We start from the raw sequence: 55,147 nt of genomic DNA, 5'->3' as shown, positions 1-55,147 counted from the left end.
TGGCCGAGAAGGTGGGCACGCTCGATGCGCCCCGCTCGCCCTACCGGCGCAAGAAGACCACGCGCGGCAACTACGAGCTGTACTCCTGGGTGTTCATGCGGGCGTCCGGCGTAGTGCTCGTGGTGCTGGTGTTCGGGCACCTGTTCGTCAACCTGATGGTCGGCGACGGCGTGTCGGCGATCGACTTCGCCTTCGTCGGTGGCAAGTGGTCGAGCCCGTTCTGGCAGATCTGGGACCTGCTGATGCTCTGGCTGGCGATGATCCACGGCACCAACGGCGTGCGCACGATCATCAACGACTACGCGGAGCGCGACGTAACGCGCGGTGTCCTGAAGGGGCTGCTGTACCTGGCCTTCACGATCGTGGTGGTGCTCGGCACGCTCGTCATCTTCACGTTCGAGCCGTGCCCCGTGGGCGCGGACCCCGAGCTGCTCGCCTCGTTCTGCACCGCCTAGGAGAAAAGCCTTGATCACCCACCAGTACGACGTCGTGATCGTCGGTGCGGGCGGCGCGGGCATGCGCGCCGCACTCGAGTCCTCCACGGAGGCTCGTACCGCGGTCATCTCCAAGCTGTACCCCACCCGCTCCCACACCGGTGCCGCCCAGGGCGGCATGTGTGCCTCGCTCGCCAATGTCGAGGAGGACAACTGGGAGTGGCACACGTTCGACACCATCAAGGGTGGCGACTACCTGGTCGACCAGGACGCGGCCGAGATCATGGCCAAGGAGGCCATCGAGGCGGTCTTCGACCTGGAGCGCATGGGCCTGCCGTTCAACCGCACCCCCGAGGGCAAGATCGACCAGCGCCGGTTCGGCGGGCACACCCGCAACCACGGTGAGGCCGCGGTGCGCCGCGCCTGCTACGCCGCGGACCGCACCGGCCACATGATCCTTCAGACGCTCTACCAGAACTGCGTGAAGCAGGACGTCGAGTTCTTCAACGAGTTCTACGTGCTCGACCTCATCACGGACCGCGACCTCGCCATCGAGGACGTCGAGGAGGGCGCCGAGGTCAACGCGACCGGCGTCGTCGCCTACGATCTCGCGACCGGCGAGATCCACGTCTTCCAGGCCAAGGCGGTCGTGTTCGCCACGGGCGGCGCCGGGAAGATCTTCAAGACGACGTCGAACGCGCACACCCTGACCGGCGACGGCATGGCGCTCGCCTACCGCCGCGGCCTGCCCCTGGAGGACATGGAGTTCTTCCAGTTCCACCCGACGGGCCTCGCCGGGCTCGGCATCCTCCTGTCGGAGGCGGCCCGGGGCGAGGGTGGCATCCTGCGCAACGCCGACGGCGAACGGTTCATGGAGCGCTACGCCCCGACGATCAAGGACCTGGCGCCGCGCGACATCGTCGCCCGGTCGATGGCCAACGAGGTGCGCGAGGGCCGCGGGGCGGGGCCGAACAAGGACTACGTCCTGCTCGACCTGACGCACCTGGAGCCCGCGCACATCGACGCGAAGCTGCCGGACATCACCGAGTTCGCGCGGACCTACCTCGGCATCGAGCCCTACACCGAGCCGGTGCCGGTGTACCCGACGGCGCACTACGCGATGGGCGGCGTGCCCACGAACGTGGCCGGCGAGGTGCTGCGCAACGGACACGACGTCGTCAAGGGCCTGTACGCGGCCGGCGAGGTCGCCTGCGTCTCGGTGCACGGCTCGAACCGTCTCGGCACCAACTCGCTGCTCGACATCAACGTGTTCGGCAAGCGCTCCGGGCGGTCCGCGGCGGCGTACGCGAAGACGGCGTCGTTCCACGAGCTGCCGGAGAACCCGACCGGGCGCGTCGAGGCGCAGCTGACCGAGCTGCGCGAGCGGCCCGACGGCGAACGCATCGCGGACATCCGCCGGGCCCTGCAGGAGACTATGGACGCGAACGCCCAGGTGTTCCGGACCGGGGAGTCGCTGAACCAGGCGCTGTCGGACATCCGCGAGCTGACCAAGCGGTACCGGAACGCGTCCGTGCAGGACAAGGGCAAGATGTTCAACACGGACCTCCTGGAGGCGATCGAGCTGGGCTTCCTGCTCGACATCGCGGAGGTCACCGTGGTCGCCGCGCTGAACCGGAAGGAGTCACGCGGCGGGCACTACCGCGAGGACTTCCCGGACCGCGACGACAAGAACTACATGCAGCACACGATGGCGTACCGGCGGCCCACCGCCGCGGCCGACGAGGCCGACGGGCACATCGCGGGCTACTTCGATCACGTCGAGGAGTTCGACGGCTACAAGGTGGTACTGGGCTCCAAGACGGTGACCCAGACCCGGTACGAGCCGATGGAGCGGAAGTACTGATGACTGCTGTGATGGAGAAGGCCGACGCGAGCGCGAAGACGGGCGAGATCCCGAGCTTCGACGTGACGATCAAGGTCCGCCGGTTCAACCCGGAGGGTGACGCCGCCGGCGAGTCGCACTGGGACGAGTTCCGCATCACCGCGTACGGCACGGACCGCGTGCTGGACGCGCTGCACAAGATCAAGTGGGAGCACGACGGCTCGCTGACCTTCCGCCGGTCCTGCGCGCACGGCGTGTGCGGGTCGGACGCGATGCGGATCAACGGCCGCAACCGCCTGGCGTGCAAGACGCTGCTGAAGGACGTCAACCCCGACAAGCCCATCCTCGTGGAGCCCATCAAGGGCCTGCCCGTGGTGAAGGACCTGGTCGTGGACATGGAACCGTTCTTCGCGTCCTACCGCGAGATCATGCCGTTCCTCATCACCACCGGGAACGAGCCCACCAAGGAGCGCATCCAGTCCGCCGAGCAGCGTGAGCGGTTCGACGACACGACGAAGTGCATCCTGTGTGCCGCGTGCACGTCGAGCTGCCCGGTGTTCTGGACCGACGGCCAGTACTTCGGCCCGGCGGCGATCGTGAACGCGCACCGGTTCATCTTCGACAGCCGCGACGAGGGCGCCCAGCAGCGCCTGGAGATCCTGAACGACAAGGAAGGCGTGTGGCGTTGCCGCACCACCTTCAACTGCACCGAGGCGTGCCCGCGAGGCATCGAGGTCACGAAGGCGATCCAGGAGGTCAAGCGCGCGATGATCACCCGCGCGTTCTGAGCCGGTGAGAACGGCCGCCTTCCCGTCCCGGGGAGGCGGCCGTTCTCATGCCCGGCAGGGCGAGCGGCTGATCGGTCCGTCGATGAGTGATCGGCAGTTTGAACTGCCGGTCACTCGCGAAGCTGCCGACCACGCGCCGTCACGTCAGCCGCCCGCGGCGGCCCCCACCTCGCCGTCCACGCGATCCCCGTTCGCCTCCGCCGCCCACGCGCACGCCAGCAGCAGCACCCGCGCCACCAGGTTCACCAGGATCAGCACGCTGACCAGGACCGCGAAGCCCGCCAGGAGGGCGTTGCGGGAGGCCGACGCCACGATGACCGAGCTTCCCGCCCAGCGCAGCAGGCCCGTCGTGACGCCCACCGCGAGGGCCGCCGTGACCAGTTCACGCCTCGGGATGCGGACGCCCGCGACGTACCGGATGACGCCCGCCACGACCGCGGCGTCGACGACCACCCCGGCGACGAGCCCCAGCACCTGCACGACGGCGCGGCTGGCGCCCCCGAGACCGATCAGGTCCAGGAGCCAAGGCGCCGCCGTGCTCACCGCGACGCCGACGGCCGCGGCCACGAGCACCCCCGCGAGCAGCAGGAGGAAGCCGCCCAGCTGCAGCAGGCGCGCCACCACGGCGTTCGGCCCGTCGTCGGACAGGTCGAACATGGAGCGCACCGCGACGCGCAGCGCCCCCATGAACCCGGTCGCGGACCACAGCAGCACGACCACCGCGATCACCGACGTCAGGCTGAACGCGCTCGTCAGCAGGAGGTCCTCCGGCTCGATCACCCCGCCCGATCCGGTGTCGATCAGCCCCGGGACCCATTGGTCCACCTGGGCGAGCACCTCGGCCTGCAGGTCCTCGTCACCGCCCAGCACGGCGGAGAACGCGGTGTAACCGATCGTCAGGGCGGCGAACAGGGAGAAGAGCGCGGTGTAGGCCATACCGCCGCACAGCACGCTCCCCCCGCGCTCGGAGTACCGCGCGAGGGTGCGCCCCGGCCGTGACTCCTGCCACCGCCCCCAGAGCTTCTTGACCCCGCGCACGCCCGCGTCAGCGCCCCAGGCCGAACTCTCGCTGAGGACGCCACACGCCGTCGTCCCCGTGCTCGTACTGCCAGAAGCCGCCGACCTCGAACCGCGCCTCGAAGTCGCGCAGCGCCTCGTAGGCCTTGTCGAGGCGGTCGTCCGGCACCTCGTGCGCGATCGTCACGTGCGGGTGGTAGTTGAACCGCAGGTCCTGGGCCAGCATGCCCGTGCGCACCCGCGACTCGATCGTCTCGCACTCGGCGATCCCCTGCGCGAGCGCCACGAACACGACCGGCGACACGGGCCGGAACGTGGCCGTCCCCCGCAGGTGCACCTCGAACGGCCGGACCGACGCCGCGACCTGGTCCAGGTGCTCCCGCACCTTGTCCAGGTCCGCCTGATCGATGACGGTGGGCCCCAGCAACGTGATGTGCGGCGGGATCAGGTCCGCGAGCGGGTCGCCCACGGCCGAGCGGGCAGCGGCGAGCTGGGCCGCGTGCGGCTCCGGGACCGCCACGGCGATCCCGATGCGCACCTGCCCGGGCGCACGATCCGGGATGTTCACCGGAGTTCCCCGGCCCGCGCCGGGAGCAGGCCGAACCGGTCCTTGATCCGGTCCAGCACCGGCTGCGCGATCGCGCGGGCCCGGTCGGCGCCGTCGGCCAGGACGGCGTCGAGCTGGGCCGGGTCCTGCAGGTAGCCGTTCGCACGCTCCTGGAACGGCTCCAGGAAGGCGACGACGGCGTCGGCCAGGTCCACCTTGAGGTGGCCGTACCCGCGCCCGTCGTACTCGACGGCGATCTCGTCGACGTCGCGGCCGGTGACCGCAGAGAAGATGGTCAGCAGGTTGGAGACGCCCGGCTTCCCGGCCGGGTCGTACCGCACGCCGTAGGTCTCGTCCGCGTCGGTCACCGCCGACTTGATCTTCTTGGCGGCCCGCTTCACGTCCTCGAGCAGCAGGAGCGAGCCCTTGCCCGCCTCCGACTTGCTCATCTTCGCGGTGGGTTCCTGCAGGTCGTAGATCTTGGCGACGTCCTTGACGATGTGGGCGTCCGGCACGACGGCGGTGCCCTCGCCGAAGCGCGTGTTCAGCCGCTCGGCCAGATCGCGAGAGAGTTCCAGGTGCTGCCGCTGGTCCTCACCGACGGGTACGAGGGCGGCGTCGTACAGCAGGATGTCCGCCGCCATGAGCACGGGGTACGTGAAGAGGCCGACCGTGGTGCCCTCGGTCCCCTGCTTCGCCGCCTTGTCCTTGAACTGCGTCATCCGGCTCGCCTCACCGAAGCCCGTCTGGCAGGACAGCAGCCAGGCCAGCTCGGTGTGCTCGGGCACGTGCGACTGCACCAGCAGGATCGAGCGCTCCGGGTCCACCCCGCCGGCCAGGTACTGCGCGGCGGTACGCCGGGTGCGCTCGCGCAGGACGGCGGGGTCCGGGTGGACCGTGAGAGCGTGCAAGTCCACCACGCAGTAGAGCGCCTCGTACGAGTCCTGCAACGCCACCCACTGCTGCAACGCGCCGATGTAGTTCCCGATGGTCAGCGAGTCGTGCGTGGGCTGCATCCCGGAGAAGATGCGCTGCTTCACGGGACGGTCGGCCACGGCCGCGTGTCCCGTCGCAACCTGAGTTTCAGACGGCATGGAGAACATTCTGGCAGGCCGTGACCCGAGCGGACGAATCTCGTCCGCGGACGTCAGGTGGCCTCGTCGTCGTAGGGGGGCCGCCCGCCGGGCGCGGTCGTCCCGGCCGCGCTCTCCTGGCGCGACTCCGGCGCGGCGGGAGGGGTCCTGCCGAACTCGCCGTCGAGCGGCCCGTCGTCCAGGAGGGCGTCGCGCACGATCTTGCGGGGGTCGTACTGCCGCGGATCGAACTTCGACCAGTCGACGTCCCGGAACTCCGGCCCGAGCTCCTCGTCGACCCGGCTCCTCGCGTCGGTGAGGTACGCCCGAGCCCGCCGCACGGCGCGCCCCAGCTGCTCGGCGTAGCCTGGCAGGCGCTCCGGCCCGATGAGCACGACCGCCAGCACCACGATGAGACCGAGCTCCCAGCCGTTGATCCCGAACACGCGCCACAGCCTACCCGCGCGACCCGCGACTTCTAGCCACTGGTCTTCTCGTCCAGGACGACCCGCACCTCGCGGCCCTCGCCCTCGCTGCCGGACCGGACCCGGAGGGTGACGGCGTCTCCCGGCGCCAGGGCCCGGATCGCGACGATCAGCTCGTCGGACCGGGACACCGGCCGGCCGTCGATCGCCAGGATCACGTCGCCGGGCGCGATCCCGGCCCGGTCGGCGGGGCCACCAGGCGTGACCGGCGGCTGGCCGCCCTGCGCCGAGTTCGTGACCCTGACGCCCTCGCCCTGGTAGGTCTGGTCGAGCAGCACGCCGATCACGGGGAACGTGGCCGCGCCGCTCTCGATGAGCTGTTCGGCGGTCCGCCGTGCCTGGTTGGACGGGATCGCGAAGCCGAGCCCGATGTTGCCCGTCGCGGTGAGCGAGCCGGGCGCCTGCGCGATCGCCGAGTTGATCCCGATCACCTCGCCCGCCGAGTTCAGCAGCGGGCCGCCCGAGTTGCCGGGATTGATGGCGGCGTCGGTCTGGATCGCGTCGATGAACGCGGTGGCGGACTGCTCTCCGGCCTGGACGGGACGATGCAGGGCGGACACGATGCCGGTGGTCACGGTCGCGTCCAGCCCGAGCGGCGATCCGGCCGCCAGGACGTCGTCGCCCACGACAACGGCGTCCGAGTCGCCCAGCACCAGCGGCGTCAGCCCCGTTTCCTCGACCTTGAGCACCGCGAGGTCGTAGTCCGGGGTCGCCCCCACGACCTCCGCCCGCTTCTCGTGCCCGTCGGAGAACGTGACGAAGACCGGCGCATCGGACGACGTCGCCTCCGCGACGACGTGATTGTTGGTGAGGATGTAGCCGTCCTCCTTGAGGACCATGCCCGATCCGGTGGCCTCGCCTTCGGTGCCTCGCACCGCGATCGAGACGACGCTGGGCAGTGCCTCGGCCGCGATCGCGGCGACGGAGCCCTCCGGGCGCTCGACGGGCGCGCCACCGACCGCCTCGGGAAGGTTCGCGTCGGCCGGACGCGCGCCGTCCTCCCGCGCGTCCATCAGGGCCGACCCTCCGATGCCGCCCACGAGGCCGGCGAACAGGGCGAGTGATGCCACGAGGGCGACGGACCCGGGCCCGAGGCCGCCACGCGAACGTGGCCGGTCCGCGGGAGGCGGCGGCGGTGGGGGCGGTGGCACCGGGCCGGGAACCGGCCGCGCCACGGTGGTGAGCGGGACCGGTGGGTTCGCCGGCGTCCCTGCCTCGTGCAAGGCCGGCCCGCCCGCGCCGGGCCGCCCGGCATCCGGCCCCGAAGCAGTGGCCGGAGGCGTCGGCGGGACCAGGTGCGGGGCCGCCGTCTCCCGCCGTGACGCGGGCGTCGGTGGTGCGAAGGGGTTGTCGTCGCTCATGGACTGCTGATCGCTCCCGTAGCCGTACTCCACCCGCGTGCGATGCGGGACAGGACCCCGGCATCGTAGTCACGGGCGGGGAAGGATGCCACGAGTTCGGTGAGCATGTCCTCGGGCAGATCAGCCACGACGTCGACCACCACGTCGTCCGACTGCCACGCCAGGTGCACGGGCTGGCGGGCCAGCACCTGGACCGCTTCCTCCCCGGCCAGCCTGCCCAGCTGCTCGCGCACGACGGCGTGCCCCGCCTCGCCCGACAGGTCGATCTCGAGGACCTGTCCCTCGTCGCCGACCAGCCGCACCGCGGTGATCTCCAGACCGTCGGGCAGCTCGGACGGCGCGGCCCAGCCCTCCGCGCCGACCCAGTCGAGCGCGGCGGCGCTGCGCTGCTCCGGGATCGCGCCGGCCGGGGCGATCCCGCCCAGGATGTCCGTGCCCGCCGCCCGTTCGTCGGGTCCCGTCCGCGCGAGCATCGTCATCGCGTCGGCGGCGGAGACGCCCGGCGTCACCTGCGGGCTCTGGCCCAGTCCGAACAGCACCAGGCCGAGCGCACCCACACCGCCGGCGCCGAACGCGAGCAACCGCGCCGTCCGGCGGCGACCCGTGGGGACGTGCCCGCTCAGGCGGACGCTGTCGACCAGTCCGGGCAGTGGGACACCACCCCATCCCGGCCGGGTCTGCGCCGTGTCGAACGTGGGGCGGCGGGGGCTGCGCAGCGGGTCGTCGTCCGTGCCCGGGATCGACGCCTGGAGCGCGATGAGCCGCGCGGTCAGCGAGGGGTCGGGCCGGACGTCGTCCATCGCGGACGACAGCAGGCGACGCGCGCGCCGCGCGTCGTCCAGCTCGCGCGCGCACGCCCGGCAGACCGCCACGTGCTCCAGGGCCTGCTCGGTCCGGCTCGCGTCGAGCTGTCCGTCGGCGAGCGCCGAGATCCAGGATCCGAGGTGCGGGGTCATGCCTCACCCCCGGGATCGCCGGCTCGCACCGCCTCGGGAGACCGGTGCTCCAGCGCCTCCCGGAGCTGGGCGCGCGCCCGGTGGATCCGCGAGCGCACCGTGCCCAGTTTCACGTTCAGGGTCTTGGCGATCTCCTCGTAGCTGAGCCCCTCGATGTCGCACAGCACGACGGCCGCCCGGTACTCGGGCCGCAGCTCGTCGAGCGCGTGCTGCACGTCGTGTCCGAGGTTGGCGTGCTCGAACTCGCGCTCGGGGCGGCCTTGTTCTCCCGTGGCGGCCACGGCGCCGTCGTCGTCCCCCATGGCCTCCATGCGGATCCGCTTGCGGCGGCGGGCCATGTCGAGGAAGAGGTTGGTCGTGATGCGGTGCAGCCAGCCCTCGAACGTGCCGGGCGTGTAGCTCGACAGCGACCGGAAGACGCGGATGAAGGTCTCCTGCGTCAGGTCCTCGGCGTCCTGCTGGTTACCGGTCAGGCGGTAGGCGAGCCGGTAGACGCGCGCGGAATGGTCGCGCACGATCTCCTCCCACGTGGGAGGTTGCCAGGGCTCCGCGGGGACCTGGCTCCGATGTTCCGGCTGCGACGTACTCACAAGACTCATCGTCCCTCACAACGCCGAAACGTCTCCAGTCGTTCCCGTGACACCGGTAGCCTGGCCCCCGAACTCACCTGGAGGATGTCATCAGCGCAGCCACGGAGCACACGGGCGGCCGCAACGCGAAGGCCGCGGCGTGGATGTACAGCGAGTCGTTCGTGCCCGAGGACGACGTGCTGCTGCGTGCCCGCGAACGCGCCGCCGATCTGGGTTGCCCGTCGGTGCTGCCCGGGACGGGGGCCCTGCTGCGGGTGCTGGCCGCGTCGATGCGCGCGCGGGCGGTGGTCGAGGTCGGCACGGGGGCCGGCGTCGCGGCCCTGTGGCTGCTGCGCGGTATGCCCGAGGACGGTCAGCTCACGACCATCGACCGCGAGGTGGAACATCAGCGGGCGGCCCGCGAGTCCTTCGCCGAGGACGGCGTGGACCCGCGGCGCACGCGCATCATCCCGGGACGCGCCGACGAGGTGCTGCCCCGGCTCACCGACGGCCACTACGACCTGGTGCTGGTGGGTGCCGAGCCGTACGCCTACCCGGAGTACGTGGAGCAGGCGCTGCGGCTCCTGCGCCCGGGCGGGCTGCTCGCCGTCGACGACGCCCTGCACCGCGACCGCGTCGCGGACCCGACCCGCCGCGACGAGATCACGACGATCGTGCGGGAGGTGGGCCGCGCACTCCGCTACGACGACCGCGTCATGCCTGCCATGGTTCCCAGCGGCGACGGCCTGTTGCTGGCGGTCAGGCGCTGATTCCCCGTCGGCGACCGCTCAGCCGACAACGCCCTTGAGAGCCTCGCCGAGCTCTGTCGCCTCGGTCGCGTTGAGCTCGACGACCAGCCGTCCGCCGCCCTCGAGCGGAACACGCATGACGATGCCGCGCCCCTCCTTGGTGACCTCCATCGGCCCGTCACCCGTACGCGGCTTCATCGCAGCCATGTGTGGCTCTCCCATTCCGTTGTCCGTTACTGTGTGCTTCGTCCTCCGCCAGCGTCGCCGTGTGACAGAGGGCACCGGCCCATTCTAGTCGAATTCGAGCCACGTTCTTCACACTTCCGTTTCCTCCCGGAACCGCCCCGCCGTGCACGTCGGGCGTGCTCGTCGCGGTCAGCCGAGGCCCCGGAGGGCGGCCGCGGGCGGAGCCTCGTCGCGCAGCGCGGCCACCATGTCGAGGACTCGTCGCGTGGCACGGACGTCGTGCGCGCGGAAGACCCGTGCGCCGAGCCAGGCCGCCACCGTCGTCGCCGCGAGCGTGCCCTCCAGCCGCTCGGCCGGCGGCAGGTCGAGCGTCTCGCCCACGAAGTCCTTCCGGCTCAGCGCCATCAGGAGCGGGTAGGGAAGCTCGGCCAGCGCCGCAGTGCGGCGCAGCAGGTGCAGGGAGTGCCAGGTGTTCTTCCCGAAGTCGTGCGTCGGGTCCACGATCACCGACGACGGCGGTACCCCGGCAGCCACGGCACGTTCGGCGGCCGCTCGCAGCGTGGCCAGCACGTCGTCGACGACGCCGTCCCGCGCATCGGGGACGGGCGGGCCGCCCGGCGCGCCGGCCTCCGCGGGCCCGGCGGCCGGGGGCGACGGGTACTCCACGCGGTAGGGATCCGTCCTCGGGGCCGCCCCGCCTGTGTGCGAGCACACGACGCCCACCCCGGCCGCGCCCGCCACCTCGACGAGTGCCGGGTCGTGGCCCGCCCAGGTGTCGTTGATCAGGTCGGCGCCGGCGTCGACGGCGGCGCGCGCGACGCCGGCACGCCACGTGTCCACCGAGACCAGGAGCTCCGGCAGCTCGGTGCGGACCCGCGCGACGAGCGGCACCACGCGCCGGATCTCCTCGGCCTCGTCCACCGCGGGGCCGACCCCGGCGCGCACCCCGCCGACGTCGAGGATCTCCGCGCCGTGCGCCAGGGCCTGTTCGGCGGCCCGGAGCGCGGCGTCGTCGTCGGGCAGCCTCGCGGGGGCGAAGAACGAGTCGGTGGTGCGGTTGACCACCGCCATGACGACGGGCCGCACGGCGACCCCGTCCCGCCCGAGCTCGCGCCCGCGGAGCACGAGCGGGGCCGATCCCGGCGGGACGGTGCCTGGTGCCCCCGCGGACGCCGTCGGACGCCTCCCCGTTCCGCTCACGCGAGGTCCGCGGCGGACCGTTCCTCGGCCGCCAGCGCCGCCTGCGCCCGGTGCTCGTCGACGAGAGCGACGCCCTTCTCGATGACGTGCTCGACCGCCTCGACGGGGTCGTCGGTGATGTGCAGGAGGTCGAGGTCGTGCGTGGAGATCATGCCGCGGTCGAGGACGGCGGTGCGGACCCAGTCGAGGAGGCCGCCCCAGTAGTCGGACCCGAACAGGACGAGCGGGAAGCTCGTGACCTTGCGGGTCTGCACGAGGGTGACGGCCTCGAAGAGCTCGTCGAACGTGCCGAACCCCCCGGGCAGGACGATGAAGCCCTGGGCGTACTTGACGAACATGGTCTTGCGGGCGAAGAAGTAGCGGAAGTTGATGCCGAGGTTGACGTGCTCGTTCACGCCCTGCTCGAACGGCAGCTCGATGCCGAGGCCCACCGAGACGCCGCCGGCCTCGTGGGCGCCCTTGTTCGCGGCCTCCATGATGCCGGGGCCGCCGCCGGTGATGACGGCGTAGCCGGCCTCGACGAGCAGGCGGCCGATCTCCTCGGCCCGCGCGTAGTCGGGGTGCGCGGGGTCGGTGCGAGCGCTGCCGAAGACGGAGACGGCGGGGCCGATCTCGGCCAGCGCGCCGAAGCCCTCCACGAATTCCGACTGGATCCGCATCACGCGCCACGGGTCGGAGTGGACCCAGTCCGCCTGCGCCCCCTTGGCGAGCAGGCGCTGGTCGGTGGTCTCCAGCGGAATCTGGTTCCCGCGCAGCAGCACGGGACCCTTCCGGTACCCGCGTCCCTGCTGCGGAACTCCGTCGTCACTCATACGGCAAACCTATCCCGCCTGGCCGCCAACGACGGAGCGCGGCAGCGGTATTGACACCGCTGATGGTCAGCCGAGGAGCCAGGTGCGCAGGGCGTCCCGGCAGGCCGCCAGTTCCGCCACCGGGAGGCGTTCGTCGTCCTTGTGGGCCAGGAGGGCGTCGCCCGGCCCGAAGTTGACGGCCGGGATGCCCAGGCCGGCGAAGCGGGCGACGTCGGTCCAGCCGTACTTCGGCCGTGGCTCACCGCCGGTGACCGCGAGCACCGCCGTCGCGAAGTCCTTCGCCATCGGGGCGTCGAGCCCGGGGCGGGCGCCGGGCGAGGAGTCGGTGACGGTCACGTCGAACCCGTCGAAGACCTCGCGGAGGTGCCGCTCCGCCTCCGCCTCGCTGCGCGACGGCGCGAAGCGGTAGTTCACCTCGACCACGCACTCGTCGGGGACGACGTTCCCCGCGATCCCGCCGCGGATTCCCACGGCGTTGAGCCCCTCGCGGTAGTCGAGCCCCTCGACCGGGACGGTGCGCGGCTCGTACCGGGCGAGGCGGCCGAGCACGTCCGCGGCACCGTGGATGGCGTTCACGCCGGTCCAGGACCGCGCGGAGTGCGCGGCGACGCCGCGGGTGCGGACCTCGACGCGCATCGTCCCGTTGCAGCCGCCCTCGATCCCGGCGCTGCTCGGCTCGCCGAGGATGGCGAAGTCGGCGTCCAGCAGTCCGGGGTCGTTGCGCGCGAGCCGGCCGAGGCCGTTGCGCGCCGCCTCGACCTCCTCGTGGTCGTAGAACACCCAGGTGACGTCAACGGCGGGCTCCTTGCCCGGCGTCCCGAGCTCGCACGCGAGGGCGAGGGCGACGGCGACGCCGCCCTTCATGTCCACCGTGCCGCGTCCCCAGAGGACGCGACGGTCGGCGGCCGGGGGAACGGCGGTGCCGGTCGCCGTGGCCACGGCCGCAACGCCCCCGTCGTCCGGACCGCCGTCCTCGATGACGGCCTCCACCAGCCGCGTCGGCAGGTTGGCCGCGACCGGCACGGTGTCGATGTGCCCGGCGACGACGACGCGGCGGTCCCTCCCGAACCGCGTCCGGGCGACGACGGCGTCACCGTCCCGGTGCACCTCGAGGTGCGGGCGGGCGCGCAGCGTCGCCTCGATCGCGTCGGCGAGGGCTGCCTCGGCGCCGGAGACGGAGGGGATGTCGCAGATCGCGGCGGTGAGGTCCACGAGATCGGAACCAGCCGCCAGCAAAACGTCGTCAAATGGGATCACCCCCAGAGGCTAGCCCGCCCACGGAGCCGCGACCGGCAGGTGGGCAGCGGCGGAGGCCCTGACCCGCTTCGCCTACGCTTGCGGGCATGAGTTCGACCGCTACCGAGCCCACCACCGCCTGGGGTCACGGCCTCGCCACGTTCGCCGCCGACGGCAGCGTCCTGGACACCTGGTTCCCGGCCCCCGCCCTCGGGTCGCCGCCGGCCGAGGGATCCGCCGGCGCGGTGCCGCCCGCCGACCTGGTCGCCCTCCAGGGGGACGACGACGCCCGCGGCGTCACCACCCGGGTCGTGACCGTCGTGGCCGACCTGACCACGGGCCCGAAGGACGCCTCCGACGGCTACCTGCGCCTCCACCTGCTCTCCCACCGGCTCGTCCGGCCGCACGGCATGAACCTCGACGGCCTGTTCGGCGCGCTCGCCAACGTGGTGTGGACGAGTGCCGGGCCGTGCGCGGTCGAGGACTTCGAGGCCACGCGCCTGCGGCTGCGGGCGCGGGGCCCCGTCGCGGTGTACGGCGTGGACAAGTTCCCGCGCATGACGGACTACGTTCTCCCGACCGGCGTGCGCATCGCCGACGCCGACCGCGTCCGCCTCGGCGCCCACCTGGCCGAGGGCACCACCGTGATGCACGAGGGCTTCGTGAACTTCAACGCGGGCACCCTCGGCTCCTCCATGGTGGAGGGCCGCATCTCGGCGGGCGTGACGGTGGGCAACGGGTCCGACGTCGGCGGTGGCGCCTCGATCATGGGCACGCTGTCGGGCGGAGGCAAGGAGGTCATCTCGCTCGGCGAGCGCTGCCTGCTCGGCGCGAACTCCGGCCTCGGCATCCCGCTCGGCGACGACTGCGTGATCGAGGCCGGCCTGTACGTCACGGCGGGCACCAAGGTGATGCTGCGCGGCGGCATGACCGTCAAGGCGGTCGAGCTGGCCGGGCAGTCCAACCTGCTGTTCCGCCGCAACTCGACCACGGGTGCGGTCGAGGTGATCGACCGCGTCGGCACGGGTGTCGAACTGAACGAAGCCCTCCACAAGAACTGACGCGACGAAGGGCGCAGCGCAGGGTAGGGGCCGAGGAACGTGGCACCTGCCCGTAGCGGAGCACGAGGAACGTCATCACAAGACCTGACCATCGCCCGCGGAGAATCGCAGGCTCCGCGTTCTAAACTGGGCCGTCTCGTTCGAGGCCACCCGGAAGGTTCGCATGGCCCTGCTCACCCGCTCGTCCGGCGATGCCGCCGGCGGCACCACGGCACGGCGCCGCCGTCCGCTACGGCGTGCCCTGAAGTACCTGATCGCGACGGCGATCGTGGGCACGACGGCGACCGCCGGGGTGGTCCTGCTCCTGAACCACCTGTCGGGCACGGCGCCGCTGAACGAGCGGTGTGCCGCCGAGCTCGACGGCACCGACTGGTACCTGTCCCCCGTCCAGGCCGACAACGCCGCGCTCATCGTGGAGACGGCGGTCCGCCGCGGCCTGCCCGCCCGGGCCGCGACGATCGGGCTCGCCACGGCGCTCCAGGAGTCCAAGCTCGTCAACATCACCTACGGCGACCGCGACTCGCTGGGACTCTTCCAGCAGCGCCCGTCGCAGGGCTGGGGCACCGAGGAGGAGATCCTCGACCCGGTGTACTCCACCAACGCCTTCTACGACGGCCTGGTCCAGGTCGAGGGTTACGAGGACATGGAGATCACGGCGGCCGCGCAGGAGGTGCAGCGATCGGCGTACCCCGACGCGTACGCCCGGCACGAGGTGCGCTCCCGTGCCTGGGCGTCGAGCCTGACGGGCCACTCGCCTGCCTCCCTGACCTGCGAGATCGCTCCCGTCGAGGAGGAGTCCGCGCTGGCGGCCGCTCCCGCGCTGGACGTGGTGGCCGGGCGACTCGGACGGGACCTGGGGCTGGGACCGTCGGGGACGACGTCGTCCGGCGCGGCGGTCGAGGTCGACGCCACGCCGCTGACGGCCGACGACGCCACGCGCGGCGGCTGGGCCGTGGCGCACTGGGCCGTCGCCACGGCCGCGGAGACGAACGTCGTCGAGGTGCGGGTGGCGGACCGGGTCTGGACCCGCGAGACCGCGGAATGGACGGAGGCCGCCGAAGCTCTCCCGGCGGGCCAGGTCCAGATCTTCCCGGCGGTGGCCGAGCAGGAGGTCCGCCGGTAGGCGGCGTCGCCCACGGGACGAACAGGTCCCCGGCAACGAGAAGGGAGCCGCCGACCGAGCACCAGCCCGGCCGGCGGCTCCCGCCAGACCCTCGACGAACAGCCCTACATGTCAGAGGTGGAGTTCCGCCGACTCCTCGCCCAGCGACGTCAGGAGGGCGTGACGCGCCTCGCGCCGGCGGCGCTGCTCCCCCGGCTCCGGGACCGGCGCCGCGGCCAGGAGGCGCTTCGTGTAGTCCTCGCGCGGGTTCCGCAGCACGTCCTCCCGCATGCCCTGCTCCACGATCTCGCCGTCCTGCATGACGACGACGCGGTGCGCCAGCAGGTCGATGACGGCCAGGTCGTGGCTCACGAAGAGGCACGCGAACCGGTACCGCTCCTGCAGCGACGTGAACATCTTCAGCACGTTGGCCTGCACGGACACGTCGAGGGCCGACGTCGGCTCGTCGGCCACGAGAAGTTCGGGCTCCAGGGTCAGCGCGCGGGCGATGCTGATGCGCTGCCGCTGCCCGCCCGACAGCTCGTGCGGATAGCGGTTGTAGACCGCGGACGGGAGCTCGACGGCGTCGAGCAGCTCCAGGACCTTCTCGCGGCGCGAGCGGGCGTCGCCCACCCGGTGCACCACGAGGGGCTCGGCGATGAGGTCGCCGATCGGGAACCGGGGGTTGAGCGATGCCGCCGGGTCCTGGAAGACCACGCCGATGCGCTTGCGCAGTTCCTTGAGCTTCCGGCCCCGCGTGGTCCGGAAGTCCTGCCCGAGGATCGACACCGAGCCGGACCTCGACGGGATCAGCCCGAGGGCGCACTTGGCGATCGTCGACTTGCCGGAGCCCGACTCGCCCACCAGCCCGACGATCTCGCCCGGATCGACATGGAAGGTCACGTCGTCGACCGCGCGGAAGGCCGGCTTGCCGATCCGGTGGTACTCGATGACCAGGTTCCGCAGGTCCAGTGCGGTGGCCTCACCCGCCACGGGCGCCGCGGGCTGCGTGACCTCGCCGAACTGGCCCGGCCCCTCGCCGAGGTGCGGTACCGCGGCGAGCAGGCGCTTGGTGTACTCGTGCCGCGGGTGGTTGAGCACCTGGTCCACGGTGCCGGTCTCCACGAGGTCGCCCTTGAGCATGACGGCGACGCGGTCGGCCATGTCGGCCACGACGCCCATGTTGTGGGTGATCAGCAGGATCGCCGTGTCGAGCTTCTCGGTGAGCGAGCGCAGCAGGTCGAGGATCTCGGCCTGCACGGTGACGTCGAGAGCCGTGGTGGGCTCGTCGGCGACGATCACCGCGGGGTCGCAGGAGATCGCCATCGCGATGACGACACGCTGCCGCTGCCCGCCGGACAGCTCGTGCGGGTACTGCTTGAGCCGGCGCTCCGGCTCGGGAATGCCGACCATGCGCAGCAGCTCGGCCGCGCGTGCCCAGGCCTCCGTGCCAAAAGCGATGCCGTGCAGCTGCAGGCCCTCGGTGAGCTGGTCACCGATGGTGAGCACCGGGTTCAGCGCCGTCATGGGCTCCTGGAACACCATGGCGACGTCGTTCCCGCGCAGCTTGCGCAGGCCGTCCCTGTCCAGCGATCCGACGACCTTGCCGCCGACGCGGACCGTGCCGCTGATCCGGGCGTTGCCGGGCAGCAGCCCGAGCGCGGTCGTCGAGGTCACCGACTTCCCGGAGCCGGACTCGCCCACGAGGGCGACGACCTCGCCGGGCCGGACGTCGAGGTCGATGCCCTTGACGGCGTCGACCTCGCCGAACTGCGTCCGGAACGTGACGCTCAGGCCCTCGAACGAGAGGACGGCGTCCCCGGAGGTCTCTGCAGCACCGGTGGTGGAGATGTCGAGTGTGGTCACGGTGTCACTCCTTGGTGCTGGTCTGCCGGGGGTCGAACGCGTCGCGCAGACCGTCCCCGATGAAGTTCACGGACAAGGCGATCGCGAGGATCATCAGGCCGGGCCACCAGAAGAGCCACGGCCGGGTGAGGAACGCTCCCTGGTAGTCGGAGATCAGCGAGCCGAGCGAGACGTCCGGCGGCTGCACGCCGAACCCGAGGAAGCTCAGGCTCGTCTCCAGCAGGATCGCCACGGCGATGGTCAGGGTCGCCGACACGGTGATGACGCCCACGGTGTTGGGCAGGATGTGCCTGACGATGATCCGGCCCGGGCTCGTGCCGACGGCACGAGCCGCCATGACGAAGTCCCGCTCGCGCAGCGACAGCACCTCACCACGCACAAGGCGCGCCAGGCTGGTCCAGACGAGCACCCCCAGCGCGAGGATCAGCAGATTGAGTTCTCCCTCCGACATCCGCGCCAGCACCGCCGCGATCGCGAGCAGCGGGATGATGATGACGACGTCCGTCAGCCGCATCAGCAGCGAGTCGACGACTCCGCGGAAGTATCCGGCGACCGCACCGATGAAGGTACCGATCAGCGTGGAGATGATCCCGACGCCGAACGCGATGTACAGGGAGATCTGCGTCCCGCGCATGGTCAGCGCGAAGTAGTCCTTGCCGATGGTGTCCTGGCCGAACGGGTGCTCCCACGTCGGGGAGCCGTCGCCGATCTTGTCGTACGCGGTCGAGATGTCCTTGTCCCACCAGCCCGGGATCGAGCCGATCCCGATCGACGTGAACGCCACGACCATGACGACGGCCATCACCACCATGGCGACGATGGCGCCCCGGTGCCGGAGGAAGCGCCGCAGCACGATCTGGTTGGCACTGTATGACTTGGCCTCCGGAACGAGTTCCTCGTCCGGGGCGAGGACGGGGTCGCCGCCGCTCTTCGGTGTTTCGCTCATGAAAGTTCTCCTCCCGATCGGCGGGTCAGCGCCGGATCCGCGGGTCGAGGGATGCGTAGGCCAGGTCGGCGAGCAGGTTCATCACGACCACAGCCGTTCCGGTGACGAGGAAGAACGCCATGACCGGAGCCGGGTCGACCTGCCTCAGTCCCGTGATGAACAGTTGCCCCATGCCCTGCCAGCCGAACACCGTCTCGGTGATCACGGCGCCGCCGATCAGGGCCGCGAAGTCGAAGGCGACGATCGTGGTGATCGGGATGAGCGAGTTCCGGAAGGCGTGCTTGACGACCACCTCGCGCTCCGAGAGGCCCTTGGCCCGGGCGGTGCGCACGTAGTCCTGGTTGAGCACCTCGAGCATCGACGACCGGGTGAAGCGCGAGTGGGCCGCGATGGAGACCAGGGCCAGCAGGGCGGTCGGGAGGATGAGCTGGGTGCCGTAGTCGATGAGGCGCTGCCAGAAGTCCCCGGTGAAGTTCGGCGTCTGCGATCCGATCGTGGAGATCGGCCGGGACTTCAGTCCGAGGAAGGAGGCCCAGTAGCCCACCAGGATGTCGGCCACCACGATGACGGACGTGAGCACGCCCGTCACGCCGGTGATCAGCATGACCTGCTTCTTGTTGTACCCGCCCCAGAGCCGGCCGATCAGCAGCGAGACCGCGATCGCCAGCACGAACAGCCCGAACAGGCCCAGCCACGACGGGTCCGCCAGCAGAGGCGTGAAGGCGAGGACGGCGTAGGCGACGATACCGACGACGGCCGTGGTCAGCGCCGCGTACAGCGCCGTCCGATTGCGGATGCCCGACACGATCGCGGTGACCAGCACGGCGGCGCCGCACGCGGCGATCAGCGCCATGAAGGGGCCGGAGATCGGGTTCCGGTACCAGTCCAGCAGGTTGAGCACGAACAGCACCACGACCACGAACGCGAACGTCACCCCGCCGGTGACCAGTTTGCGCCGGGTGGTACCGCCGAGCGTGGACGGTATGACGATCGCCAGTACCGCCGCTATGAGGATCATCGTCAACGGCCCGAGCTGGCCCGTCGCGATCCAGTCGTTGAACCGGATCGCGCCGAACTCCTTGAGCAGCACCGCGGCCCAGAACACCGGCAGCGAGAAGAAGAGGAAGGCCGCGAAGGTCACGCCGTAGTCGAACCCGGAGTACTGCCGGATCGCGGTGAGGATGCCGAGGGCTACACCCACGACGATCGCGATCAGCGTGGCCGCCGTCACCAGGCGCAGCGTGGACTGCGCGGCGAGGCCGGTCAGGAAGAGGACGTCCTGACCGCTGCGGTTGACCCCGAAGTCGCACGAGCCCGTGAAGCACCCGGCCACGCCCTGGAACCACATCCAGTACCGCTCGTACCAGTCCAGGTCGAGGTTCATGGTCGCGATACGAGCGTCGATCTGCTGCTGGATGTTGTCGGCGTTGGATCCGCGCAGGTCCGAGAGCGGGTCTCCGGAGTTCACCGTCAGCCAGAACATCAACACTGATGAGAGCAGCAGGACGACGACGGACGCGAGTGTGCGTCTCACAATGAATATGAACACGGGTTCGTGGCCCTTCACAGGCGGCCGCCGATGGGCGGCGTGGGGGGTTGAGAGCGGAGAGACATGCCTGCGGGGAAGGGAGCACACGCTCCCTTCCCCGCAGGTGGTGGGATCAGCGGCGGATCACTCCGCGCGCACCCACTGCTCGGCGTTCCACGAGACGCCACCCTGCGTGGCCGTCGCGCGGACGTTGTTCACCGACGAGCTGGAGGCGACGACGCCCGGGTGGGCGTACAGCGGGATACCGAACAGGGAGTCCCACAGCTCCTTCTCGATGATCTTCGTCTGCTCCGTGTGCACGGCCGCATCGGTAGTGCTCGAGAGCGTGCCCCACGCCTCGTCGACCGTCTCGTTCGAGTAGCCGCCGTAGTTCTGGCCGCCCGGCGTCGAGTAGATGTTCTCGCCCGAGGTGATCTGACCGGAGCCGGCCCAGGCGAACAGCGCGACCTCGTAGTCACCGTTGCCGAGTTCCTCGTCGAAGAACGTCGGGGAGCCCCCGTCGACGATCTCGAAGCCCGCCTCGTCACACGAGGCCTTGATCGCGGCGACCGTGTCGGTACGGCGCGGGTTACCGTCCAGGTAACCGATCCGGATCTCCGTACCCTCCTCGAGGCCCGACTCGGCGTACTTGGCCTGCGCGGCCTCGATGTCGGGCTCGTCGTACCGGCCGTCGTAGGACTCGGAGACGACCTCCTCGTAGTCCTCCTGGAACGGGAACACCTCGCGGGCGTTCATCACCACGGCGGTGGAGTCGACCGGCTTGATCAGGTCGTCCACGATCTTCTGGCGCGGCACGCACAGCGCGAACGCCTCGCGGGCAGCCAGGCCGCCATTGCCTTCGGCGAAGGCGCTGGTCTCGCCGAAGTTGAAGTCCAGGTGCTCCCAGATCAGCGTCTGACCCGTCTCCAGGTTGACAGCGTCACCCAGGGCCTCGAGCTGCGTGATCGTGTCGACGACCGGGCCGTTCGGCTGGATCACGTCGAGGTCGCCGTTCTGCAGCGCCTGGATCTGAGCATCGGAGGAGATCTGCCGGAAGGTCAGGGTCTCGGACGCCGGCGCCGGGCCCCAGTAGTCGGGGTTGGCGGTGATCGTCACGGACTGACCGGCGGACCAGCCGCCCTCGGCGAACATGTACGGGCCGCTCGACGGGGTGAGCGCCGGGTCCGGCAGCTCGCCCGGCTTCTCAAGAAGCCAGCCCTCGTTCCAGAACTCGGCCGCGTCCCCGAGAACATCCATGTCGAGGGCGTGAATGGCGTCCACGAGTTCCTCGTTCGTCACGCCGACCTGGTCGGCCACGACGTGGGCCGGGTACGCCTGGTCGATGAGGATCTCCCAGTCGGCGTTCACCCGCTCGTAGTTGTAGGTGAACTGCTTGGCGTCCGCGGCGTCCGCCTCCGGGCCCTCAGGGACGTAGTCTCCCAACGTCAGGCCGCCCACGTGGGTGAACAGCGGATCCTCGGTGGCGTCGTCGGAGACCTCGCCGTCCGCGGTGATCGCCTGCGCCGCCCAGTCCAGCAGGTAGTCCGCGTAGGTGATGGGCGTGCCGTCCGACCAGACCGCGTCGTCGCTGATGGTGTACTGGACCTCGGTGTCCGACAGTGCCTCGTACGCGCCGAAATTGTCGTCGTGGCAGATCGTGCCGTCGGTGCCGAAGTAGTAGAAGCTGCTGACGAGCCTGTCCATGATCGCGCTGTTGTACGTCGAGTTCGTGTCGCCCGTGCGCGCGTTGTAGGCGAAGAACTCCTGCTCGTTCGCCACCTTGATGTCGCCCTCAGCCGTGGTGACGTCGCCGAGGTCCGCCTTGCAGGGGCCATCGGCCTCCACCGAGCCGTCGTTCGACGCCCCATCGCCCTCGTCGCCGCCCAGCGGGCTCGAGCACGCCGAGAAGAGCAGCGCACCGCTGGCCACCGCCGCGATCGCGGCGCTCAGTCGCCTGATCTTCAATGTTCCTCCTCAAGGAAAATGACGCGGGCCGCGGGCCGTCCGGCCCACGGCGAGGGCTCATCACGCTCCCTCGCATGAAGTGGCCCACGTCATGGTTTCCGCTCACGTTACTCAGCCCGGACCCGGCCGTCGCCCACCTGGTTCCTCACGCCAACCGATCGTTACCGACTCGATATTGCCTGGTAGCACCTCTGTTCACAAGTGCCTCGCGACGAAACATTGCGGAAACACGCCAAGCGCTTGCCGCATAGGGGTGGCGGGATGCCGCCACATCTGACGGCATCCCGCCACCGTCTGATCAGGCCGGATCGCTCACCCATCCGTGCGCCGCCGCCAGCGCGACGACGGCCTGCCGGGTGAGCACCACCTGCTCCCCGGTCAGGGACGGCACACCGGCGAGCAGCATCTCGGTGACCTCGGCGGTGAGCTGGCGGCCCGTGACGGAGTCGCCGTCCTCGGCACCGGTGTCGGGCAGCACGATCGTCGGCGCCGGACCCGGAAGGCCGCCCAGGACCGTCGTCGTCCCGTTGGCCGGGGCGGCGGCGGGAACAGCCTGCGGCTGCGCCACCGGCGTCGACACGAGCGTCACCTGCGACGCCTTCGGCCCCCGGTCACCCTCCTCGGTGTCGAACTCCACCACGGCACCCACCACGAGCTTTCGCTTGTCGAACTCGAGATCGTTCACGTGCAGGAACACATCGTCCCCGCCCTCGTCCGGCGCGACGAATCCGTATCCGCGCACCTCGTCATATCGGATCACCCGACCCTGGACCACTCTCATCACCTTCAACCTCTGGACAACACTTCGACTGCGAGTCTATGACCAGCGGACAAGGTTCGCGCCAGGCGGGCCGGCGCCGCGCCGCGCCGCGCCGCACCATCCCGCCGCCACGCGAGTGACACCGGTCACCTTCTTCTCGCTCCCGTCACACCCCGCGCCCGGCCCGTGTCGTGGTGGGTAGGAGCGACAAGAAGGAGAGAACCATGACCACCACCCGCGTTCCCGCAGCCGAGATCACCGGCTTCACCGGCACGATCGTCAAGTGGGCCGCCAAGAAGAGGCTGGGCACGGTGCCGGCGAGCCTCGGCGTCATGTGGCACAACCAGCGCGTGCTCAGGTCGAGCATGGGCCTCGGCGGCAAGATCCAGAAGTGGGACGCCTGCGACGAGAGCCTGAAGACGTTCGCCCACATGGCGGTCGCGTCGCAGGTCGGCTGCAGCTGGTGCCTCGACTTCAACTACTTCGAGGCGCACAACAAGAACCTCGACATGGACAAGGCGCGCGACGTGCCGCGCTGGCGCGAGTCGGACGTCTTCACGCAGCTCGAGCGCGACGTGATGGCGTACGCGGAGGCGATGAGCCAGACCGAGCCGACGGTCACCGACGAGATGGTGGACTCCCTCATGAAGCGGCTCGGGCCCGCCGCGCTCGTCGAGCTGACGTCGGTGATCGGCTTCGCGAACCTCACGACGCGGTCGAACGTCGCACTCGGCATCGAGTCCGACGGTTTCGCGGCGGCATGCGGCCTCAAGCCCCTGGCCGAGCCGACGCACCGCGCACAGACCGCGTGAGGGACCCCGCGTAGCACTGCAGCCACACCAGCCACGTGATCGGTACGTCGGCGAATGATCGGCACGTCGAACTGCCGATCACTCACCGATGGACCGACCACACACGGGCCGGTGGCGACCGACACCGGCCGTCGTCCGGCACAATCGTGCCGATGAGTTCGCGCGAGGTCTGGTATGTCAGCTACGGATCGAACCTGGCCTGGGAGCGCCTGCACTGCTACCTGGCCGGCGGCCACCCGGCGGGCGCGTTGCGCGCCCAGCCGGGGGCCCGCGACCCGCGGCCACCGGTGGAGGACCGGCCGGTCGAGCTGTCCGGACGGCTGTACTTCTGGGGCGCGTCGACCACGTGGGAGGGCGCGACGGCGTTCTACGACCACCACTCCCCCGGCCCGACGGCGGCCCGCGCCTATCGGGTCACCGTCGCGCAGCTGACCGACATCGCGGCGCAGGAGATGCACCGCGAGCCGCGGGCGGGCAGCGGCCTGGAGGCCGTCCTCACGCAGGGGTTCGACGGCTCCTACCGCGCCGGCCCGGGCCGCTACGAGACGCTGGTCAACGCCGGGACGCTCGACGGCCTGCCGATGTACACGTTCACGTCGCCGCACCGTGCGGACACCAGCCCGCACGCGGATCCGTCGGAGCCGTACCTCGCGATGATGCGGGCCGGACTGACGGAGTCGCACGGCTGGAGCCACGAGCGCATCGACACCTACCTGAGCCGGTGGCTCCCGTAGGAGGTGGTTGCGGCGCCGCTCACCCCGACAGCCTCCGGTAGGCCCGTGCCGCGAGCGGCGCGAACACCGCGACGATCACCGTGGGCCACAACGCCGCCAACAGCACGGCGTTCTCGGCGAGGAAGCCGCCCGAGGCTCCCGTCGGGTTGCCGAAGAGCTCCCGGCACGCGGCCGCCGTCGCCGACAGCGGGCTCCACTCCGCCACGAACCCGAGCCACGCCGGCATCGACTCGGGCGCCACGAACGCGTTGGACAGGAACCCGGCCGGCCACACCAGCACCTGGACGGCCGTCACGCCGCCCTCGCCACGGATCGTGAGCCCCAGGAACACGCCGACCACCAGCATCGCGAACCGGAACCACAGCAGCAGGCCGACGGCCAGCAGCGCTCCCCCGGCGCCGCCCGTGGCACGCCACCCGATCAGCAGGCCGCCCGCCAGGAGCACCGCGAGCTCGACGGCGGAGTTGAGGAGATCCGCCCCCGCCCTGCCGAGCGGCACCGCCGCCCCGCTGATCGGCAGGGAGCGGAACCGATCCGTGACGCCCTTCTTCGAGTCGTTCGCGACGGCGGTCATCGTCGCCTCGATGCCGAACATCATCGACAGCGCGAAGATGCCGGGCAGCAGGTACGGCAGGTAGTCACCTCCGCCGGGGATCGTGATCGCCCCGCCCAGGAGGTACCCGAACATCAGCACGAGCATCACGGAGAACAGGACGGAGAAGATCGGCGTCCACGGCTCACGCTGCCAGTGCTTGAGGTCGCGCAGGGTGATGATCCAGCTCTGGCGGACGGTCGCGGCGACGGCGGTCATCGGCGCACCCCTTCGGTCGTCGGTCCTGGCTCTGTCGTCGGTTCCCGCTCAGTCGTCGGACCCGGCTCGGTCGTGGTCGCGGCGGCCGGCGCCGACGCGCCCGCCTCCGTCGTCGTCCCTGACTCGGTGAGGCTCAGGAACACCTCGTCCAGGGTCGGGCGCCGCAGCAGGATGTCGTCGACGACGACGCCCTCGGCGTCGAGCGCACGCACGACGGCGGTGACCGCGGCGGCCCCGCCCTCCGGCCCGGCCTCGACCACCACCTGCCGCAGCTCGGGATCGGCGACCCCGCCGAGCGTCGCCGCGAGCGCCTCCGGGTCGACGCCGAGCGGCGCGGTGACGAGTACCCGGTCGCCGCCCATGCGGCGCTTCAGGGCGGCCGGCGATCCCTCGGCGACGGCCCGGCCGTGGTTCATCACCGTGACGCGGTCGGCGAGCTGGTCGGCCTCGTCGAGGTACTGGGTGGTCAGCAGCACGGTCGTGCCCGCGGCGACGATCTGCCGTACCGCCTGCCAGACCTCGTTCCGGGCGCGCGGGTCGAGACCCGTGGTGGGCTCGTCGAGGAACAGCACTGCCGGACGGCGGATCAGGCCGGCGGCGATGTCGAGGCGTCGGCGCATGCCACCGGAGTAGGTGGACACCTTCCGGTCGGCCGCGTCGGCGAGGCCGAACGCCTCGAGCAGTTCGTCGGCGCGCTCGCGGGCCGTGCGGGCCGGCAGGCCGTGGAGGCGTCCGAACATCACGAGGTTCTCGCGCCCGAAGAGGACCTCGTCGAGCGCCGCACCTTGCCCGACCAGGCCGATGGTGGCGCGCACGGCCGCGGCGTCGCGCCGAACGTCGTGGCCGGCGACGCGCACCTCGCCCTCGTCGCAGCGGGTGAGCGTGGCGAAGGTGCCCACGGCGGTGCTCTTGCCGGCCCCGTTCGGGCCGAGCAGGGCGTGGACCTCTCCGGGTGCGACCTCGAGGTCGAAGCCGTTCAGGGCAATCGTGTCGCCGTATCTCTTGTGGAGTCCGCGGGCGATCAGTGGTGGTGCGGGCATGGTGAGGCTCCTTTTCTCGTACGACGTACGGCTTTCAACGCGCCCACCCTAGCAGCTATTCCGTACGCCGTACGAGAAAGTTATCGTGGGCCCATGGCACACCAGCCCGACCCTGTCCTGCGTCTTCTGTGGCGGCACGGTCTCGACGACCCGGCCGCGCCGCGGCGCGGCCGCAAACAGAGCCTGACCGTGGACGACGTCGTCGACGCCGCGATCAAGATCGCCGACCGTGACGGCCTGGACACCCTGACGATGCGCCTGCTGGCCACCGAGCTCGGGATCGGCGCGATGAGCCTGTACACCTATGTCCCCGGCCGTGAGGAACTCCTGGCGCTGATGGCCGACCAGGCGCTCCGGCGTCGCACCCTGCCCCCGATGCCCGAGGACCTGCGCGAGCGCCTCGCGCTCATCGCGCGCACCCACTACGAGGTCTGCCGTGACCACCCCTGGATCCTCGACGTGATGGTGCTGCAGAACGGCGTGGGGCCGGGGCTGTCGGACCTGTACGAGTGGCAGCTCTCGGGGATCGACGGCATCGGCCTGAACGACCTCGAGATGGATCAGACGGTCGCCGTGCTCATGGGCTTCGCCGGGAACGTCGCCCGCTCGCAGGAGCGCATGCGGCGCGCCGAGCGCGCGTCGGGCATGTCCGAGGCCGAGTGGTGGGAGGCGAACGCGGCGGAGCTCGGGACGCTGATGGCCGGGCGCGAGTACCCGATCTCCGGTCGTGTGGGTACCGCGGCCGGGACGGCCTACCAGGCGTCGGCGGACCCGTCCGCGGAGCTGAAGTTCGGACTGGCCCGGATCATCGACGGCATCGTGGCCTACGTGGCGCGGGAGGCACCGTCCGGGGCCTCCTGACCCGAGCCAGTGTTCCGGCAGGTGTGAGCACAGTCGTCGTCGGACGGAGTCACCTGCCGGCACGGTGGCCGGCCGGAGGAAGGCGGCGTAGTGTCCTGACATGCTGGGGCTCGTGATCATGATCCGGCGCTTCGTCGCCGCGATCCGCACCGCATGGCGGGACGGCACGTTCCGCGGGGCGTTGAGCGCGATCCTGATCCTGCTGGTCAGCGCGACCATCTTCTACAGGTTCGCCGAGGGCTGGCCTCTCCTCGACGCCCTCTACTTCTCGGTCGTCACCGGGCTGACCATCGGCTACGGCGACCTCGTCCCGACCGGGCCGGTCTCGAAGGTCTTCACCATGATGTACGCCCTGCTGTCCGTCGGGCTGTACGTCGCGCTCGCCACCTCGCTGGCCGGTGCGCTCACCAAGAACGCCGCGGAACGGCACGCCCGGCGGAAGCACCACCGTCCGGAGGACTGACGACCGTCCGGGTGGCTTCGACGACTACCGGGTGAGTGGCTCAAGAGCGGCTCGTGTCCCGCTGAGCGGCCGGGACCAGGCCACCTCGCGCGCGAGCTGGCCCGACTCCTCGAACAGCCGGACCTGGTGCGCCCCGGCGAGGACCGTCGCGAGCTCGTCGCGGTCCGCCGGCTCGAAGCCGAGCTTGCGCCAGAACGGGCCGGACCGGCGGCTGAACAGCCAGGCGCGCGTCACGCCGGCGTCGGCGGCGGCCGTCAGCGCGAACCGCGCCAGGAACGTGCCGTAGCCCGCGCGCCGGGCCCGCGGATGCACCGCGACGCTCCGGACCAGGGCGTGCCGGCCGTCCTCGCTGAGCTCGAAACCGGTACTGCCGGTGACGGCGCCGTCGTCGTCCCGGTCGATCCAGAGCCGCACCGTCGGGGAGTCGAGCCCGCTCAGCGTGAGGTCGACGTCGCGCAGGAAGCCGGTCAGGTGCTCCAGGTCCTGCTCGGCGACGCGCCGAAGGTTCGGCCTGAGCAGGTCCTGGGATCTCACGCCGGCCATCGTGCCATGGTCCGTCCGGCCCGGGACGTGGCGTCCGCCGCGCCGGCAGGAGAAATCCGCTGACAGGAGCCCGCCCGGAAGGTAGCGTCCGGGCGGCCGTGACAGCGACGAGCAGGACAGGAGGTGAGAAGCATGGGCCGCAAGAAGTCCCGGCACCGGCACGCCCTGCCGGCCGAGGCGGTGCGCGAGCGCGCCGAGCACGCGCGGTCGGGCGCGGCGGGAGTGCACGCCGACCAGAACGCGCGCGCCTACCGCACGGGCGCGACGAACCGCGTGGGATCCCGCTCCGCGCGGGTACGCGCGGCGATCCGGTCGGACCTGCGATAGGGCGCCCTGACGCCCTCAGGGCGTCAGCAGCAGTGCCAGGTGAGCGCGCCACACCGCGGCCTCCACGGCCGGGTCCGGGTCGCGCGGCAGGAGCGGCGCCGCGACGTACGCCGCCACCAGGGTGCGACTGCGCGCCTCGACCTGGTCGGGGTCGGCGGTGATGTCGCGGAACAGGCCGCGCACATAGTCGAGCCGGCGCTCGTCGACGCGGCGCACGCGCGCCCCGACGTCCGGATCCTCCCGGGCCCACAGCCGGATCGCGAGTTCGACCGGCTGCAGGCCGCCGCGCTGCGACACGACGTCGAACAGCTCGGTGAGCCGCTCCACCGCATCGCCCCCGTGCTGTTCGACCAGCGCGATGACCTCCTCGGCGGCGGCCTGCTCCCACGTGTCGAGCAGCGCCTCCAGGAAGCGCAGGCGATCCCCGAACTGCCAGTAGAAGCCGCCCTTCGTCACCCCCAGCGCCGCGGCGAGAGGTTCCACCCGCACCGCGTCCGGCCCGCCGGACGCGAGCAGGCGCCAGCCCTCCTCGATCCATCGCCGCCGCGGCGTCCGCGCCTTCGCCACGTTCTCCCGCCTCTCGCTTCGTTGACTCCCGACGTCGGACAAGTCTACTGTCACTTCCATACGGAACCGTATGGATATGGAGACCACGATGCGTGTACCCACGAGCGCCCACACCGAGCACGACTGGCTCATCCACAAGATCGCCCCGGAGTTCGAGGTCGAGGACGTCTGGGAGATCCCCGAGGGCCTCACCCCCGAGACCTTCCCCCGCGCCGTCCAGGACCTGGCCGCCGGAGACCCGGGCGAGTCCTCGTCGGCGATCTCGCGGTTCCTCTTCGCCCTCCGGTGGCGGCTCGGCGAACTGCTGGGATGGGACGAGGGTCACGGCACCGACGGGCGTGTCGCGAGCCTGGGCGAGCGTGTGCCGGCCGAGCTGCGGGGGACGGCGCCCGAGGCCGGTCCGTCGTCGCCCTTCACCCCGCTCTACCTCACCGGTGACGAGTACGCGGCGGAGCTCGCCAACGCCACGGTGCACTGTGTCCTGCACCTCGGCGTCGCGCCCGAGGGGGGCGGCCACGTCACGCGGATGGCGGTGCTCGTGCGGCCGAACGGCCGGCTCGGCCGCTTCTACCTGGCCCTGATCAAGCCGTTCCGGTACCTGTTCGTGTACCCGGCGCTCATGCGGGACCTCAGCGATCGGTGGAGCAGCTACGACACCGTGTAGCAGCCGGTCAGGCGCGCAGCCAGGCCGTCGTCGCGCCGGGCAGGCGGCCGTCGTCGTGCAGCGGCGCGCTGGTGAGGAGGATCGTGCCCGCGGGCAGGTCCACGGGGGCGTCGCCGAAGTTGGTGACGCTCAGCCATCCGTCGGGTCGGCCGAAGGCGAGCACGTCGTCGCGCCCGACGTCGAGCCAGGTCAGGGTCTCCGCGGTCTGCAGCTCGCGCCGTAGGGCGAGCGCCCGGCGGTACAGGGTGAGCGTCGAGGCGGGGTCGCCGTCCTGGACCTCCACGGCGTGGTCCGCGAACCAGGCGGGCTGCGGCAGGTCGGCGGGAGCGTCGCCGAAGCCGAACGACACGCCGTCGCGCGTCCAGGGCAGCGGTACGCGGCACCCGTCGCGCCCGACGTCGAACCCCCCGCTGCGGAAGAACGTCGGGTCCTGGCGGGCGTCGTCGGGGAGGTCGGGCACCTCGTGCAGCCCGAGCTCCTCCCCCTGGTAGAGGTAGGACGACCCCGGCAGCGCCAGTTCGAGCAGTGTCGCGGCACGCGCGCGGCGCAGCCCGAGGTCACGTTCGAGCACGGGCGTGGTCCCGCGGGAGAGCAGCCACGTCCTGCCCTGCTTCTCGGCCGTGTGGTCCCCGCCGCCCGCGCGGACCCCGCGCGGCGGCAGGCCGTAGCGGGTGGCGTGCCGGACGACGTCGTGGTTGGAGAAGACCCACGTGGTGGATGAGCCCGACTCCTCGGCCAGTTCGAGGTTGAACGTGATGATCTCGCGGAACTGCGCGGCGTCGAAGTCCGCCTCGAGGAGGTCGAAGTTGAACGCCTGCCCGAGCCCGTGTGCGCTGGCGTAGCGCGCGCGGCGGTGGGCAGCAACCCATGCCTCGGCGACGCCGGTGCGGGGCGGGGTGTAGGAGTCGAAGACCTTGCGCCAGTCGGCGTAGATCTCGTGCACGTCGTCGCGGTCCCACAGGGGGTGGTCGCCGTCCTTCGGGATGGCGTCCAGTTCTGCCTGGCTGGGCAGTTCGTCGCCGAGCGCCTTGGTGAGGCCGTGCGCCACGTCCACGCGGAAGCCGTCGACGCCGCGGTCGGACCAGAAGCGCAGCGTGTGCAGGAAGTCCGCCCGCACCTCGGGGTTGTTCCAGTTCAGGTCCGGCTGCTGGACGGCGAAGTGGTGCATGTACCACTGCCCGTCCCCCACCGGTTCCCAGGCCGGGCCGCCGAAGACCGACGTCCAGTCGGCGGGCGGCTCGGAGCCGCCCGGGCCGACGCCGTCGCGGAAGATGTAGCGGTCGCGGGCGGGCGAACCCGGGGGCGAGGCCAGCGCCTCCCGGAACCAGACGTGCCGGTCGGACGTGTGGTTGGGGACGAGGTCCACGATCAGCTTGATGCCGGCGTCGTGCAGGGCCGCGACGAGGGCGTCGAAGTCGTCGAGCGTGCCGAGGCGCGGGTCCACGTCGCGGTAGTCGTCGACGTCGTAGCCGCCGTCGGCCAGCGCGGACGGGTAGAACGGGCTCAGCCAGACGGCGTCGACGCCGAGAGTACGCAGGTAGGGCACCCGGCTCGTGATGCCCGGCAGGTCACCCATGCCGTCGGCGTTCGAGTCGGCGAAGGCCCGCGGATAGATCTGGTAGACGGCGGCCTGACGCCACCAGTTGGCGTCGTCGTCGGTCGTGTCGGGGATCAAGTCGGTCTCGACGACTTCGGTCATGAGGTGATTCGTCTCCTTGCCTAATGCGGCGACCGGCGAGGCGGGCCCCTCAATCTAACCCTCGGACCCAGGGGTCCGCCCGGCCACCGCGTCAGCCGCGCAATCGCACCGACAGGCAGGTGACGCAGCCCTCGAGCTTCTCGAACTCGGTCATGTCGACGGCGACGACCCGCAGGCCGCGCGCCTCGAAGAGCTCCTTGGTGCGGGGCGCGCTCGTCGACATCAGCACCGTCGTCCCGTCGAGGATCACGACGTGCGACCCCGCCTCCTCCGGCACCGCCAGGAAGGTCGGCCACACGGACGGGTCGTCGACGAGCGACTCGAAGCCGACGACGGTGCCGTCGGGCAGCGCCGTCACGGCGGACTTGAGGTGGAGCACCTTCGTGAGCGGCACGCCGATCACCGTGGCGCCGAGCGGCTCGAGATGTGCGGCGAGCTGGTCGACACCCGCCTGGTTCGTCCGGCCGCCGAGACCGACCCAGACCATGCCGTCGTGCTTGAGCACGTCCCCGCCGTCCAGCGTGCCGGGCGCCTCGATGTGGGCGAGGCGATAGCCGAGGTCGCGGAGCGTCTGCTCGGTGCCCGCGGTCTCCGGCTTGCGCTCGTCGGCGCCCGGCCTGGAGATCACGGCGAGGTCGCCGTACACGAGCACGGTGTCCTCGACGAACACGGAGTCGGGGCAGTCGTCGGCCCGCGGCACCTCGACGGTCTCCCAGCCCGCGCCGCGCAACGCCGCGACGTACGCCTCCCACTGCCGCCCCGCCAGGTCGACGTCGACCGGCTGCCGGTCGATGTGGGTCACCAGGCCGTCCGCGAGGCGAGGGCTCGGACGTCGAACGAGGGCAGTGAGCGTCATGGCGAGATCCTCTCATCGACGCGCCGGTCCGCGCCGTCCGCGTGCTTGGGCCGACGACCCGGCCGGCCGGCAGCTCGCGTCGCCTGCCTCACCCGCGCCCGCGCGGTCAGCGCCTCACCTCGCGACGCCGGACACTTCCCCGGTCGCGGAGGAGCGGCGGCAGCTTCGCGTCGATGACGCGGACCAGCAGCGCGAGCACGAGGCCGACGCCGATCACCATCAGCGCGTTGCGTATCGCCTCCGCGAGGCCGAGCTCGGTCACGTCGAGGAAGGGATAGGGATACCAGTGCGTGAAGGCGCCCTGCATGAAGATGTAGACCAGCCAGCCCACCGGCAGGATGAACGCGCCGGCAACCGTCGCCCAGCCGAATCGGGGTCGCGGGCCGAACACCAGCCACGCCAGCACGGTCGCCCAGGGTGCGACGTAGTGGAAGCCGATGGTCGCGACCAGGGCTGCGCCGGTGAGATGCACCAGAGGCGCGAGCACGATCGCGAACACCAAGCCCGTGATGGCGATGGCCAGCAACGAGTTCAGGCGGATCACCTCCCACCAGCGTCCGCGGCGTACCGGGTCGAGTGCCAGGAGGATCGACACCACGAGCACGACGATGTTGCTGTCGATCGTGAAGTAGCTGAACAGGTGCCACAACCGCACCGGAAGGCTCTCGGCCCGGCCGGACTCGCCGGAGTTCGCGTCGGCGCCACCGGTGAAGATGAGCCACAGCTGGATCACCAGCGAGATCGCAATGACGAGCGCGATCGCCCCGTACACCCACCGCGCCGTCGTGACCGTTCCGGTGCCGGCGTGCTGTTCGTCGCTCACCGGGCCAGTATCGGCCGCAGCGGCGAACACGGCGACTCGCGGGGAGGAGCCGGCGGGGGTAGGCGATGCGGTCGGCTGAAGGTCGGGCGGTCGGTCCCATGTCAATGCGGTCGGTTCCTTAGGGGGCCGACCGCATTGACATGGGACCGACCGCCCGACATCGGACCGACCGCCTACTCGCGCGATCTCTTACTTGGCGGACCACACGGAAAGCACCCGACCACACGGGCCGCCGGAGCCGCGGCGTCAGTCGGCGTCGTCCGCGCGCGCGAGCTGCTCGTCGAGCTCGGGGGTGTCGAGGCTTGCCGCCGCGACCACCTTCCGGTCCTCGTAGACGTCCCGGTCGATCTCGTCGCTCGCATTCGCAACCAGCATGGCGACGAGCGTGTCGCCGTTGACGTTGAGGAACGTCCGGAAGATGCCGGTGAACCAGTCCACCGCGATGAGCAGCCCCACAGCCTCGAACGGGAGCCCGAGCGACGTGGCGAGGAACATCGCGACGACGGGGAACCCGCCCGGCACCGTGATGGTCCCCATGTTGAGGAGCACGGCGAGCGCCATCCCCATGACGATCTGCCCGGCCGTCAGTTCCACGGCGCCCGCCTGGGCGAGGAACATCACGACGATCATGTAGTTGAGGACGGCCCCGTAGGAGCCCATCGTCAGGCCGACCGACAGGGTGAAGTTCGCGACGCGCTGGCTGATGCCGACCTTCTCCACCGCGTTGCGCAGCACCGTCGGGAATGTGACGGCCGAGCTCGTGGTCGTGACGGCGATCGCCGTCTGCTCGGCGAGCTTGCGCGGGAGCTTCCACGGGCTCAGCCGGGTGCGCAGGGCGACGATCACCACGAACAGCGCCATCAGGATGACCACGCCCAGGAGTGTCGTGCCGAGGTAGCTCAGCGCCGTCGTCACCACGGAGAACCCGACGTCTCCCGTGAGGGCCGCGAGCAGGCAGAACACGCCGACGGGCGCGATGTACATCACGAGCCGGATCATCGCCAGGACGACCTGCTGGACCTGGTCGAAGAAGCCGAGCACGAGCCGGTTGCCCGTCTTCGCGACGTAGCCGTTGAGCGCGGCGCCGAACAGCAGCGAGAAGACGATGATCGGCACCATGTCCGCCGTCGACATCGCCGCGACGACGTTCGTCGACACGAAGCCGAGCACCGTGTCCTGCCACCCCGACGCCTCCGACGCGGAGTCCTGCAGCGCGGGGTCGAGCTCACCCTGGAAGACCATCCCCGCCCCGGGCCGGATCAGGACGCTCAGCACCCACGCGAGCAGCGCCGCGACGACGGAGAGCGAGATCATCCAGGCGAACGTGCGCGCCGCGAGCCGGCCCGCACCCTTGCCGCTCATGGAGCCCGTCGCGACGATCACCGAGGCCATGACGAGCGGCACGATCGACATCTGGATGAGGCGGATGAAGAGGTCGCCGACGAACTTCAGGTTGCTCGCCCACTCGCCGGCGACGAGCCCGAACACAATTCCGGCCACGGCTGCGATACCGATCTGCAAGGCGGGGTTTCTCAGCGCCTTCATGGGACCTCCAGTGCTTGTCGCGACCGGGCGGTCGCATTCGGGAGAGTAGGAAGGCGCCGTTATATCGATGAAGACAACGCGTTACCAAAGCATTTCGGTCGTTGTGAACACCGTCTGGACGCCACGCGCTGCGCGCGGGGACGAAGGCCACGGTGCGACAGACGTGGTGAGCGGTGTGGAAGGTCGCGGCTTTCCTCAGCGGCTACCAGGGCATCACACCGTTCTCGTCGCGGAAGGTTCCCGTCGGTCCGTCCGCGTCGAGGGTCGCCAGAGCCACCACGGCCTTGGCGCTCACCGAATTACGCGGAACCCAGGTTCCGGTCAGATGATGTAGGGCTGGTTGGAGTTGAGTCCGTGGTCGATGCGGGCGCGCAGGGCGGGGTGGATCGGGTAGTTGTCGAGGTCGGCCGGGTCGACCCACCGGACGTCCGATGCCTCGGAGGGCTGTGGTGTGATCTGTCCGCCGATCATGCGGGCGCGTAGGCAGATGTTGATGGGCTGGCGTACCTCGTCGATCGTGTCGCCGTGCAGGTAGACGATCACGTGGTCCGGGGTGGAGAACACTCCCACCAGGCCGGTGACCTCGACGTCGAGTCCGGTCTCTTCCCGGCACTCGCGCACACCGGCCTGGCCGACGGTCTCGCCCTTCTTGACCCCGCCGGTGGGGATGGTCCACAGGTCGTTGTCGACGCGCCGCAGCAGCAGGAGGCGCCCCTCGTGGTCGCGGACGAACACGGACGCCGAGGTCTTACGGCTGGTCGGCTTGGGCGCCTGCGGGTCCTGCCAGTAGTCGATCCGCCGGGTGGCCTTGCTCATCGAGCCTCCGTCAACGATTCCGCAGGCCGGGCCGAGGCCCAGACCCGTTCGTAGGACTCGACATAGGTGTTGAAGTACGCGCCGTCGATACGACGCAGGTGCAGCGTGGGCGTGTAGGCGGCGAGTACGCCGTACACGTGGACGTTGACCATCATCTCGTCATCGAACCGGTAGATCGAGTTGTACAAGGGGGTGTCATGGAACCGGATCTCGACCGAGTCGGGCATCTGCTGCTCGTAGTAGGCGCGGACCGCGGCGACCCGCCCTGCGACCCCGCCCCCGATGCGGTACTCGGCGTCGCGGGCGGCCAGTTGCACGCCCGCGGGATCCCCCAGGAGGATCCGCACGCGTGCGCCCTGTTCGGACTTCGCGGCCAGGGTGGGCAGCCAGTCGGGGTGCTCCTCGGTCAGGAACAGGCCGGCGAATGCCAACAGGTCGATGTCCCGGGCGGACTTGCGTAGCAGTTCGGTCCACAAGTGCCCTGGCACATCGCTACGGCGGGGGTAGGTCGCCACGACTTCCGCACCGGCGAGGGAGGCCCCGTTGACCGCCTCGGGCCACAGGTAGCTCTCGTCCTCCCGGACGATCGCGGCGACCCGATAGCGGGTACGCGGGTAGGGCACGGACCCACTGAGCCGTCGTGTCATGCGTCTTCGGGGATGTCCTGCCGGTACTGGAGTTCGTAGAGGTGGGCGCCCTTGATGAGGACGGAGGCTTCGACGGGTTGGTCGTCGTCGGTCAGGACGACGCGGAGCTGGCGGATGACGGGCGTGCGGCTGGGCAGGTCGAGGGCTTCGACTTCTTCTTGGGTGGGTGGCCGAGCGGAGACGCGGTCGATGAAGGATCGCTGCGGGAGTCCCATGTCGGCGAGGGCCTTGGGTGCGCCTCCGGGGATCTTGCCGCGCGCGGCGAGTGCCGTCCCCTCGGCGAGGCCGGCCGGGTAGTAGGAGGCGGACAACTCCACGGGCTGGTCGTCGTGGAGCAGGATCCGGCGCCGGCATACGGCTTCTTCCTCGTCCTTCAGGTGCAGCGCGGCGGCGATGTCGGCGGGTGGGAGGGCGGTGGTCACGTCGAGCAGGCGGTAGCGGAACGTGGCGTCGGGTGCCTGGTAGGCGCCTGCCTCGATGACCAGGGGCGGACGGTCGTGGACGTAGACGCCTTTGCCGACGAAGCTGTCGAGGAATCCTTCGTCCTTGAGGGATTTCAGGGCTCGTTGGATGGTGGCGTTGGCCGCGTCGAACCGGGCGACCAGTTGCGCGGTCGAGGGTAGCTGGACGCCGGGTGCGAGGTCGCCGCGCAGGATCTGGTCGCGTAGTTCGGCTGCGATCTGTTCGTGGCGTGGGCGCTGGTCAACGGTGCGGGGCATGGTCCGTACCGGTGGTCGTGTGAGGGTTCATGGGGTGATCTCGTACCTGAGGCGGCGGTTGGCGGCCGGGGCGATCATGACACTGGCTTCGACCGGCAGGTCGTCGTCGGACAGGATCACGCGGGAGATCTGGACGATGCATGACGGCGGGTGCAGGCCGAACTCGTCCGCCTCGCCCGGGCTTGCGAGGCGCGCGGTGACGTCTTCCACAGCGCGCCGGGACGGGTAGCCCAACGTGGTCAGGTGTGCCACGGCGCCGCCGGGTATCTTCCGCATCTCGGCAAGTCTCGTGCCGCTCGCGATCGATGCCGGGTAGTAGGAATCGACCCGTTCGACCGGGTGGCCGTCCAGCAGCATGAGGCGCGAGCGCAGCACGACCGGGTCCCCCGGTTGGAGGTCGAGGGCGTCGGCAACGGGTTCAGGAGCCGGCCGCTCCACAACCTCCAGCAGCCGCTGGGCACCCGTGCCTCCCTGAGCCGCCGCTTCGGCCGCCCAGGCATCTCCAGGCGCACCGGTGACATATGGCATCGAGACGCTGGTCCACTGCCTGTGGCTGCTCATCGAGAGTGCTCCTTCCATCACGCACATCCGCTGCGGCCTGCGTAAAGAGCGGACGCACACACTTTACGTGCCCCTGGTCGTTGCCGTTCCTCATCCTGCCACCATTGCTACCTTTCGCGATAGGCAGTAAGGTCTGGAGTGGTTGAACTCTTGGACGACACCGTCACGGGAGTTCTCACTCCGAGGGCCTCTCAGCTCGCATCGCCGGCGGGGAGGGAAGGCACTGAGCACGAGGGGGAGAGAAATGAGACGCAAGCGCGACAAGCAGCACACCAACGACGACCTGCTGTTGCAGGCACTCGACATGGTCGGCGCACTCATCGATAAGGCCGGTGCGAACCGGATTGCGGTCGTGACCGCGACACCGGACCGCATCTGCCTGCAGCCGCGGAACCTGCTCGACGGCGAAGCGATAGCACGCCTACTCGGCTGTGACCAGGCGCTGGACCACCGTCTCCTGACGCCCGGCTACACGCTGTGGACCGGGATGCACAGCGGCCTGGAGATTCAGGTCCGCTCCGTCCTGCGCGGCCTGACGGGAGGCATCCGATGAACCCCGCAACCAGCACAGCGACGACAACCCCGCTCACGCCGACGACGGCGGAGGTGGTGGCCGCTGGTCAGTCCGTATGGTCCAAGATGTTCGCGGCCTTGGACATAGACGGCACGATCGTGGGATCGAGCCGGAAGGTGCCGGTCGAGACCATCGAGGCGCTGGAGCTGGTGCGCGCGGCCGGGCACGAGGTCGTGCTCGCTACCGGGCGGAGTCTGGTCGGGCTGTTGCCGATCGCGCGGCAATGCGGACTGACCGATGGGTACGCGGTGTGTTCGAACGGGGCCGCGACCGTGCACCTGGACCCGGCCATGCCGTCGGGCTACGAGGTCATCGACGCGGCCATGTTCGACCCGGGCCCGTTGATCCGGCAGGTTCAGGCGCTGATGCCGGGCGTGCTGGTCGCGGTGGAGAGCATCGGGGACCGGTGGCGCGTCAACCACAAGTTCGGTCCCGGACTGTTGAACGGACCCCAAGCCGTGGTCACCAACAACGAGCTGACCGGTGAAGCGACCACGCGGGTCGCGATCCACGCGCCCGGCATCGCGGAGCACGCCGACGCGCTGGCGTCGCTGACCCGGCTCACGGTCACCCCGGCCGGGAACGACTGGTGCGACGCGACCTCTTCGACGGTTTCGAAGGCCACGGCCGTGGACGCGGTCCGCCGGCTGCTCGGCATCCCGGGGACTGCAACGGTCGCGGTGGGGGACGGCGCGAACGACGTGGAGTTGCTGGAGTGGGCTGCCCGCGGGGTCGCGATGCGTCACGCACCCGCACACGTGCGCGCGGTAGCCGATGAGGTCACCGGATCGATCGAGGTCAACGGCGTCGTGGACGTGCTGCGGTCCCTGGTCCCAGCCGTGGCGTTGCGGCCGGGGCTCACGCCCCTGGCCGCTCAACTGAGTGCTGCCGTGACCACCGCCCACACCACGGCCGCGACCATCGCGGCCACTCCCGGCGCGGCCACTGCGGTGACCACCCGGGGAGCCGCTGCGGCCGTTGACAGCGTGGAGGTGGTGGTGCGGATCTGGCACGACACCGACGACGACGCCGACACGGACCTGGCCGGCGCCGAGATCTGGACCCGACAGCCCACCACGACCGCCTGGACTCGGCACGCCCCAATCCCGGCTGCGCGCGCCACCAGTATGCGCGACATCGAACAAGCCGCCCTGGACGCCGGCCTGAGCTTCCCCCGCAGCCGCATCGGACGCCGCCGCGCACAATGGCGCTCCACCACCGCCGCCGTCGTCGGGCGCCATTCCCACCGGCCCCCAGGCTTCGAGCTCCCCCTGACCCCGGCCACCTGAACCGCCTGATCTTGCAGCCGGGCGAGCACCCCCGAGGAAGCCCCTTCCTTCCCTGCACCTCCCGCACAGCGCCCGGCCGCAAGCCCGCCCTCGGGCGGGCACCCCAGACGGGGCCGGGACCGACGCCCCTCGGTCCCGGCCCAACTCATCACCGAGGACGATGAATGACCGCCGCCCGCACCTGGACACGACACCGCATCACCACCTGACCACGGCCACCGTCAACGACCGACCTCGCCACGTCCGCCGTCGGACATCAGACGGAACAGGCAGCCGCGCCGGTGTGAGCGTCGCGCCGAGACGCCGGGGTCACCGCCGCGGGCGGTTCGCCCGTCCGCCCGCTTCCTCGCGCTGATGGCCGCGGCGGGCGTCGCGGTCGAAGATGCCCAGGACCTCGCACGGCCCGCCCTCGGCTCCGATGGCGTGCGGCAGCATCGTGGGGAACTCCGCCGCCTGGTTGGTCTCGATGCGCAGGCGCCGGTCTCCCAGGAGCAGGGTCGCGGTGCCCGAGATGACGACCAGCCATTCGCGGCCCGGGTGGGCGCGCAGGCGTGACGGGTTGTCGGGCGGCGGGTCGGTCATGCGCTGGCGCACCACGGCCATGCCCGGCTGGGCCTTGATCAGCCAGCGCAACCCGCCGTGCGACCCATCGCTCGTCGCGTTGCTGACGACGTCGTCCACGTCCGTCTCCACGAGCTGGTCGAGGGAGGTGTCCAGCGCCCGGGCCAGAGTGACGAGCTGATCCAGGGCGAGGCGCCGCCGGCCGTTCTCGATACGGCTGAGGGTGGACTGGCTCATCCGCGCGCGGGCGGCCAGATCTTCCAGGGACCAGCCCTGAGCGACGCGCAGGGCACGTATGCGTTTGCGCACCAGGCGGTCCAGCTCGCCATCTTCTTGCGTCATAGGCAAGATCGTATGCCGATACGGCATCCTCTGGCTAGCGTCCTCTTCGTCGATCAGCGCCGCAACGCCGGCGTCGATCCCCGCCCGTCTTGCGAGAGGACCCCATGACCACGAACCACCTTCTCCGGGAATCCGCCGACCCGAACGGCTCCCCCACCCCGGAGGTGCCCGACGCGCGCCGGCGGCGCACCATCCTGATCACCGTCTGCATCGCGTTGATGGCCGTCATCGCCTCGGTGTCCGGCCTCAACGTCGCCCAGCCCGACCTCGCCGTCGCCTTCGGGGTTTCACAGGGCGCGGTTCTGTGGATCATCAACATCTACACGCTCACCCTGGCCGCGCTCCTGCTGCCGCTCGGCGCGGTCGGCGATCGTCTCGGGCGCAAGCCCGTGCTCCTGACCGGCCTGACCGTCTTCGGCGTCGCCGGCGTGATGGCGGCCCTGGCCCCGTCGGCCGAGGTCCTGTTCGCCGCGCGCCTGCTCAGCGGTGTCGGTGCCGCGATGATCATGCCGATCACCCTCGCCGTCATCACCTCGACCTTTCCCGCCGAGGAGCGCGGACAGGCCATCGGCGTGTGGACCGGGGTGGCCGGCGGTGGCGGCATCCTGGGCATGTTCCTGTCGGCCGCCCTGGTGGACCTGGTGAGCTGGCGCTGGCTGTTCGCCCTGCCCGTCGCGCTCGTCGTGGTCTCGGCCGTCATGGCCGTGCGTTCCGTCCCCGACTCCCGCGAGACCTCCGCGCACCGCTTCGACACCGTGGGCGCCCTGACGTCCGCCGTGGCGGTGGCCGGGCTCATCATCACACTCCACGAGGGACCGGAGCGAGGCTGGTCCGACCCCGCGACGCTGCTCAGCCTGCTGGTGGGCGCCGGCGCCACCGTCGGCTTCGTCCTGTGGGAACGGCACCGGCGGGATGCCGCACTGCTCGACGTCCGCCTGTTCGGCGAGCGCGCACTGGCCGGTGGCTCGATCACGCTCCTGGCGGTCTTCGGGGTCCAGGCGGGCATCTTCGTCGTCCTGTTCCCCTTCCTCCAGGCCGTCGTCGGCTGGTCGGGGCTGGTGTCCACGGCGGCGCTGATGCCCATGGCCGTCCTGATGATGGCGGCATCGGGACTCGCGCCGCGACTGGCCGCGCGCATCGGCCCCCGGGCGACGATGGCCACCGGGATCCTGCTGGCCGGCGCCGGCCTGGGCCTCATGGCGGCCATCGTCTCCGTCGACGGCGGCTACCTGTCGATCCTTCCTGGGATGCTCGCCATGGGAATTGGCATGGGCCTGGCCATGACGCCCTCCACCGAGGCCATCACCAGCGCCCTGCCGAGCCACCGGCAAGGAGTCGCGTCCGCCCTCAACGACGTCACCCGTGAGCTCGGCACCGCGCTCGGCGTCGCACTGCTCGGCGCGCTCCTCTCCGCCGGCTACCGAGACGCCGTCGACGCCCGGCTCGCCGACCTGCCCCCGGAGCAGGCCGACGCCGCACGGCAGGGCGTCGCCAACGCGGTGGACGCCGCGCACCATGCCGGGCCCGACGCCCAGGCACTGATCCGAGCCGCACAGGAATCGTTCGTCGACGGCTGGCAGCAGGCCATGTGGGCGGGTGTCGCCGTCATGGCCGCGCTGTTCCTCTACGTCGCCGCCCGCGGTCCACGCCGTCCCGACGGAATCTCGGAGGCCGCCACCACACGCCAGGCCGGCGGCTGAGCGACGGCGCGGCCGTGTCGTCGAAGCTGCCGCACGGCCCACAGCGAGCACACGATCGCCATCACCGACGACGGAGCCGAGATCCTCACCACGACCAGCCGCGCGAGCTGAGCTCCAGCTCCTCCCGGAGGCGCTCGTCAGCCGCCGAATGCTCGTCCCCGCGCAACGGGGCCGCCTTCGTCGGGACACCCGCGAGGCGGCACGCATCGCGGAGCAGGGCGTCGTACGCGCCCTGCACGGCGAACCAGTGATGGGCGCGCGCGTACAGGCCCGGGTCCTCCTCGATGTGGCGCAGCTCGGACGCGAGTTCCCCGAGCCGGATCTGCAGGCGCAGTGTGACCAGCGGATCGGGCACTCGCGCGGTCCGCGCCAGGAAGGTCCAAGGCATGTCTTGCCACCGCCACGTCGTCGTCGAACGAGGGGACACCACCAGCCTAGATCCGCGGGACCGGGAAGACCATGCTTACCACGCCGCTACCGCGGCGCTTTGCCATCCTTCTTGACGCCGGTGGCCGTGAGGGATCCGGCGTGGGCCTTCACGCTCGGCACGCCGCGGGTCTTGATGAGGCTCGCGACGGTCACCACGGCCAGGACGCCGATGACGACGGCCAGGCTGACCGGGGTCGGGATCTCCGGGACCGACTCGTCGATGTCGACGTGCGCCCAGTGCAGGATCAGCTTGACGCCGATGAACGCCAGGATGATCGCCAGGCCCGCCGAGAGGTACACGAGTCGGTCGAGCAGGCCCCTGACGAGGAAGAACAGCGCCCGCAGGCCTAGCAACGCGAACGCGTTGGCGGTGAAGACGATGTACGCCTCCTCCGTGACGCCGAAGACGGCGGGGATCGAGTCGAGCGCGAACAGCAGGTCGACGCTGCCGATGGCGATGAGCACGATGAACAACGGGGTGACGACCCGGCGCCCGTTCTCCTTGGCGAGGAGCTTGCCCCCGATGTAGCCGGCGCTGACGGGCAGGAGCCGGCGGGCGCCGCGCACCATCAGGTTGCTCTCGATGTCGGGATCCTCGTTCCGGTGGCGGAACAACTGCACCGCCGTGTAGATGAGCAGCAGGCCGAACATCAGGAACGTGAACGAGAACAGGCTGATGAGAGACGCGCCGAGGGCGATGAACACGGCGCGCATGACGAGCGCGAGCGCGATGCCGAAGATGAGGACCTTGTGCTGGTGCCTGTCCGGGACCGCGAAGGTGCTCATGATGATCACGAACACGAACAGGTTGTCGACCGACAGGCTCTTCTCGATGATGTAGCCGGCGAAGTACTCGGTGCCCGCCGTGCCCCCGTACTGCAGCCCGAACCAGATGCCGAACCCGATCGCCACCGCGATGTAGAACACCGACCACGCCGTCGCCTCCTTGAACCCGACGTGGTGCGGGCGGGCCGCCGCCAGGACCAGGTCCACCCCCAGCAGCAGGACGATGAGACCGACGGTTCCGGCCCAGGTCAGTAGGCTGATGTCGAGCACGCTTCCTCCGTCGTGTCACCGGGGATCAGGACTGCAGGACTGACACTACTGAAGATCCCCGGATCTTCCGCCCGGACGTCGGTCAGGAAGCGGGCGTGTGCGCCGATCGATCAGCGTGCGAGCGTTCCCGCGTGCGGCATCTCCCACGCCTCGGCGAGACGCGACGGCCGGACCGGCGAGCCCTCGCCGAAGAACTCGCAGAACTTCATGACCAGCGGGTCCCAGCCCAGCGGATCGACGTAGTGGGTCCCGGGGAGCACGAGTTCTTCCGCGACATGGCTGCGCAGCACGCGCACGTGAAAGGCCGTCGCGCCGGAGTCCGGCGTCCCGACCGGCGTCTCCTGCACGACGGCGCCCTCGAGCTGGATCGGGCACTCGGCCACACGCGGGGCGTCGACCAGCTCGGACGCCTGCTCCGACAGGCCCGCGTGGGCGAACTTGTCGGGGACGAACTCGTATCCCATCTCGGCCTTCCGCGGGGACATGGCAGGGTTCCCGGTCGTGAGTGCGAGCCGGTCCACGACGTCGACCATCGACGGCGGCACGAGATTGAGCACGCACTCCCGTTCGCGGCGGAGGTTCTCCGCGGTCCTGGCGGAGTTCCCGAAGCCGAGCACGCAGTGGCCGTTGAGCCACCATGCGGAGGACATCGGTGCGACGTTCGCCGACCCGTCCGGGTTGCGTGTCGAGACGAGCACGACAGGCGTGCCGAAGTACATGACCTTGAGGTCGATCGTCCGGTGCATGGCACCAGGCTGCCCGCGACCGGCCGACGATTCTGGCGCGTATCGGCCATGGCGTCCCGCGCGTGGCCGCGCGGTCCATACTGACGCGCCCGCGTCCGCACTGCGACCCTCATGGCCAGGTAGCGTTGCCAGCCGCGTGAACGCCTCATCGGTCGCCGGGCCGAACTCACGTCAGTCCTCCCGCAGAACCACCTCGACGACCAGCAGATCGCCGGTGTCCACGCCGTCGACCGCCTCGACGCGGAACATCACCTCGCCCGGGACGCCCGCCTCACGCACGGCCTCCGTGAGGTCGTACTCGTGCTCGGCGAGGCCTTCGCCGTCGGACGGCTCCGTCAGTGTCCGTGACGGGCCTACCTCAAGGCCGTCGAGAAGGATCCGACGCCGGCTCGCGACGCGGTCGACGAAGCGGGTCCGCACCACGGCCGCGCCGTCCGGGCAGCGGAGCCGGTACTCGAACCAGCCTGTCGCGCTGCGCCAGTGGATCCCGTCTGCCCCGCCCGCCCGGGTCTGCTCCCCCGTGAACCCGTGGTCCACCTCGGGCTGCTGCTCGCCGGCCGTCACCTTGTCGAAGACGGCCACGGAGTTGGCGTCGTCGAGGGTCCGGAGCGCGGCCAGGGCGCGGGACGGGTCGGCGTCGGCCGCGAAGTAGATGCTGTAGCGCTCGTCGTGGATTCCCGCGAAGGGTTCGAGCAGCACGGTGGCGGGAACGAGTTCGCCGGACCGTTCGCGAAGTACCGCGAGCTCGAAGGTCAGCGTGCGCTCGTCGACGGCCGACACCGCCGACTCCGGCGGTTCGGCGGCCACGATGCCGCCGCGTCGCATCGGCACCTTCCGGCCGCGGGCCACGTGCGCCATGCGGTCCGGTCCCGCGACGAGCCCCTCGAGGTCCTCGCCGCCGTCGCGCGACGCGAGCACGACGGGGCCGTAACGGAACGCCACCCAGCCGGATCCGTCGGGCAGCGCCTCCGCGACGAGCTGGGGTGCGAGCCGGACGGTGACCGCCGTCGTGCCGCTCCAGGTGCGGGCGACCTCGGCATAGCCGTCGACGACGGCCGCGTCGACCGGTTCGTCGTCGACGCTCAGGCCCACCAGCTCCGCCCAGGACGGCACGCGGAAACGCAGCGTGCGCTCCCGGGGCGAGGCGGAGGTGACGACGACGCGCGCCTCGTCACGGAACGGCAGCTCGGTCGACAGCTCGACCCGCAAGCCCTCCTCCGGCCAGTCCAGGACCGAGGGGGTGTACAGCTCGACCCTGAGGTCGGGCCCGTCGTGGGTGTAGACGAGCTCGTTGTACCGCGTGTGACCTTCGAGACCGGAGCCGACGCAGCACCACATGGACAGGTGGGGCCGGGAGTACACCCGGTAGTGCGCCGGACGCATCGGGGTGAAATACACGAAGCCCCCGCGCCGGGGGTGGACGGACGAGACCACGTGGTTGAAGAGCGCCCGCTCGGCGAACTCGACGGCGGCACCGTCGTGCCCGCGGTCGAGCCGCAGGCGCGCGAGCTCGACCATGTTGTGGGTGTTGCAGGTCTCCGGCCCCTCCGGGTCCGTCATCACCTCGGTGAAGTCCGACGACGGATGGAAGTGCTCGCGCACGCTGTTCCCGCCGATCGCCAGCGTGCGGCGGGTGACCACCGAGGACCAGAAGGCGTCGGCCGCGGCGGCGAACCGCGTGGCGGCTGCGTCGGCGTCCGGCGCCGGGCGGGGATCGCCGGCCGGCGTCAGGCCGGCCAGGCGCTGGTAGCCCAGCACCTTGGGGATCTGGGTGTTGGCGTGGAGGCCGTCCAGAGGGTCGCCGCCGTCGGCCAGCGGGTCGAGCAGCCTGCGGTGGGCCAGCCGCCGCCCCTCGGCGACGAGGTCCTGGCGGCCGGTCAGCTGGCCCAGCTCCACGAACGCCTCGTTGAGCCCGCCGAACTCGGCGGTGAGGGCCTGCTCGACCTGCTCGTCGGTGAGGGTCCTCGTGACCGTCAGCCACCAGTCGGCCCAGCGCGTCGCCATGGTCAGGGCGCGCTCGGAGCGCCCGTGGGTGGCCGCGTCGATGAGGCCTGCGAGCGTCTTGTGCAGGTTGTAGACCGGCACCCACCGGCCGTTGAGGGAGAACAGGCCGGCGTCGACGCGACCGGCGGCGAGCTCCTCGCCCAGCGCCGGCCCGTCCGGCACCCCGCCGATGTAGCCCGTGCCGACCGCGTCCTGGCAGCGCTCCAGCACGTCGAGCAGGTGCTCCATGCGGTCGCGGAGCACGTCCTGGCCGGTCACCGCCCACAGTTTCGCGTGCGCGGACAGGACGTGACCGCCGATGTGGCCGTCGAGCCCGCCGCTCTCCCAGTCGCCGTACGGCTCGGCCGGGCTGTCGAGCCCCGCCGCGGCGAGGAACGGGGCGAGGAGCCGGTCCAGGTCGATGTCGAGCACCGCCTCCAGCGCCCGCTGCTGCGCCATGGCGAACGGTCCGGGACCGAGCCTGACGGTTCCCAGGGGGAAGGTCCGGCCGGTGGGTGCGGGCTGTGCGGTAGTCATGGACGGTTGGGCTCCTTGCGGGATCTCACAGCTTCGTCGTCGGGCTGCGCTGGGACGGCGCGACTCTACGAGAAACGGCTACCGTCCGGCCGGGCGTTTCGTGATGAGTGACAGGACCCGACTCCGGTCGCGAAGGGCTCTGCGGCCGCGGGCCGTGCATGCCTACGATGGGGGCCATGAGGTCCGCGTTCTCCACCGCCGTCGAGGTCGAGCGGGCGCTGCGGGAGGTCGCCGACCCGCGCGAGGAGGCCAAGATCCGCGGCCGGGTCGCCGACGACGAACCCGTGATCGGCGTACGGATGGGCACACTGTTCGACATCGCGAAGGGTGCGACCGACCTGCCCGCAACCGAGCTCGACGCGCTGTTCGAGCACCGGGCGTACGAGCCGCGCCTGGCGGCGTTCTGCGTGCTCGACTTCCGCGCCCGGCGGCGGCTCTCCGACGACGACCGCGCCGCTCTCGCGCACACCTACCTCGAACGGCACGACGCCATCAGCACGTGGGACATGGTCGATCGCGCCGCCCCGCGAGTACTCGGCACGCCGATCCTCATCGGCGCCGTCGACGGCCGCGTTCTCAACGAGCTCGCGCGCTCCGCGGATCCGCTCCGGCGCCGGTCGGCGATCACCGCGCCGCTCTGGTTCATCAAGAAGGGCACCGACGCCGACGTCGAACACGGACTCCGCATCGCCGAGCTGCTCGACGACGACACGCATCCGCGCGTTCGCTCGGCCGTGAAGATCTACCGGGCGCATGCGGCGAGGCGCCGCGGTACCGCATGAACTCCCGCAGTTTCCTGGCCCGGGCAAGTGGCCGCGGGCCTCAGTAGGGTGGCGCGAGGCCCGGGAACATCGGGAAGCGCTTGATGTTACGCGTCCACAGTTCCGCCCCACACGTCGTGGTCGTGGCCGCGATCACGTAATCGGCGATATCGACACCCGAGTGGGATCGTCGATACTGGCGCGCCAGCGCTCCGGCGGCGTCGGCGATCTCCTCGGAGACCCCGACCCACTCGATCACGGACAGCAGAGCACCCGTCCGGGACTCCTCGGCCGCGCGCATGCCACCGAGGAGCTCTGTCCGGGTCAGTACCGACCCGAGGACGTTGCGGCCGAACCGCCGAGCCCCGACCAGCGCATCACGCGCCTCCTCCACGCCACGCAGGTGATCAATGAAGACCGAGGTGTCGACGACGATCGGCGCGCCGCTCACCACTCCGCGAACCGATCGGCACGGGCGGGGCGGATCGACTCGACGTACTGTTCACCGTCGAGAGTCTCCTGCGCCCAGGCGCCGAAGCTCTCATCAAGCGCTCTCGTGAAGTGGTCGGCATCGGCGCGACCGTAGGTTCGGTCCACTGCGCGACGGATGAGCTCGGCAAGACCGACGCCCGACGCCCGAGACTCGGCAAGGAGCCGCTCGTACTGAGCGTCCTCCAGCGTGATCTGCGTACGGTGGCTCATGATGTAAGGCTACATCACCTGGCAGAACGGCATCGGCGGGCCGCAGCTCCTGCCGGACACGCCGCCGATGGGAGGAGCACCCATGACCACCGATGACGCCGTCGTGCCGCCCGACGCGGACGAGGTCGACCTGTGGAACCTCATGAGCCACTACAACTGGGACGACGGTTTCGCCGTCCCGCTCGCCGTCGCCCAGCATCCTCGCTGCGACCGCGCGCTCGCTCTGCGACTGTTCTGGGAACTCGATGACACAGCTCGCATCCATCTCTCCGACGAAGCCGATGCCCTCCGGGAGAGCTTCAGTACCGAGATGACGCACGAACCGGAGGAGTTCGAGCGGGTCGTCACCTACGCGACCACGCTGGTCGATCGACTGCGGCGGGGAGACTTCCCTGATGGAAGGAACGAGTACGACACCGGCTTCATGACCGTCGACGACCCTGCCGGCCAGACCGAGGGCCAACGGAAGATCCGCGCGATCCGAACGAAACGAGCCCAGCTGGAGTACGACGACACCTTCCTGCGCCCGGCGATCTACCCGACCTGAGGGCCCCGAGGCGCCGCGGGGTCAGACGTTGAAGCGGAACTCCACCAATTTCCGGCACCGGGCAACCTATGACACGCTCGCAGTTCTTCGGAGGGTGAACTCGTTCTGGATTCGATCCAACATCGCGGCGGCATGTCCTTCGTAGTCGTCGACCTCAGACAACGCGTGGGCGAATGCACCCGGGGCGCGATCTGTCATTTCTGCCACTCGCTCGAGGACGTGGGACTCGTCCAGGCGTGCCGATTCCGCGAAGCGCCGCCATGCATCGCCGTCTACCTCGTCCAGGACGAACGTGCCGCCGATACTCATGGACAGCACCCGGCCACCGCCATGGGGCGGGTCGTAGGCGAATCCGGTCGCCATGTCATAGAGGGGCGCCAGCGAGACCTGCGGACCCGACAGCATGACGGCGTAGTTGCGGGCGTGTGCGTCGGGGGCGCCGACCACCGTGTTGAAGATCAGACCGTCAACGAATCGCTCCACGCTTGCCCGAGCCTGCCGGGGCGATTCAGCTTGGGCGCGCAGGAACCGGATGATGTCCGCAGCTGACGGGCCTCCTGACTCCTCGTACTTCTCGGGCTTTCCGAGTGCCTGGCACAGGTCTTCCTGGTGCAGTCTGACCACTCGTCCGTCGTCGGCGAGCTTTCGGTCAAAGCGAGTGATCACGATCGCGTCCTGGGACTTGAACTCCGTGTACTCGGTGTGCGCGACGTCCAGACCCATCGATGCGGCCGCCCGCATCGTCGCGTGCTCATCGAGGGCCTGGGCACGCATCTTGCGAATGCCCGGCTTGATGATGTGTGTCGTCGCCTCGGAACCATGGGCGATGTACCAGCGTTCGTCCTGGCGCCGCAGAGCGAACTTCTGCTGCGTTCCACCGAGAGACCAGTGCTCGCCCGGCATCAACCAGGAGGCATTCTCGTCGGTGTCCATCTCGTCGAGGCGGATCTCGATGTCACCAACGCTGCATTCCTCAAGGCCGCCCTCACGGTTCAAGGTCGCTTCGAGTTCGCCGACAACACAGAACTGCAGCGCCCCGGCGCAGTCCTTTCCGATGGCGGACAGCAGATCCAAGGTGTCGGTCGTGTCGATCCGATAGCGGCGCGCGATGGCTCGTAACGCGCCGTCGTTCTCCGGGAGGAGGCCCTTGAGAAATCGCTCGACGACGACGCCCGTGTGGACCTGTTCCTCCAGCGGGAGGGACAACGACAACGGAGTACTGCCGTCCTGACTGTAGGACCGGTCGTAGGTCAGCCGGAGCCCGGCACCTCGTCGCTCCAGGTCCGCGATGTGGCGCCCGCTCAGAAGCACCGCAAGGTTATTGACAGCGGCCACGTCACTCCGCCCCCTGCAGGTCCTGGATCATCAGGTTGGCATCGAGCTCATCGAGGACTCTCATGAGGCGTCCGACTTCGATCCCCTCGGTCTCGCCGCGTTCCAGGTTGATGATCCAGACACGCGACACGTCGGCCCGGCGGGCAAGTTCCGCCTGGGTGAGACCACGATCGAGGCGCAGCTTCCTGACCGACCGTGCCAGACGAGGCAGCGATCGAGCATTGAGCAGAGGACGATCTTGCGCACCCACGATGTCAGGATACCCCAACATCATGCCGATGTTGGGGTATCCTGACATCCAGGCGATGTCAACATACCTTGACCTCAGGTCCACGCAGCAGATCACACCTACAGGCATGCTGAGCGATCGGGATCACGGGCGGACTCTCTGCCAGACCGGGAACCGTCCAATATCAGCCCATCTGGCATGAAAGCATGCCATCATACGTTGAAGCGGAACTCCACCGTCTGCGTTTCGGTCAAGAAACCGGGACAAAGGGTGCAATTAAAGGTTGAAGTGGAACTCGAGTCCGTGCATGACGGAGCTTCGACGTGCCATCTGGTAGGTCATCCATGCCGCTCCGATCAGACGGTCCAGAGCACATCGAGCGGTACCGCGCTGATCCGTTGGCCGAACGGACCGCTGGTCGTGCCGGTGTGGAGAATGATCCCGGCGGTGAAGCGGTCGCCGAGCTTGTCCCGGAGCTTGAGCAGCCACTTGGCATCGCGCAGGCCCACCGACGCTGCAGCCTTGACCTCGATGCCCACAACGCGGCCACCCGGTACTCGTGGATCCGCCACATCGTGCTCGTGGATTCGCACTACCCAGTTCGTGGATTCGCCACGGTAGTGCGGGGCGGTAAATCACCCTCGTTGACGCGATTGTGGTCCAGTAGTGACGGTCAATATCGGCTGAATCTGTCGGGTCTATGTCGGGGGTCGAGTGCTGCTTCGATCCGAACCCCGACCTTCTCCCGGTGAAGCGAGACTCTTCGACGTCCGCAGAGCCAACTGACGTCGGGACCTACTTCCGCTACAGCGATATCTCCGGCGTCCGCACGCGCGAGCGTGACGTCGTGAGGGTCATGTCCTTCTCCTTCTCTCAAGCGGAGAGCAGCCGCTGGGCCGGAGCAATCGCTCCGGCCCAGCGGCCTCCGTTGCAACAGCGCTGCAATCGATCAGCGCACCAGTTTGGCGGGGCTCGTGGCCCACTGCATCGCGTATTCGAGCGGCCCGCGCTTGAAGAACCGCGACCACACGAACGCGAACACGATGCCCACCACGCAGAACCAGCCCCACACCGCCAGTGCCGCGACGACCGCGCCGCCCTCGCTGTTCGAGGGGACGTGGTTGAGGGCCCACAGGTGGGCGACGTACAGGGTCAGGGACATCGCACCGGCCGCCGTGATCGGCGTGAGGAGCTTGCGGGCCAGTGCTGACCTGTCGAGCAGGGCGACCGAGCCGACGATGACCAGCATCGCGATGCCGATGTTGCCCAGCAGCTCGAACGCGGTGCCCGAGTGCGGTGAGGCCGAGAGCAGGAACTGCAGCATGTCGGATGACCACGGATCGAATCCGCTCAGCGAATCGGACCACGTGCCGGACGCACCCGAACCGCTCATCCCGGACGAGCCCGAGCCCATCGAAGAGGACGCCACCCCCGAACCGGAGGAGCCGGAGCCGCTCATAGAACCGCCGCCCATGCCGCCCCCGGGGAACAGGACCTTCTGCAGCACCCACGAGAGTCCGTAACCGGCCAGCGCCAGTCCGGCGCCGACCGACGCCATGCCGATGCGCACCCGCTTGGCGGACAGGTCGAGCTTGGCGATCGCCATGCCCGCGAAGATGTACGCGAGCCACGGGACGGCCGGGTAGAGGCCCGTAAACAGCAGCCGGCCGAGGCCGTCGGCGCCCATGCGGGTGATCGGGTCGTGCGCGTCGAGCGCGGTGACGAATGCCGGCTGCGCCATGCCGATCCAGTAGTAGACCACGGAGCCGACGACCGCGAACGAGGCCGAGAGGACCGCCAGCTTCTTGACGCCGCACCGCACGAACGGCAGCGCGAGCAGGAAGAACAGGCCGTAGAACGCCAGGATGACGATGTCGGTGTGCAGCCACAGGGTCAGCGCCGTCCCCAGGGCGATCAGCAGGACCGCCCGGATGACGATCTTCACGATCCGCTGCCGTCGTTCGAGTGTGGGCAGCGTTCGGCGTCCGCCCGCGAGCAGGACCAGCGACAGTCCCGCGAGGGTCGCGAACAGGGCTGACGAGCGGCCGTGCGGGATCTGCATGATCGTGTTGACCACAGAGTCCTTGAACTCCTGCATCGGTCCCACGTGCGCGTAGAACATGCCGAGGACCGCCAGCGCGCGGGCCAGGTCCAGGCCGAGCACGCGACCGAGCGCGCCGCCTCGCTGGGGTTTCGGTTCCGATGGCGTCTCGCGGTCGGTACGGACCCGCCGCGGCGTGCGTTCGCTCTGCACAGTGTCGGTATCAGTCATGAACCCAGGTTGCTGCGGCGCGGGCGCTCTTCCCATCCGGCGATGGGCTGCCGCGCCGCCGCAGACGGCGGGGACCGCGCGCTCCTAGCGGGGGGCTCCTCGCCAGCCGACCGACCGAAGGACCCCCGCCGACCGGCGTGAATCATCGCAGAACGGCCGCGGCGGAAGCGTGACGAGGTCCGGCTGTGCTACGAATCGATCCGTGGAAACGACAGTGGAGGAGCGGCCGTGATCCGGGTTCTGATCGTCGACGACGAGGCGCTGTTCCGCAGCGGCATCGAACTCATCCTCAACGCCGCCCCGGACATCGAGGTCGTCGGCGCGGTCACCGGCGCCCGCGCGGTCACCGAGGCCGAACGGCTGCGTCCCGACATTGTGCTGCTCGACATCCGCATGCCTGATGTGGACGGCCTGACCGTGCTCGACCGCATGCTTTCGGAGCCGTCGCCGCCAGTGGTAGCCATGCTCACCACCTTCGACAACGACGAGTACGTGGCCGCCGCCCTCCGCCGGGGCGCGGCCGGGTTCCTGCTCAAGGACACCGCCCCCGACCACCTGGCCGTGCAGGTGCGCACCCTCGCCGCCCACGGCGTGGTCCTCTCCCCGAAAGTCACCTCAAGCGTCGTCGACGGCTACCTCGCCTCGACCCGCAGACAGCCCGCCGACACCGTCCTCATCGAAACCTTGACCGACCGGGAACGAGCCGTCCTCCTGCACCTCGCCGACGGGCTCTCCAACGCCGACATCGCCGCCCGCCTCTACCTTGGTATCGGCACCGTCAAAGACCACGTCTCGGCGATCCTCGCCAAGCTCCAGGTCTCCAACCGGGTCCAAGCCGCGCTCCTGGCCGAACGCGCGGGCATGCTCGACAACGGCGAGTGGCGATGAGCGTGGTCGCGGCCCGCATCACGGCCTGGTGGCACACAGGCTCACGGTGGCCCGCTGTCCTCCTCGACGTCGCCCTCATCACCGTGGCCGGTGCCGACCTGGCGTTCAACCACATGCCCGGAAGCTGGTCGGACGACGCTGTGCTCGTGGCCGGAGTGCTCGCGCTGGCAGTGCGCCGACGGTTCCCCTTGGCCGTCTTCATCGCCACACTCCCGATGCCGCTGCTCATGGGCCAGTCCGCGGCGTCGCTCATCGCGCTGTTCACCGTCGCGTGCGCCACCCGCAACCGGTGGCTGCTGAGCGGATGCGCGCTGGTGTACGCGGGCTTGACGATCGCCCCGTGGTGGGGCGGCAGCAGCATTCTGGCCGAATCGGCCTGGCCGGTGTGGGGCGTGTACTCGCTGGCGCCCGCGGGCGCGGCGGTCTTCCTGGGACAGTTGCTGCAGACCAAGCAGGAACTCTCGCGGCGGCTGGAGGAGATCAGCGAGGTCCGCGAGCACGAGCAGGCGCTGGCGATGCAGAAGGTGCTGTCGCAGGAGCGCGCTCACCTGGCGCGGGAGATGCATGACGTCGTCTCGCACCAGGTGAGCCTGATCGCGGTACGAGCCGGAGCGCTCCAGGTGAGCACTGAGGAATCGATCTCGAAGGACGCCGCCGAAACGATCCGGACGCTGGCGGCGCGCACGCTTGACGAGTTGCGGTACATGGTGAGCGTGCTGCGCGCCGGAGGCGGCGCGGACACCGGCCTCGCCCCGCAGCCCACACTCGACCAGTTGGGCGAGCTCGTCGACAACGCCGGCATGGACGTCCGCCTGGAGACTGGACCGCTGCCGGAGCTCAACCCCCCGCTGCAGCGGGCGATCTACCGCACCGTGCAGGAAGCGCTGACGAACGCCCGCAAGCACGCCCCCGGCGCCGCAGTCCGCGTCAAAGTCGCGCAAGAGGACGGCGCCATATTGGCAGAGGTCGTCAACGCCGCACCCAAACGACCGGTGGTGCCGCTGCCGAGTGCGAAACACGGCTTGATCGGCCTCAAACAGCGCGCTGAACTACTCGGTGGGGCCTTCGAAGGAGCCCCGACCGCCGAAGGTGGCTGGCGCGTCGCATTGCGCGTGCCGCTACGGTCGATGAACTGAGCGTCTGAAGTTCTACGGAGCGAGCGTGAACGTGCGGTATGGGTGGGCTCAGAGACTGATGCCCGGGCCAAGCTCGCGTCGATCCAACCGAATGGTCGGCGATATCTGCATCTCGCCGGTCGCGCGCAACGCACTGGCAGCGCGCGCGGCGTCGACTGCCTGGATGTCAGTGCTGACTGGATCGGTCCCGAGCGGTGCGCTACTGGTGATGCCATAACGGTCGCGATAGGCAGCGATCGGCTCCGCTCCCGCGTGATGCTCCTGGACGATCGACCGGTCGAGCTGGTCGACTCCTACTACCCGGCCTCGATCGCCCGCGACACTCGCCTGGCGGAGATGAGCAAGATTCCCGGCGGCGCCGTCGCGCACCTGGCATCTCTGGGCTACCCGCCTCGACGCGTCGTCGAGGACGTCACCGCGCGGCTCGCAACCCCGGTGGAGGCCGAGGAGTTCGGCCTGGAGCTCCCGGCAGCCGTGGTCGAGCTTGTCCGAGTGATCTTCTCCGATGACGACCGACCGGTTGAGGCCAGCGTGATGCTCTCGCCGGCCGATGCCCGCAGACTGCGCTACGAGATCACTCCGTGAACCATCGGATACGTGCCGGAGTAGGCCATGCCCCGCGGAACTGATCAGCGGCCTCGCCACGAGCAGGTCGCCGCTGAGCTGCGCGAGCAGATCCTCAGCGGCGATCTGGCTCCCGGGGCTCAGCTTCCGTCGACCGCCCAGCTCATGGCTCGGTTCGACGCGGCGAAAATCTGCGGTGTACGACGGAGACCATCGTCAGCACCTCTCGTGGATACGGGACACTCGTCGCGGACGGACGCTCGATGAGAGGAGTCCGCCGGATCTGGCATCTTCAGACCCTCACCTTCCGCCGCGCCTCAGTCCCTCGCGAGTCCTATTTCTTGCCCTGAGCCGCAGAGGTTATTCCGTGCCGGAACTCCACCACATCGCCGTCGGCCATGACGTAGTCCTTGCCTTCGATGCGGGCCTTGCCTGCCGCCTTGGCCGCCTGCGCGGAGCCGGTCTCGACGAGGTCCTCGAAGGAGATGACCTCGGCCTTGATGAAGCCACGCTCGAAGTCCGTG

General features: G+C 70.2%; 61 protein-coding genes and 1 pseudogene (2 of these 62 cut by a window edge). 22 read left to right on the top strand and 40 right to left on the bottom strand.

Features of this window, described 5'->3' with window-relative positions; translation table 11 throughout:
* The 3 genes in view from ACYVK5_RS06020 to ACYVK5_RS06010 are tightly spaced (at most 10 nt apart) and all read left to right on the top strand, a layout consistent with a single transcriptional unit that may run on beyond the window.
* A protein-coding gene (locus tag ACYVK5_RS06020; RefSeq protein WP_460702788.1) for a succinate dehydrogenase hydrophobic membrane anchor subunit crosses the window boundary here: on the top strand, positions 1–455 show its 3' portion. The gene continues 28 nt to the left of window position 1, outside the view; 455 of the gene's 483 nt are visible here — the last part of the coding sequence; the start codon falls outside the window, past its left edge; it ends in the stop codon at positions 453–455.
* A gap of 10 nt (positions 456–465) precedes the next feature.
* A complete protein-coding gene (gene sdhA, locus ACYVK5_RS06015; RefSeq protein ID WP_460702786.1) occupies positions 466–2,298 on the top strand; it encodes a succinate dehydrogenase flavoprotein subunit in 1,833 nt (610 codons plus the stop codon).
* Positions 2,298–3,065: a succinate dehydrogenase iron-sulfur subunit gene (locus ACYVK5_RS06010; RefSeq protein WP_460702784.1), complete on the top strand. Its 768-nt coding sequence runs from the start codon at positions 2,298–2,300 to the stop codon at positions 3,063–3,065. The genes sdhA and ACYVK5_RS06010 overlap by 1 nt, the downstream gene beginning before the upstream one ends.
* A gap of 144 nt (positions 3,066–3,209) precedes the next feature.
* Here the strand turns inward: ACYVK5_RS06010 and ACYVK5_RS06005 are convergent, their stop codons facing one another.
* From ACYVK5_RS06005 to sigE, 7 genes are all read right to left on the bottom strand, one after another.
* Positions 3,210–4,103, bottom strand: a complete 894-nt coding sequence (locus ACYVK5_RS06005; protein WP_460702782.1) for a YihY/virulence factor BrkB family protein — start codon at positions 4,101–4,103, stop codon at positions 3,210–3,212.
* 7 nt (positions 4,104–4,110) lie between these two features.
* Positions 4,111–4,650: a 2'-5' RNA ligase family protein gene (locus ACYVK5_RS06000; RefSeq protein ID WP_460702780.1), complete on the bottom strand. Its 540-nt coding sequence runs from the start codon at positions 4,648–4,650 to the stop codon at positions 4,111–4,113.
* Positions 4,647–5,723, bottom strand: a complete 1,077-nt coding sequence (trpS, locus tag ACYVK5_RS05995; protein ID WP_460702778.1) for a tryptophan--tRNA ligase — start codon at positions 5,721–5,723, stop codon at positions 4,647–4,649. The genes ACYVK5_RS06000 and trpS overlap by 4 nt, the downstream gene beginning before the upstream one ends.
* Before the next feature lie 53 nt (positions 5,724–5,776).
* Entirely contained in the window at positions 5,777–6,148 is a 372-nt protein-coding gene (locus ACYVK5_RS05990) for a twin-arginine translocase TatA/TatE family subunit (protein WP_460702776.1), read from the bottom strand.
* A 32-nt stretch (positions 6,149–6,180) separates the two neighbouring features.
* The gene (locus tag ACYVK5_RS05985; RefSeq protein WP_460702774.1) at positions 6,181–7,257 is read right to left on the bottom strand and encodes a S1C family serine protease; all 1,077 of its coding nucleotides are present in this window, start codon (positions 7,255–7,257) and stop codon (positions 6,181–6,183) included.
* Positions 7,258–7,544: 287 nt separating this feature from the next.
* The gene (locus tag ACYVK5_RS05980) at positions 7,545–8,504 is read right to left on the bottom strand and encodes an anti-sigma factor family protein (RefSeq protein ID WP_460702772.1); all 960 of its coding nucleotides are present in this window, start codon (positions 8,502–8,504) and stop codon (positions 7,545–7,547) included.
* Positions 8,501–9,094, bottom strand: a complete 594-nt coding sequence (sigE, locus tag ACYVK5_RS05975) for an RNA polymerase sigma factor SigE (RefSeq protein WP_460702770.1) — start codon at positions 9,092–9,094, stop codon at positions 8,501–8,503. Before sigE ends, ACYVK5_RS05980 begins: the two co-directional genes overlap by 4 nt.
* Before the next feature lie 143 nt (positions 9,095–9,237).
* On the opposite strand from sigE, the gene ACYVK5_RS05970 reads away from it, so the two are divergent.
* Positions 9,238–9,843: an O-methyltransferase gene (locus tag ACYVK5_RS05970; RefSeq protein WP_460702768.1), complete on the top strand. Its 606-nt coding sequence runs from the start codon at positions 9,238–9,240 to the stop codon at positions 9,841–9,843.
* An 18-nt stretch (positions 9,844–9,861) separates the two neighbouring features.
* Here ACYVK5_RS05970 and ACYVK5_RS05965 read toward each other — a convergent pair whose 3' ends face one another.
* The 4 genes from ACYVK5_RS05965 to dapE form a co-directional block, all read right to left on the bottom strand.
* On the bottom strand, positions 9,862–10,029 hold the full coding sequence (locus tag ACYVK5_RS05965; RefSeq protein WP_123815402.1) for a DUF3117 domain-containing protein: 168 nt from the start codon (positions 10,027–10,029) through the stop codon (positions 9,862–9,864).
* Positions 10,030–10,197: 168 nt separating this feature from the next.
* Positions 10,198–11,208 (bottom strand): dihydropteroate synthase, encoded by a 1,011-nt coding sequence (locus ACYVK5_RS05960; protein WP_460702766.1) that lies wholly within the window; start codon positions 11,206–11,208, stop codon positions 10,198–10,200.
* Entirely contained in the window at positions 11,205–12,020 is an 816-nt protein-coding gene (locus ACYVK5_RS05955) for an LOG family protein (protein WP_460702764.1), read from the bottom strand. The genes ACYVK5_RS05960 and ACYVK5_RS05955 overlap by 4 nt, the downstream gene beginning before the upstream one ends.
* A gap of 66 nt (positions 12,021–12,086) precedes the next feature.
* Positions 12,087–13,274, bottom strand: a complete 1,188-nt coding sequence (gene dapE, locus ACYVK5_RS05950) for a succinyl-diaminopimelate desuccinylase (protein WP_460702991.1) — start codon at positions 13,272–13,274, stop codon at positions 12,087–12,089.
* Between the two features lie 89 nt (positions 13,275–13,363).
* On the opposite strand from dapE, the gene dapD reads away from it, so the two are divergent.
* Positions 13,364–14,317 carry a 2,3,4,5-tetrahydropyridine-2,6-dicarboxylate N-succinyltransferase gene (dapD, locus tag ACYVK5_RS05945; protein ID WP_460702762.1) on the top strand — a complete coding sequence of 318 codons (954 nt, stop codon included), beginning with the start codon at positions 13,364–13,366 and terminating at the stop codon, positions 14,315–14,317.
* A 163-nt stretch (positions 14,318–14,480) separates the two neighbouring features.
* Positions 14,481–15,440, top strand: coding sequence for a hypothetical protein (locus ACYVK5_RS05940; RefSeq protein ID WP_460702759.1), 960 nt, complete (start codon positions 14,481–14,483; stop codon positions 15,438–15,440).
* Positions 15,441–15,551: 111 nt separating this feature from the next.
* Here ACYVK5_RS05940 and ACYVK5_RS05935 read toward each other — a convergent pair whose 3' ends face one another.
* The 5 genes from ACYVK5_RS05935 to ACYVK5_RS05915 form a co-directional block, all read right to left on the bottom strand.
* Entirely contained in the window at positions 15,552–17,285 is a 1,734-nt protein-coding gene (locus ACYVK5_RS05935; protein WP_460702757.1) for an ABC transporter ATP-binding protein, read from the bottom strand.
* 4 nt (positions 17,286–17,289) lie between these two features.
* Positions 17,290–18,231, bottom strand: a complete 942-nt coding sequence (locus tag ACYVK5_RS05930) for an ABC transporter permease (RefSeq protein WP_460702755.1) — start codon at positions 18,229–18,231, stop codon at positions 17,290–17,292.
* Between the two features lie 25 nt (positions 18,232–18,256).
* Entirely contained in the window at positions 18,257–19,780 is a 1,524-nt protein-coding gene (locus ACYVK5_RS05925; protein ID WP_460702753.1) for an ABC transporter permease, read from the bottom strand.
* A gap of 123 nt (positions 19,781–19,903) precedes the next feature.
* Positions 19,904–21,724, bottom strand: a complete 1,821-nt coding sequence (locus ACYVK5_RS05920) for an ABC transporter substrate-binding protein (RefSeq protein ID WP_460702751.1) — start codon at positions 21,722–21,724, stop codon at positions 19,904–19,906.
* Positions 21,725–22,022: 298 nt separating this feature from the next.
* Complete coding sequence (locus tag ACYVK5_RS05915; protein WP_460702749.1) at positions 22,023–22,505, bottom strand: cold shock domain-containing protein; 483 nt, start codon at positions 22,503–22,505, stop codon at positions 22,023–22,025.
* Positions 22,506–22,708: 203 nt separating this feature from the next.
* On the opposite strand from ACYVK5_RS05915, the gene ACYVK5_RS05910 reads away from it, so the two are divergent.
* Together ACYVK5_RS05910 and ACYVK5_RS05905 are read left to right on the top strand one after the other, a co-directional pair.
* Positions 22,709–23,296 (top strand): carboxymuconolactone decarboxylase family protein, encoded by a 588-nt coding sequence (locus tag ACYVK5_RS05910; RefSeq protein ID WP_460702747.1) that lies wholly within the window; start codon positions 22,709–22,711, stop codon positions 23,294–23,296.
* 152 nt (positions 23,297–23,448) lie between these two features.
* Positions 23,449–24,030 (top strand): histone deacetylase, encoded by a 582-nt coding sequence (locus ACYVK5_RS05905; protein ID WP_460702745.1) that lies wholly within the window; start codon positions 23,449–23,451, stop codon positions 24,028–24,030.
* 19 nt (positions 24,031–24,049) lie between these two features.
* Here ACYVK5_RS05905 and ACYVK5_RS05900 read toward each other — a convergent pair whose 3' ends face one another.
* Positions 24,050–24,841 (bottom strand): ABC transporter permease, encoded by a 792-nt coding sequence (locus tag ACYVK5_RS05900; protein WP_460702743.1) that lies wholly within the window; start codon positions 24,839–24,841, stop codon positions 24,050–24,052.
* Complete coding sequence (locus ACYVK5_RS05895) at positions 24,838–25,881, bottom strand: ATP-binding cassette domain-containing protein (RefSeq protein WP_460702741.1); 1,044 nt, start codon at positions 25,879–25,881, stop codon at positions 24,838–24,840. Before ACYVK5_RS05895 ends, ACYVK5_RS05900 begins: the two co-directional genes overlap by 4 nt.
* A 93-nt stretch (positions 25,882–25,974) precedes the next feature.
* Between ACYVK5_RS05895 and ACYVK5_RS05890 the strand changes: the two genes are divergently transcribed.
* Positions 25,975–26,742: a TetR/AcrR family transcriptional regulator gene (locus ACYVK5_RS05890; RefSeq protein ID WP_460702739.1), complete on the top strand. Its 768-nt coding sequence runs from the start codon at positions 25,975–25,977 to the stop codon at positions 26,740–26,742.
* Positions 26,743–26,842: 100 nt separating this feature from the next.
* On the top strand, positions 26,843–27,205 hold the full coding sequence (locus tag ACYVK5_RS05885; protein WP_460702737.1) for a potassium channel family protein: 363 nt from the start codon (positions 26,843–26,845) through the stop codon (positions 27,203–27,205).
* Positions 27,206–27,229: 24 nt separating this feature from the next.
* Here the strand turns inward: ACYVK5_RS05885 and ACYVK5_RS05880 are convergent, their stop codons facing one another.
* On the bottom strand, positions 27,230–27,739 hold the full coding sequence (locus tag ACYVK5_RS05880) for a GNAT family N-acetyltransferase (protein ID WP_460702735.1): 510 nt from the start codon (positions 27,737–27,739) through the stop codon (positions 27,230–27,232).
* A 141-nt stretch (positions 27,740–27,880) separates the two neighbouring features.
* Between ACYVK5_RS05880 and ACYVK5_RS05875 the strand changes: the two genes are divergently transcribed.
* Positions 27,881–28,075: a hypothetical protein gene (locus ACYVK5_RS05875; protein ID WP_460702733.1), complete on the top strand. Its 195-nt coding sequence runs from the start codon at positions 27,881–27,883 to the stop codon at positions 28,073–28,075.
* 15 nt (positions 28,076–28,090) lie between these two features.
* Here ACYVK5_RS05875 and ACYVK5_RS05870 read toward each other — a convergent pair whose 3' ends face one another.
* On the bottom strand, positions 28,091–28,642 hold the full coding sequence (locus ACYVK5_RS05870; RefSeq protein WP_460702731.1) for a TetR/AcrR family transcriptional regulator: 552 nt from the start codon (positions 28,640–28,642) through the stop codon (positions 28,091–28,093).
* An 88-nt stretch (positions 28,643–28,730) separates the two neighbouring features.
* Between ACYVK5_RS05870 and ACYVK5_RS05865 the strand changes: the two genes are divergently transcribed.
* Positions 28,731–29,306 carry a DUF2867 domain-containing protein gene (locus ACYVK5_RS05865; RefSeq protein WP_460702730.1) on the top strand — a complete coding sequence of 192 codons (576 nt, stop codon included), beginning with the start codon at positions 28,731–28,733 and terminating at the stop codon, positions 29,304–29,306.
* Between the two features lie 7 nt (positions 29,307–29,313).
* Here the strand turns inward: ACYVK5_RS05865 and ACYVK5_RS05860 are convergent, their stop codons facing one another.
* The 8 genes from ACYVK5_RS05860 to ACYVK5_RS05825 all read right to left on the bottom strand — a co-directional run bounded on the left by ACYVK5_RS05860 (position 29,314) and on the right by ACYVK5_RS05825 (position 36,972).
* The gene (locus ACYVK5_RS05860) at positions 29,314–31,005 is read right to left on the bottom strand and encodes a glycoside hydrolase family 13 protein (RefSeq protein ID WP_460702729.1); all 1,692 of its coding nucleotides are present in this window, start codon (positions 31,003–31,005) and stop codon (positions 29,314–29,316) included.
* Between the two features lie 91 nt (positions 31,006–31,096).
* Complete coding sequence (gene ddaH / locus ACYVK5_RS05855) at positions 31,097–31,861, bottom strand: dimethylargininase (RefSeq protein WP_460702727.1); 765 nt, start codon at positions 31,859–31,861, stop codon at positions 31,097–31,099.
* 106 nt (positions 31,862–31,967) lie between these two features.
* Positions 31,968–32,684: a Pr6Pr family membrane protein gene (locus tag ACYVK5_RS05850; protein ID WP_460702725.1), complete on the bottom strand. Its 717-nt coding sequence runs from the start codon at positions 32,682–32,684 to the stop codon at positions 31,968–31,970.
* Between the two features lie 246 nt (positions 32,685–32,930).
* The gene (locus ACYVK5_RS05845) at positions 32,931–34,229 is read right to left on the bottom strand and encodes a dicarboxylate/amino acid:cation symporter (protein ID WP_460702723.1); all 1,299 of its coding nucleotides are present in this window, start codon (positions 34,227–34,229) and stop codon (positions 32,931–32,933) included.
* 321 nt (positions 34,230–34,550) lie between these two features.
* Positions 34,551–35,045: an NUDIX hydrolase gene (locus ACYVK5_RS05840; protein WP_460702721.1), complete on the bottom strand. Its 495-nt coding sequence runs from the start codon at positions 35,043–35,045 to the stop codon at positions 34,551–34,553.
* A complete protein-coding gene (locus ACYVK5_RS05835; RefSeq protein ID WP_460702719.1) occupies positions 35,042–35,668 on the bottom strand; it encodes a hypothetical protein in 627 nt (208 codons plus the stop codon). Before ACYVK5_RS05835 ends, ACYVK5_RS05840 begins: the two co-directional genes overlap by 4 nt.
* 20 nt (positions 35,669–35,688) lie before the next feature.
* Entirely contained in the window at positions 35,689–36,411 is a 723-nt protein-coding gene (locus ACYVK5_RS05830; protein ID WP_460702717.1) for a GntR family transcriptional regulator, read from the bottom strand.
* A 27-nt stretch (positions 36,412–36,438) separates the two neighbouring features.
* Entirely contained in the window at positions 36,439–36,972 is a 534-nt protein-coding gene (locus ACYVK5_RS05825) for a GntR family transcriptional regulator (protein WP_460702715.1), read from the bottom strand.
* Between the two features lie 244 nt (positions 36,973–37,216).
* On the opposite strand from ACYVK5_RS05825, the gene ACYVK5_RS05820 reads away from it, so the two are divergent.
* Positions 37,217–37,525, top strand: coding sequence for a hypothetical protein (locus ACYVK5_RS05820; protein WP_460702713.1), 309 nt, complete (start codon positions 37,217–37,219; stop codon positions 37,523–37,525).
* Positions 37,522–38,835, top strand: coding sequence for an HAD family hydrolase (locus tag ACYVK5_RS05815; protein WP_460702711.1), 1,314 nt, complete (start codon positions 37,522–37,524; stop codon positions 38,833–38,835). The genes ACYVK5_RS05820 and ACYVK5_RS05815 overlap by 4 nt, the downstream gene beginning before the upstream one ends.
* Before the next feature lie 309 nt (positions 38,836–39,144).
* Here the strand turns inward: ACYVK5_RS05815 and ACYVK5_RS05810 are convergent, their stop codons facing one another.
* Positions 39,145–39,738 (bottom strand): helix-turn-helix domain-containing protein, encoded by a 594-nt coding sequence (locus tag ACYVK5_RS05810; protein WP_460702709.1) that lies wholly within the window; start codon positions 39,736–39,738, stop codon positions 39,145–39,147.
* A gap of 104 nt (positions 39,739–39,842) precedes the next feature.
* Here ACYVK5_RS05810 and ACYVK5_RS05805 point away from each other — a divergent pair, with 104 nt between their 5' ends.
* Both ACYVK5_RS05805 and ACYVK5_RS05800 read left to right on the top strand, forming a co-directional pair.
* Positions 39,843–41,438, top strand: a complete 1,596-nt coding sequence (locus ACYVK5_RS05805; protein ID WP_460702707.1) for an MFS transporter — start codon at positions 39,843–39,845, stop codon at positions 41,436–41,438.
* Between the two features lie 27 nt (positions 41,439–41,465).
* Positions 41,466–41,549 (top strand): annotated as a pseudogene (locus ACYVK5_RS05800) (type I methionyl aminopeptidase); the annotation flags it as partial.
* On the opposite strand, the gene ACYVK5_RS05795 reads toward ACYVK5_RS05800, so the two are convergent.
* The 4 genes from ACYVK5_RS05795 to ACYVK5_RS05780 all read right to left on the bottom strand — a co-directional run bounded on the left by ACYVK5_RS05795 (position 41,524) and on the right by ACYVK5_RS05780 (position 46,189).
* A complete protein-coding gene (locus tag ACYVK5_RS05795; RefSeq protein ID WP_460702705.1) occupies positions 41,524–41,826 on the bottom strand; it encodes a hypothetical protein in 303 nt (100 codons plus the stop codon). The pseudogene ACYVK5_RS05800 and the gene ACYVK5_RS05795 overlap by 26 nt on opposite strands.
* A gap of 86 nt (positions 41,827–41,912) precedes the next feature.
* Positions 41,913–42,923: a TerC family protein gene (locus ACYVK5_RS05790; RefSeq protein WP_460702703.1), complete on the bottom strand. Its 1,011-nt coding sequence runs from the start codon at positions 42,921–42,923 to the stop codon at positions 41,913–41,915.
* Between the two features lie 110 nt (positions 42,924–43,033).
* A complete protein-coding gene (locus ACYVK5_RS05785; RefSeq protein WP_460702701.1) occupies positions 43,034–43,669 on the bottom strand; it encodes a flavin reductase family protein in 636 nt (211 codons plus the stop codon).
* Positions 43,670–43,840: 171 nt separating this feature from the next.
* Positions 43,841–46,189, bottom strand: coding sequence for a beta-L-arabinofuranosidase domain-containing protein (locus ACYVK5_RS05780; protein ID WP_460702699.1), 2,349 nt, complete (start codon positions 46,187–46,189; stop codon positions 43,841–43,843).
* A 176-nt stretch (positions 46,190–46,365) separates the two neighbouring features.
* Between ACYVK5_RS05780 and ACYVK5_RS05775 the strand changes: the two genes are divergently transcribed.
* Positions 46,366–46,971, top strand: coding sequence for a DNA alkylation repair protein (locus ACYVK5_RS05775; RefSeq protein ID WP_460702697.1), 606 nt, complete (start codon positions 46,366–46,368; stop codon positions 46,969–46,971).
* Between the two features lie 40 nt (positions 46,972–47,011).
* On the opposite strand, the gene ACYVK5_RS05770 is transcribed toward ACYVK5_RS05775, so the two are convergent.
* Together ACYVK5_RS05770 and ACYVK5_RS05765 are read right to left on the bottom strand one after the other, a co-directional pair.
* The gene (locus ACYVK5_RS05770; protein WP_460702695.1) at positions 47,012–47,401 is read right to left on the bottom strand and encodes a PIN domain-containing protein; all 390 of its coding nucleotides are present in this window, start codon (positions 47,399–47,401) and stop codon (positions 47,012–47,014) included.
* Complete coding sequence (locus ACYVK5_RS05765; protein WP_460702693.1) at positions 47,398–47,652, bottom strand: ribbon-helix-helix domain-containing protein; 255 nt, start codon at positions 47,650–47,652, stop codon at positions 47,398–47,400. The genes ACYVK5_RS05770 and ACYVK5_RS05765 overlap by 4 nt, the downstream gene beginning before the upstream one ends.
* 82 nt (positions 47,653–47,734) lie before the next feature.
* Here ACYVK5_RS05765 and ACYVK5_RS05760 point away from each other — a divergent pair, with 82 nt between their 5' ends.
* Complete coding sequence (locus ACYVK5_RS05760; RefSeq protein WP_460702691.1) at positions 47,735–48,199, top strand: DUF4274 domain-containing protein; 465 nt, start codon at positions 47,735–47,737, stop codon at positions 48,197–48,199.
* A gap of 66 nt (positions 48,200–48,265) precedes the next feature.
* Here the strand turns inward: ACYVK5_RS05760 and ACYVK5_RS05755 are convergent, their stop codons facing one another.
* From ACYVK5_RS05755 to ACYVK5_RS05740, 4 genes are all read right to left on the bottom strand, one after another.
* Complete coding sequence (locus ACYVK5_RS05755) at positions 48,266–49,534, bottom strand: type II toxin-antitoxin system HipA family toxin (RefSeq protein ID WP_460702689.1); 1,269 nt, start codon at positions 49,532–49,534, stop codon at positions 48,266–48,268.
* 1 nt (position 49,535) lies between these two features.
* Positions 49,536–49,784 (bottom strand): helix-turn-helix transcriptional regulator, encoded by a 249-nt coding sequence (locus ACYVK5_RS05750; RefSeq protein ID WP_460702687.1) that lies wholly within the window; start codon positions 49,782–49,784, stop codon positions 49,536–49,538.
* 335 nt (positions 49,785–50,119) lie between these two features.
* On the bottom strand, positions 50,120–50,302 hold the full coding sequence (locus tag ACYVK5_RS05745) for a hypothetical protein (RefSeq protein ID WP_460702685.1): 183 nt from the start codon (positions 50,300–50,302) through the stop codon (positions 50,120–50,122).
* Positions 50,303–50,712: 410 nt separating this feature from the next.
* On the bottom strand, positions 50,713–52,035 hold the full coding sequence (locus ACYVK5_RS05740) for a heparan-alpha-glucosaminide N-acetyltransferase domain-containing protein (RefSeq protein ID WP_460702683.1): 1,323 nt from the start codon (positions 52,033–52,035) through the stop codon (positions 50,713–50,715).
* Between the two features lie 228 nt (positions 52,036–52,263).
* On the opposite strand from ACYVK5_RS05740, the gene ACYVK5_RS05735 reads away from it, so the two are divergent.
* From ACYVK5_RS05735 to ACYVK5_RS05720, 4 genes are read left to right on the top strand one after another with little or no spacing between them, the layout of a single operon-like run.
* On the top strand, positions 52,264–52,923 hold the full coding sequence (locus ACYVK5_RS05735; protein ID WP_460702681.1) for a response regulator: 660 nt from the start codon (positions 52,264–52,266) through the stop codon (positions 52,921–52,923).
* A complete protein-coding gene (locus ACYVK5_RS05730) occupies positions 52,920–54,059 on the top strand; it encodes a sensor histidine kinase (protein ID WP_460702679.1) in 1,140 nt (379 codons plus the stop codon). The genes ACYVK5_RS05735 and ACYVK5_RS05730 overlap by 4 nt, the downstream gene beginning before the upstream one ends.
* 42 nt (positions 54,060–54,101) lie before the next feature.
* Positions 54,102–54,644: a UTRA domain-containing protein gene (locus ACYVK5_RS05725; RefSeq protein WP_460702677.1), complete on the top strand. Its 543-nt coding sequence runs from the start codon at positions 54,102–54,104 to the stop codon at positions 54,642–54,644.
* Positions 54,645–54,671: 27 nt separating this feature from the next.
* Entirely contained in the window at positions 54,672–54,890 is a 219-nt protein-coding gene (locus ACYVK5_RS05720; protein WP_460702675.1) for a GntR family transcriptional regulator, read from the top strand.
* Between the two features lie 67 nt (positions 54,891–54,957).
* Here ACYVK5_RS05720 and ychF read toward each other — a convergent pair whose 3' ends face one another.
* A protein-coding gene (gene ychF, locus ACYVK5_RS05715) for a redox-regulated ATPase YchF (RefSeq protein WP_460702673.1) crosses the window boundary here: on the bottom strand, positions 54,958–55,147 show its final stretch. Its footprint extends 920 nt past the window's final position; the window shows 190 of its 1,110 coding nt (coding positions 921–1,110); its start codon lies off the right edge, out of view; it ends in the stop codon at positions 54,958–54,960.

The organism is Myceligenerans halotolerans, from assembly GCF_054782975.1.
Note: the sequence above shows the minus strand (reverse complement) of the source record. Positions and strands in the feature narration are given on the sequence as shown.

Coding starts and splice junctions, on each gene's coding strand:
- ACYVK5_RS05860 (WP_460702729.1), bottom strand. CDS start 31,005: ATGACCGAAGTCGTCGAGACCGACTTGATCCCCGACACGACCGACGAC.
- ACYVK5_RS05865 (WP_460702730.1), top strand. CDS start 28,731: ATGCGTGTACCCACGAGCGCCCACACCGAGCACGACTGGCTCATCCAC.
- ACYVK5_RS05805 (WP_460702707.1), top strand. CDS start 39,843: ATGACCACGAACCACCTTCTCCGGGAATCCGCCGACCCGAACGGCTCC.
- ACYVK5_RS05830 (WP_460702717.1), bottom strand. CDS start 36,411: ATGCCCCGCACCGTTGACCAGCGCCCACGCCACGAACAGATCGCAGCC.
- ACYVK5_RS05820 (WP_460702713.1), top strand. CDS start 37,217: ATGAGACGCAAGCGCGACAAGCAGCACACCAACGACGACCTGCTGTTG.
- ACYVK5_RS05765 (WP_460702693.1), bottom strand. CDS start 47,652: ATGAGCCACCGTACGCAGATCACGCTGGAGGACGCTCAGTACGAGCGG.
- ACYVK5_RS05845 (WP_460702723.1), bottom strand. CDS start 34,229: ATGAAGGCGCTGAGAAACCCCGCCTTGCAGATCGGTATCGCAGCCGTG.
- ACYVK5_RS05910 (WP_460702747.1), top strand. CDS start 22,709: ATGACCACCACCCGCGTTCCCGCAGCCGAGATCACCGGCTTCACCGGC.
- ACYVK5_RS05970 (WP_460702768.1), top strand. CDS start 9,238: ATGTACAGCGAGTCGTTCGTGCCCGAGGACGACGTGCTGCTGCGTGCC.
- ACYVK5_RS06010 (WP_460702784.1), top strand. CDS start 2,298: ATGACTGCTGTGATGGAGAAGGCCGACGCGAGCGCGAAGACGGGCGAG.
- ACYVK5_RS05955 (WP_460702764.1), bottom strand. CDS start 12,020: ATGAGTGACGACGGAGTTCCGCAGCAGGGACGCGGGTACCGGAAGGGT.
- ACYVK5_RS05795 (WP_460702705.1), bottom strand. CDS start 41,826: ATGCCTTGGACCTTCCTGGCGCGGACCGCGCGAGTGCCCGATCCGCTG.
- ACYVK5_RS05720 (WP_460702675.1), top strand. CDS start 54,672: ATGCCCCGCGGAACTGATCAGCGGCCTCGCCACGAGCAGGTCGCCGCT.
- ACYVK5_RS05905 (WP_460702745.1), top strand. CDS start 23,449: ATGAGTTCGCGCGAGGTCTGGTATGTCAGCTACGGATCGAACCTGGCC.
- ACYVK5_RS05930 (WP_460702755.1), bottom strand. CDS start 18,231: ATGAGCGAAACACCGAAGAGCGGCGGCGACCCCGTCCTCGCCCCGGAC.
- ACYVK5_RS05760 (WP_460702691.1), top strand. CDS start 47,735: ATGACCACCGATGACGCCGTCGTGCCGCCCGACGCGGACGAGGTCGAC.
- ACYVK5_RS05840 (WP_460702721.1), bottom strand. CDS start 35,045: ATGAGCAAGGCCACCCGGCGGATCGACTACTGGCAGGACCCGCAGGCG.
- ACYVK5_RS05825 (WP_460702715.1), bottom strand. CDS start 36,972: ATGAGCAGCCACAGGCAGTGGACCAGCGTCTCGATGCCATATGTCACC.
- ACYVK5_RS05885 (WP_460702737.1), top strand. CDS start 26,843: ATGCTGGGGCTCGTGATCATGATCCGGCGCTTCGTCGCCGCGATCCGC.
- ACYVK5_RS05810 (WP_460702709.1), bottom strand. CDS start 39,738: ATGACGCAAGAAGATGGCGAGCTGGACCGCCTGGTGCGCAAACGCATA.
- trpS (WP_460702778.1), bottom strand. CDS start 5,723: ATGCCGTCTGAAACTCAGGTTGCGACGGGACACGCGGCCGTGGCCGAC.
- ACYVK5_RS05815 (WP_460702711.1), top strand. CDS start 37,522: ATGAACCCCGCAACCAGCACAGCGACGACAACCCCGCTCACGCCGACG.
- dapD (WP_460702762.1), top strand. CDS start 13,364: ATGAGTTCGACCGCTACCGAGCCCACCACCGCCTGGGGTCACGGCCTC.
- ACYVK5_RS05740 (WP_460702683.1), bottom strand. CDS start 52,035: ATGACTGATACCGACACTGTGCAGAGCGAACGCACGCCGCGGCGGGTC.
- ACYVK5_RS05980 (WP_460702772.1), bottom strand. CDS start 8,504: ATGACCCCGCACCTCGGATCCTGGATCTCGGCGCTCGCCGACGGACAG.
- ACYVK5_RS05900 (WP_460702743.1), bottom strand. CDS start 24,841: ATGACCGCCGTCGCCGCGACCGTCCGCCAGAGCTGGATCATCACCCTG.
- ddaH (WP_460702727.1), bottom strand. CDS start 31,861: ATGACGCTCACTGCCCTCGTTCGACGTCCGAGCCCTCGCCTCGCGGAC.
- ACYVK5_RS05965 (WP_123815402.1), bottom strand. CDS start 10,029: ATGGCTGCGATGAAGCCGCGTACGGGTGACGGGCCGATGGAGGTCACC.
- ACYVK5_RS05785 (WP_460702701.1), bottom strand. CDS start 43,669: ATGCACCGGACGATCGACCTCAAGGTCATGTACTTCGGCACGCCTGTC.
- ACYVK5_RS05775 (WP_460702697.1), top strand. CDS start 46,366: ATGAGGTCCGCGTTCTCCACCGCCGTCGAGGTCGAGCGGGCGCTGCGG.
- ACYVK5_RS05730 (WP_460702679.1), top strand. CDS start 52,920: ATGAGCGTGGTCGCGGCCCGCATCACGGCCTGGTGGCACACAGGCTCA.
- ACYVK5_RS05780 (WP_460702699.1), bottom strand. CDS start 46,189: ATGACTACCGCACAGCCCGCACCCACCGGCCGGACCTTCCCCCTGGGA.
- ACYVK5_RS05895 (WP_460702741.1), bottom strand. CDS start 25,881: ATGCCCGCACCACCACTGATCGCCCGCGGACTCCACAAGAGATACGGC.
- ACYVK5_RS05915 (WP_460702749.1), bottom strand. CDS start 22,505: ATGAGAGTGGTCCAGGGTCGGGTGATCCGATATGACGAGGTGCGCGGA.
- ACYVK5_RS05890 (WP_460702739.1), top strand. CDS start 25,975: ATGGCACACCAGCCCGACCCTGTCCTGCGTCTTCTGTGGCGGCACGGT.
- ACYVK5_RS05875 (WP_460702733.1), top strand. CDS start 27,881: ATGGGCCGCAAGAAGTCCCGGCACCGGCACGCCCTGCCGGCCGAGGCG.
- ACYVK5_RS05940 (WP_460702759.1), top strand. CDS start 14,481: ATGGCCCTGCTCACCCGCTCGTCCGGCGATGCCGCCGGCGGCACCACG.